Annotated in this window: 45 protein-coding genes (2 of these 45 running past the window's edge); 13 read left to right on the top strand and 32 right to left on the bottom strand. The window is 46.9% G+C overall.

The window, feature by feature from the left end; all coding sequences use genetic code 11:
- Together AC1VYS_RS05820 and AC1VYS_RS05815 are read left to right on the top strand one after the other, a co-directional pair.
- A protein-coding gene (locus AC1VYS_RS05820; RefSeq protein WP_482913411.1) for a helix-turn-helix transcriptional regulator crosses the window boundary here: on the top strand, positions 1-1,132 show its 3' portion. The gene continues 224 nt to the left of window position 1, outside the view; 1,132 of the gene's 1,356 nt are visible here — the last part of the coding sequence; the start codon falls outside the window, past its left edge; its stop codon occupies positions 1,130-1,132.
- Positions 1,098-1,922, top strand: a complete 825-nt coding sequence (locus AC1VYS_RS05815) for a WYL domain-containing protein (RefSeq protein WP_482913410.1) — start codon at positions 1,098-1,100, stop codon at positions 1,920-1,922. The genes AC1VYS_RS05820 and AC1VYS_RS05815 overlap by 35 nt, the downstream gene beginning before the upstream one ends.
- 206 nt (positions 1,923-2,128) lie before the next feature.
- Here the strand turns inward: AC1VYS_RS05815 and AC1VYS_RS05810 are convergent, their stop codons facing one another.
- The 5 genes from AC1VYS_RS05810 to AC1VYS_RS05790 form a co-directional block, all read right to left on the bottom strand.
- Complete coding sequence (locus tag AC1VYS_RS05810) at positions 2,129-2,629, bottom strand: LURP-one-related/scramblase family protein (protein ID WP_482913409.1); 501 nt, start codon at positions 2,627-2,629, stop codon at positions 2,129-2,131.
- Between the two features lie 206 nt (positions 2,630-2,835).
- Positions 2,836-3,579, bottom strand: a complete 744-nt coding sequence (locus AC1VYS_RS05805; RefSeq protein ID WP_482913408.1) for a hypothetical protein — start codon at positions 3,577-3,579, stop codon at positions 2,836-2,838.
- A complete protein-coding gene (locus tag AC1VYS_RS05800; protein ID WP_482913407.1) occupies positions 3,576-4,274 on the bottom strand; it encodes an ABC transporter ATP-binding protein in 699 nt (232 codons plus the stop codon). Before AC1VYS_RS05800 ends, AC1VYS_RS05805 begins: the two co-directional genes overlap by 4 nt.
- On the bottom strand, positions 4,267-4,662 hold the full coding sequence (locus AC1VYS_RS05795) for a GntR family transcriptional regulator (protein WP_482913406.1): 396 nt from the start codon (positions 4,660-4,662) through the stop codon (positions 4,267-4,269). The genes AC1VYS_RS05800 and AC1VYS_RS05795 overlap by 8 nt, the downstream gene beginning before the upstream one ends.
- Before the next feature lie 215 nt (positions 4,663-4,877).
- A complete protein-coding gene (locus AC1VYS_RS05790; protein WP_482913405.1) occupies positions 4,878-5,438 on the bottom strand; it encodes an STM3941 family protein in 561 nt (186 codons plus the stop codon).
- Positions 5,439-5,672: 234 nt separating this feature from the next.
- Here AC1VYS_RS05790 and AC1VYS_RS05785 point away from each other — a divergent pair, with 234 nt between their 5' ends.
- Entirely contained in the window at positions 5,673-7,691 is a 2,019-nt protein-coding gene (locus tag AC1VYS_RS05785) for a S9 family peptidase (RefSeq protein ID WP_482913404.1), read from the top strand.
- A gap of 91 nt (positions 7,692-7,782) precedes the next feature.
- Here AC1VYS_RS05785 and AC1VYS_RS05780 read toward each other — a convergent pair whose 3' ends face one another.
- A complete protein-coding gene (locus AC1VYS_RS05780; RefSeq protein WP_482913403.1) occupies positions 7,783-8,472 on the bottom strand; it encodes a stalk domain-containing protein in 690 nt (229 codons plus the stop codon).
- A gap of 319 nt (positions 8,473-8,791) precedes the next feature.
- Here AC1VYS_RS05780 and AC1VYS_RS05775 point away from each other — a divergent pair, with 319 nt between their 5' ends.
- Positions 8,792-9,970 carry a MalY/PatB family protein gene (locus AC1VYS_RS05775; protein ID WP_482913402.1) on the top strand — a complete coding sequence of 393 codons (1,179 nt, stop codon included), beginning with the start codon at positions 8,792-8,794 and terminating at the stop codon, positions 9,968-9,970.
- Positions 9,971-10,191: 221 nt separating this feature from the next.
- On the opposite strand, the gene AC1VYS_RS05770 is transcribed toward AC1VYS_RS05775, so the two are convergent.
- From AC1VYS_RS05770 to AC1VYS_RS05750, 5 genes are all read right to left on the bottom strand, one after another.
- Positions 10,192-11,217 carry an alpha/beta hydrolase gene (locus tag AC1VYS_RS05770; RefSeq protein ID WP_482913401.1) on the bottom strand — a complete coding sequence of 342 codons (1,026 nt, stop codon included), beginning with the start codon at positions 11,215-11,217 and terminating at the stop codon, positions 10,192-10,194.
- 183 nt (positions 11,218-11,400) lie between these two features.
- Complete coding sequence (locus tag AC1VYS_RS05765; RefSeq protein WP_482913400.1) at positions 11,401-12,360, bottom strand: hypothetical protein; 960 nt, start codon at positions 12,358-12,360, stop codon at positions 11,401-11,403.
- A gap of 382 nt (positions 12,361-12,742) precedes the next feature.
- The gene (locus AC1VYS_RS05760) at positions 12,743-14,779 is read right to left on the bottom strand and encodes a hypothetical protein (RefSeq protein ID WP_482913399.1); all 2,037 of its coding nucleotides are present in this window, start codon (positions 14,777-14,779) and stop codon (positions 12,743-12,745) included.
- Complete coding sequence (locus AC1VYS_RS05755) at positions 14,754-15,656, bottom strand: ABC transporter ATP-binding protein (RefSeq protein ID WP_482913398.1); 903 nt, start codon at positions 15,654-15,656, stop codon at positions 14,754-14,756. Before AC1VYS_RS05755 ends, AC1VYS_RS05760 begins: the two co-directional genes overlap by 26 nt.
- Positions 15,649-16,038: a GntR family transcriptional regulator gene (locus tag AC1VYS_RS05750; protein ID WP_482913397.1), complete on the bottom strand. Its 390-nt coding sequence runs from the start codon at positions 16,036-16,038 to the stop codon at positions 15,649-15,651. Before AC1VYS_RS05750 ends, AC1VYS_RS05755 begins: the two co-directional genes overlap by 8 nt.
- A gap of 1,484 nt (positions 16,039-17,522) precedes the next feature.
- On the opposite strand from AC1VYS_RS05750, the gene AC1VYS_RS05745 reads away from it, so the two are divergent.
- Positions 17,523-18,362 (top strand): futalosine hydrolase, encoded by an 840-nt coding sequence (locus AC1VYS_RS05745; RefSeq protein ID WP_482913396.1) that lies wholly within the window; start codon positions 17,523-17,525, stop codon positions 18,360-18,362.
- Entirely contained in the window at positions 18,359-19,201 is an 843-nt protein-coding gene (locus AC1VYS_RS05740; RefSeq protein WP_482913395.1) for a 1,4-dihydroxy-6-naphtoate synthase, read from the top strand. Before AC1VYS_RS05745 ends, AC1VYS_RS05740 begins: the two co-directional genes overlap by 4 nt.
- 1,024 nt (positions 19,202-20,225) lie before the next feature.
- Here the strand turns inward: AC1VYS_RS05740 and AC1VYS_RS05735 are convergent.
- Together AC1VYS_RS05735 and AC1VYS_RS05730 are read right to left on the bottom strand one after the other, a co-directional pair.
- Positions 20,226-20,876: a pyroglutamyl-peptidase I gene (locus AC1VYS_RS05735; RefSeq protein WP_482914920.1), complete on the bottom strand. Its 651-nt coding sequence runs from the start codon at positions 20,874-20,876 to the stop codon at positions 20,226-20,228.
- Positions 20,877-21,239: 363 nt separating this feature from the next.
- The gene (locus AC1VYS_RS05730; protein WP_482913394.1) at positions 21,240-22,241 is read right to left on the bottom strand and encodes a Gfo/Idh/MocA family protein; all 1,002 of its coding nucleotides are present in this window, start codon (positions 22,239-22,241) and stop codon (positions 21,240-21,242) included.
- Between the two features lie 228 nt (positions 22,242-22,469).
- On the opposite strand from AC1VYS_RS05730, the gene AC1VYS_RS05725 reads away from it, so the two are divergent.
- The 4 genes from AC1VYS_RS05725 (at position 22,470) to AC1VYS_RS05710 (ending at position 27,931) form a co-directional block, all read left to right on the top strand.
- Positions 22,470-24,419, top strand: coding sequence for a helix-turn-helix domain-containing protein (locus AC1VYS_RS05725; protein WP_482913393.1), 1,950 nt, complete (start codon positions 22,470-22,472; stop codon positions 24,417-24,419).
- A 201-nt stretch (positions 24,420-24,620) separates the two neighbouring features.
- Positions 24,621-25,592 carry a FecCD family ABC transporter permease gene (locus AC1VYS_RS05720; protein ID WP_482914919.1) on the top strand — a complete coding sequence of 324 codons (972 nt, stop codon included), beginning with the start codon at positions 24,621-24,623 and terminating at the stop codon, positions 25,590-25,592.
- A gap of 2 nt (positions 25,593-25,594) precedes the next feature.
- On the top strand, positions 25,595-26,650 hold the full coding sequence (locus AC1VYS_RS05715; RefSeq protein ID WP_482914918.1) for a FecCD family ABC transporter permease: 1,056 nt from the start codon (positions 25,595-25,597) through the stop codon (positions 26,648-26,650).
- 324 nt (positions 26,651-26,974) lie between these two features.
- Positions 26,975-27,931, top strand: coding sequence for an iron-hydroxamate ABC transporter substrate-binding protein (locus tag AC1VYS_RS05710; RefSeq protein ID WP_482914917.1), 957 nt, complete (start codon positions 26,975-26,977; stop codon positions 27,929-27,931).
- Positions 27,932-28,188: 257 nt separating this feature from the next.
- Here the strand turns inward: AC1VYS_RS05710 and AC1VYS_RS05705 are convergent, their stop codons facing one another.
- The 5 genes from AC1VYS_RS05705 to AC1VYS_RS05685 all read right to left on the bottom strand — a co-directional run bounded on the left by AC1VYS_RS05705 (position 28,189) and on the right by AC1VYS_RS05685 (position 32,524).
- Positions 28,189-28,611 carry a macro domain-containing protein gene (locus AC1VYS_RS05705; RefSeq protein WP_482913392.1) on the bottom strand — a complete coding sequence of 141 codons (423 nt, stop codon included), beginning with the start codon at positions 28,609-28,611 and terminating at the stop codon, positions 28,189-28,191.
- A 156-nt stretch (positions 28,612-28,767) separates the two neighbouring features.
- Positions 28,768-29,763, bottom strand: coding sequence for a TIGR02452 family protein (locus tag AC1VYS_RS05700; protein WP_482913391.1), 996 nt, complete (start codon positions 29,761-29,763; stop codon positions 28,768-28,770).
- On the bottom strand, positions 29,756-30,241 hold the full coding sequence (locus AC1VYS_RS05695) for an NADAR family protein (RefSeq protein WP_482913390.1): 486 nt from the start codon (positions 30,239-30,241) through the stop codon (positions 29,756-29,758). Before AC1VYS_RS05695 ends, AC1VYS_RS05700 begins: the two co-directional genes overlap by 8 nt.
- 141 nt (positions 30,242-30,382) lie before the next feature.
- Positions 30,383-31,297 carry an NUDIX hydrolase gene (locus tag AC1VYS_RS05690; RefSeq protein WP_482913389.1) on the bottom strand — a complete coding sequence of 305 codons (915 nt, stop codon included), beginning with the start codon at positions 31,295-31,297 and terminating at the stop codon, positions 30,383-30,385.
- Positions 31,298-31,516: 219 nt separating this feature from the next.
- Complete coding sequence (locus AC1VYS_RS05685) at positions 31,517-32,524, bottom strand: phage baseplate protein (RefSeq protein ID WP_482913388.1); 1,008 nt, start codon at positions 32,522-32,524, stop codon at positions 31,517-31,519.
- A 236-nt stretch (positions 32,525-32,760) separates the two neighbouring features.
- Between AC1VYS_RS05685 and AC1VYS_RS05680 the strand changes: the two genes are divergently transcribed.
- Positions 32,761-33,915 (top strand): DUF418 domain-containing protein, encoded by a 1,155-nt coding sequence (locus tag AC1VYS_RS05680; protein ID WP_482913387.1) that lies wholly within the window; start codon positions 32,761-32,763, stop codon positions 33,913-33,915.
- Positions 33,916-34,065: 150 nt separating this feature from the next.
- On the opposite strand, the gene AC1VYS_RS05675 is transcribed toward AC1VYS_RS05680, so the two are convergent.
- The 7 genes from AC1VYS_RS05675 to AC1VYS_RS05645 form a co-directional block, all read right to left on the bottom strand.
- Entirely contained in the window at positions 34,066-35,640 is a 1,575-nt protein-coding gene (locus tag AC1VYS_RS05675) for a sensor histidine kinase (protein WP_482913386.1), read from the bottom strand.
- 329 nt (positions 35,641-35,969) lie between these two features.
- Complete coding sequence (gene mglC / locus AC1VYS_RS05670; protein WP_482913385.1) at positions 35,970-36,989, bottom strand: galactose/methyl galactoside ABC transporter permease MglC; 1,020 nt, start codon at positions 36,987-36,989, stop codon at positions 35,970-35,972.
- A complete protein-coding gene (locus AC1VYS_RS05665; protein WP_482913384.1) occupies positions 36,986-38,509 on the bottom strand; it encodes a sugar ABC transporter ATP-binding protein in 1,524 nt (507 codons plus the stop codon). The genes mglC and AC1VYS_RS05665 overlap by 4 nt, the downstream gene beginning before the upstream one ends.
- Before the next feature lie 76 nt (positions 38,510-38,585).
- On the bottom strand, positions 38,586-39,662 hold the full coding sequence (locus tag AC1VYS_RS05660; protein ID WP_482913383.1) for a galactose ABC transporter substrate-binding protein: 1,077 nt from the start codon (positions 39,660-39,662) through the stop codon (positions 38,586-38,588).
- Positions 39,663-39,775: 113 nt separating this feature from the next.
- Positions 39,776-40,990 carry a sugar ABC transporter substrate-binding protein gene (locus tag AC1VYS_RS05655; RefSeq protein ID WP_482913382.1) on the bottom strand — a complete coding sequence of 405 codons (1,215 nt, stop codon included), beginning with the start codon at positions 40,988-40,990 and terminating at the stop codon, positions 39,776-39,778.
- Positions 40,977-42,800: a cache domain-containing sensor histidine kinase gene (locus AC1VYS_RS05650; RefSeq protein WP_482913381.1), complete on the bottom strand. Its 1,824-nt coding sequence runs from the start codon at positions 42,798-42,800 to the stop codon at positions 40,977-40,979. The genes AC1VYS_RS05655 and AC1VYS_RS05650 overlap by 14 nt, the downstream gene beginning before the upstream one ends.
- Positions 42,797-44,407: a response regulator gene (locus tag AC1VYS_RS05645; protein ID WP_482913380.1), complete on the bottom strand. Its 1,611-nt coding sequence runs from the start codon at positions 44,405-44,407 to the stop codon at positions 42,797-42,799. Before AC1VYS_RS05645 ends, AC1VYS_RS05650 begins: the two co-directional genes overlap by 4 nt.
- Positions 44,408-44,779: 372 nt before the next feature.
- Between AC1VYS_RS05645 and AC1VYS_RS05640 the strand changes: the two genes are divergently transcribed.
- Complete coding sequence (locus AC1VYS_RS05640; protein ID WP_090917732.1) at positions 44,780-44,980, top strand: cold-shock protein; 201 nt, start codon at positions 44,780-44,782, stop codon at positions 44,978-44,980.
- Between the two features lie 568 nt (positions 44,981-45,548).
- On the opposite strand, the gene AC1VYS_RS05635 is transcribed toward AC1VYS_RS05640, so the two are convergent.
- The 5 genes from AC1VYS_RS05635 to AC1VYS_RS05615 form a co-directional block, all read right to left on the bottom strand.
- Positions 45,549-46,271, bottom strand: a complete 723-nt coding sequence (locus AC1VYS_RS05635) for a response regulator (protein WP_482913379.1) — start codon at positions 46,269-46,271, stop codon at positions 45,549-45,551.
- On the bottom strand, positions 46,268-47,491 hold the full coding sequence (locus AC1VYS_RS05630; RefSeq protein ID WP_482934485.1) for a sensor histidine kinase: 1,224 nt from the start codon (positions 47,489-47,491) through the stop codon (positions 46,268-46,270). The genes AC1VYS_RS05635 and AC1VYS_RS05630 overlap by 4 nt, the downstream gene beginning before the upstream one ends.
- Positions 47,492-47,605: 114 nt before the next feature.
- Positions 47,606-48,052 carry a hypothetical protein gene (locus tag AC1VYS_RS05625; RefSeq protein ID WP_482913377.1) on the bottom strand — a complete coding sequence of 149 codons (447 nt, stop codon included), beginning with the start codon at positions 48,050-48,052 and terminating at the stop codon, positions 47,606-47,608.
- A gap of 181 nt (positions 48,053-48,233) precedes the next feature.
- Positions 48,234-49,913, bottom strand: coding sequence for a methyl-accepting chemotaxis protein (locus AC1VYS_RS05620; protein WP_482934484.1), 1,680 nt, complete (start codon positions 49,911-49,913; stop codon positions 48,234-48,236).
- A gap of 400 nt (positions 49,914-50,313) precedes the next feature.
- Positions 50,314-52,317 carry a CotH kinase family protein gene (locus AC1VYS_RS05615; RefSeq protein ID WP_482913375.1) on the bottom strand — a complete coding sequence of 668 codons (2,004 nt, stop codon included), beginning with the start codon at positions 52,315-52,317 and terminating at the stop codon, positions 50,314-50,316.
- A gap of 638 nt (positions 52,318-52,955) precedes the next feature.
- Between AC1VYS_RS05615 and AC1VYS_RS05610 the strand changes: the two genes are divergently transcribed.
- Positions 52,956-54,692, top strand: coding sequence for a methyl-accepting chemotaxis protein (locus AC1VYS_RS05610; RefSeq protein ID WP_482914916.1), 1,737 nt, complete (start codon positions 52,956-52,958; stop codon positions 54,690-54,692).
- A gap of 584 nt (positions 54,693-55,276) precedes the next feature.
- On the opposite strand, the gene AC1VYS_RS05605 is transcribed toward AC1VYS_RS05610, so the two are convergent.
- Together AC1VYS_RS05605 and AC1VYS_RS05600 are read right to left on the bottom strand one after the other, a co-directional pair.
- On the bottom strand, positions 55,277-55,945 hold the full coding sequence (locus tag AC1VYS_RS05605) for a hypothetical protein (RefSeq protein WP_482913374.1): 669 nt from the start codon (positions 55,943-55,945) through the stop codon (positions 55,277-55,279).
- Positions 55,946-56,503: 558 nt separating this feature from the next.
- Positions 56,504-57,671, bottom strand: partial view of a hypothetical protein gene (locus AC1VYS_RS05600; RefSeq protein WP_482913373.1) — the 3' portion only. The gene runs 413 nt beyond the window's last position; the window shows 1,168 of its 1,581 coding nt (coding positions 414-1,581); its start codon lies off the right edge, out of view — the gene reads right to left on this strand; the stop codon is at positions 56,504-56,506.

Below are 57,671 nucleotides of genomic sequence, written 5' to 3'. Positions count from 1 at the left end.
CGAGTCGGCCGAGCCGCTCCTGCTCTTCCTTTTTCGCGCCAAATCCATGAAAGAAACCGAAGTGGAGCGCTTGTCCGTCATTTTACATACCCTACAAGACGCCTCGCTGACCGCGATGGAATTGCTCGATGCCTGCTGCGCCGACCTGCCGGAGGAACTCGCGCTACCAGATGAGAAAACGATCCGTTCGGACTTGAAGTATCTGGAGGAAGTCGGTGTCATTCGCAAAGAACCCGGAGGACGCCCCTATCGATACGCCTTGCAGCAGGATGTGCTGACGCAGCTTACACCAGAAGAGCAACTGGAGTTATACGACTTCGTTGATATGATGGCGAACACACAGGTTCCATCGGTGCAGGGATATTTATTGAGGGATAGTTTAAAAAAGGTGATTACAGCAAGTTATCCGCAAGAAGAAGCAACCGAGCCATATATCTATAAATATCATTATTATTCACGTATTCTGGATGAAGCCCATCTGTATACCTTGCTTGGAGCAATTCGGCAACGCAGACGAGTGCAATTTCAGTATTTTTCACCGAAGAAACCATCCAGCTATAGCTCGCAAAATACGAATCCAAAGTTTGAACGCGAAGCTGGCGGAAGCTCCAATCGGATCATCCCGATTGAAGTCGTTTATGATCATCAGTACGGCCGCTGGTATGTCATTGGTTATCAGAGCCGTCGAAGATTCGTGAAGTTTCGGATGGAGGGCATCACCCAGCTGGAGGAGCTTCAGCCTATTGAAGAAGAGCATATGCTTGCATTGAAAAAAGAATGGGCTGACATCAGCCAGTACAGCTGGCTTGTCGATACAGGCCGCACCGTGACGGTGCAAGCACGCTTTTTCCACCCGGGAGACGGTCAGCGCAACTTTATTCTGGATCGCGTCCGGCTGCAAGGACAATGGGGGACCATTACACCCGAAACGGATCATAGCTTTCTGTATGAAATCAAGGTAAACGGTACAACGGAAATTAAACCTTGGCTACGCAGTTTTGGCTCAAGCTGCGAGATTCTGGCTCCGCGCAAGTTGCGTGAGGAAATGATTGAGGAATGGAAGGAGATTGCGGCGTATTATGAACCTGTTCGAGAAGATGTTCAACTACCAGATCATGACGAGACTGAATGAAACCGGACTGTTCACCTGGACTTCGCAGGAACGAGCCTGGCTCCGTATGATGATGGAACATCCGGCTGCACAAGAAGCGCTAAGCCCGCCAACGTTGACCAAACTAAACCATATGCTGGATGGGGAAAAGCACTTGAATCTGCAAGATTACCTGACGGAAAAAGCCAAAAGTGAGGAGAACCGTGTCTCTCATCCCCTACTGAGGCCGTTACGGCAGATGATTCTGAACGGTGAGGGGTTTCAAATGACAGGTCGTATCCGTAGCGGACGCACAAGCCAGGAGCAGTTCGGGTTCCCGTATAAGCTGGAATATTCCATGGTCAAAAAGGAATGGTATGTGCTCTGGTATGCCCCGCACTTTGCCAGATTAATGTCCACCAAGCTGCATAGCATCACCAAGCTGGAGGCCAGATCCATTCAACCGGAGGCCGCATCGCGATACAAAGCAAGCATCGCCCTGATCACAGAGAAACGTAAAACGACGATCACCATCGAGGTGCTGCCTGAGTTCAATGCGGAATTATCCCGTATACTGTATGCCTTCTCCTGCTTTGAAAGAGAGGTTGAATATAACGAAGCTAACCATGTGTATCGGATTCTGCTGACGGTTCCACGAAACGAGATCGATTATGTGTTGTCCAAAATGCGTTTTCTCGGCAAACGTGTTCGCATCATCCATCATTCGGCCCTACAGGAGCGAATGTCCGAGACTGCCGCCAAGGTGCTGGCGCGTTACGCGCAGTCTGAATCTAAACAACCGGACCATAAACCGGCTGCGCAAGGCGATTAGCATAGAAAGTCGCTTCAGAACTATCGCTACTGCTCGATCGCATCTTATCTGATGGAGTACCCTATACACAGACAAAAGGACGAAATGCTGCCAGGATGCGTCTGGCCTGTTCCGTTACTCCTATGGACTGGAACAGATCAACGGTCCTCATTTTCGTCCTTGCAAATGAATGTAATGTTGTAAATTAAACGCCCACACATCCCGCTCTACGTAGCACTGCTGCTGCTGGCTGCTCTCCGTCTTTTGTTAATGGCGTGTACGCCCATGACCACAGCAACCAACTCATAGGTGTCTAGATGCTCTGACTGATTATCCAGCACAAACGCCCCCGAACTAAACCAACCGCTTGTTCGGCGGAAGCTTACTACAACGCGGCCCGATCCATCGGTCACATCATATTCTTGCGAAAATGCCGGAGCAGATACATCGTAGATGCCACGTGAGCCCGCATCGTACTCATACTTTTTGCTAAAAAAGCTGAATCTTGCTCTTAGCACCCCCAGATGTGTGCCATCTGCTGCGGTCACGTCCCAGCGATTGGTCAACATGCGGAATTTGCCGCTGCAGACCAGACCTTTTCCATCCGATACATCGAGTGATGATCCAAATACACTTTTCAAATCCAGGTGTCCTGCTTGTTCCTGATCGGCATTCATAATTTCGGTATATCCGGCGTTGAAAAAGTTATCTCTGAAGTACAATTGCATCTCTCTCTCCCCTTCCCGTTTTACCCTTTCTAAGGATGCTCCTCATGTGAATTCATTTTTAATTACCCTATTAGCAATCATTATACATAAATTTACGTATTCAAACGGGGATAGGGTGCATATATCCGGACATTTCTACCAAAAAGAAAAACGAGCAGCTCTGCCACCCGTTATATCCAGCCTGTATTCATTTGCTAACGTAGGGGTCAGACTTCCACTTTTCTCGTGTTCATATAAATGATTCCCCATACGAGTAGCGCAGCGAGTGCCATTTCAAACAACGTAGTTCCCCAACGTCCATCCGCCCATATGACACCATTGGCTGAAAATGAGATGCCTGTACTCTCTTCAGTGAACTGAAACAGATCATTCGGACTGAACTTTCCTGAGAAAATAACATTTTCCAACCAGCTAAGCAGGTTGATCAGAACAATGAACGTGACAATTCCGATCCATGGGCCTGTTTTCCAGCGAAACGTTCCTGCTACACTGATGGAGAAAAAAATCAGGATCGTCATAAACAAAATAATCCAGCCTGTAAATAACAATGTGCTTATGACTTCAGCAATACTTATATTCGGTACATCAAAAAACACGAACAAACTCAGCTTTAGTTTCAGTGCGGCATACAGACACACGTGGACAAAACCAATCAGCAGCAAGCCCAATCCGCAAAGCGCACCAAAAATGATAGGCGATAACACATGCGACAGACCTGTAACCGGGATCAGACGACGATTGTAGGAGCGAATGTTAGCCGCATAGGTTTTAATCATTTTTATAAAAATGGCCACCCCTGCTCCTACATATGCCATCATGCCAAGTACATTTGCAGTGACACCAGAGGACATAAATATCATCAGTCCCAGTTGAACAATAATCAGGATGACCAGCCCTGCCAGTAGAGTGTTCCAGCTTCTTCTAAAATCATACTTCAACAATGTCATCATTCTGCATAGACCTCCTTAAACATCTCATCCACACTTTTTCCATGTTTCAGCCTGATTGTCTCGACTTCCTCATGCATAAACACCTTGCCTTCACGAATAAAGACCACTTCATCAAAAATGCGTTCAATATCATTCACCAGATGTGTGGAAATGATCAAGCTGCTGTCTTCATCGTAAAATTTAACAATGGCGTCCAAAATTTTGCCTCTGGCTACCGGGTCAACGCCACCGATCGGCTCATCGAGCAAATACAGCCGCGCCTTGCGAGACAATGCCAGTGTTAACTGCAGGCGTTCATTCATACCTTTGGACAAATGACTGACACGCTCTTCCTCGGCAAGATTCATAAACTCCAGCATCTCCCGTGCCTTTTCTTCATCAAAATCAGCATAAAAATCGCGGTAGTACGCGATCGCATCCCGCACTTTCATCCACTTCTCGGTTAACGGACGATCCGGCATGAATGAAACCAGTGATTTTGTCTCCAGACCGATTGGCTTACCAGTAACCTGAATGCTACCACTAGCAGGATGCAGCAAACCCGCGACCAGTTTCATCAGTGTGCTCTTTCCGCTTCCATTGCTACCTAGGAGACCTACAATTCGTCCAGGAGCAATATTCAGCGAGACATTATTTAGTGCCTGCTTCCTGCCATATACCTTATTGACCTGATTGATTTCAAGAATGTTACTCATGTGTCTGTTCCCCTTTCCCATGACTACCTTCTGCCAAAGCGTCCGTCACGATGGACACAATATCCTGCTCTTCAATTCCAAGCTCTTGCATTCCGGTTAGGAAACGATCCAGCAGTTCGCCAGCCATTTCTTTTTTGATCATCATGATTTTCCTCTCCTCACTTGTCACATATCTGCCCAAGCCCCGCTTCGTTTCAACGACTTCTTCACGCTCCAGCTCTTGGAACGTACGCTGTACTGTATTCGGATTAATCTGCAATTCGGCAGCCAGTTCACGAACCGAAGGAATTTTATCCCCTGCCTTGAGGGTTCCGGTTACAATCTGTCGTTTGATGTATTGCATGATCTGCAGATAGATCGGTAAATTGTTATCAAATTCGATAGGCACGATGTTCTCGCTCCTCTCTGTGTTGGTGTGTTAGTTACATAGTACACTAGTGATTTGGTGTTGTAAAGCCTATTTTCAAATGTCATTTGAACGCAATAAAAAAAACAGGTCTCGAAGACCTGCCCCTCTGGACTTTATATGCTATTCAACAAAGACTGATTCTGGCTCAGGCAACAGCTTTCTTCTATACCTCACCGTTTCAATTCTTCTCTCCTTCACGACTTCCTGAGGTTCAGAACATGTATTCTGCTGTCCTTACCATGCTGCCAATGATTTATCATCATAAAATACAGTTGGTCGATCGGCAAAGTAATACTGCTCTGAGCTATACTGATCGTCGCATCAACCATATTGCTGTTTGCCGTCATCAGCTTGCGTTTCATCCCGTTATGGCGCTCCAGAAACGCCTTCTCATCCTGAAGTTTAACCCCGATCATTTTTTGTCCCATCAATTCATACATAAAAATATGTTCAATATCCTTCCAGCCTACTGCACCACCTGAGGCATAAGAAGAAGAATCGATAAACCCATGCTCATTGATGACAAAGGAGGGTTCCTTTCGGATCATCTTCACGAGAATATAGCACAAGCATATCCCAAAAAAGAGGACAGATAAGATACCCAGGACACTGGATATGATGGAACTACCTGCGCCTGATGATCGGTCAAAGATCAGGAAGAATCCGGCACTCACAAAAAGTGCTGCCCCTGCCGTAAGCCAAGCCATTCGTTTCCTGCTCGGATATTCCACATGCTGTTCATAAGATGTATTCAAACGTTACCTCCTCCTTCTTGTGACTGGATCATGCGCAGTTCAAAACAGAAATGGCATTGTACATTAAACCATTCGGGCTATTTCTAAACATTTCCTACCGCTCATTTCTGCCCCTATGAAAAAAACTTAATGTAAGTGCACTCGGCAGGTTATTGTCCTGCACTTGTCTTTCCGTTAATATAAATGGAAAGCTTAGGAAATTACTGAATCTAAATGATAGCAGGAGGATAAGTGATGAACGGACAACGCGGCATGACATCGGAAGATTTGCTTCAGATTACATGGGTTAATGACCCCGTTCCGTCTCCCCAAGGCGGACATCTGGTATACGTTAGTCGGCAAACCAACGAAAAACACGACGGTTATCGCTCACACCTGAGACTACTGCATCTGGACAGTCGGAAGGACAGGCCCTTCACTTCTGGAGAGAATGATCATTCCCCGGCTTGGTCGCCGGATGGGGCACAGCTTGCTTTTATACGCGAATTTGATGGGAAATCTCAGGTATGGCTGATCGCTTCGGATGGCGGAGAAGCTCAGCAGATCAGTCATCTAAAGCATGGCGTGAGTTCCTTCTTATGGGCACCCGATGGTGGGACATTGCTTGTGAAGTCTTCTGTGGACATCGACGAAAAACCAGATACCGCTTCTGTACAATCTATCCAAGAAAGCAACAAGGAAAGCTCTCTTCCCCAGGAAGTAATCGTAGACCGGATTCGCATGAAATCGGATAGTGGCGGATTATGGAATGGCAGACGCTCTCATCTCTTTGTTATCGCGCCGATCAGCGCAGAGGCTATACCTGTAACAACAGGACACTATGATATTGGGGATTATGCTTGGTCACCCGATGGAAAACGCATCGCCTGGATTACCGAAATGCCCGAAAAAGGTGTAGATCATAGCGACTTTTCGTTAACTAATCATGTGTATACTTCCAGTCCTGACGGTTCAGATATACAACAAGTAACCCCGGAAGGGTATACCTTTTATCGGCTCAGTTATGCACCTGACGCGCAATCACTGGCCTTTCTCGCCAGTGACCACTCTTATGGCAATGCAACCCTTGCAAAGTTGTATACGCTTCCGATATCGGGTGGATCACTTGAATGCCTGAGTGCAGATTTAGATGTACAGATGAGCCACAGCCTTGTTGGTGATATGCGGTCCCATCTGGTGCCAACAGGCCCCATATATTCACAGGACGGCTCTGCCATTCTGTGTCTTGCAACGATACATGGCAGCGTGCGTATAGCCAGATTTACATTAGACGGAAATCACGCCGATTATATTTTGCCTGATGAGTGTGAGATCTATCAGTTTGTGGAGCTGGAAGAGGGCCAGATCGTGGCGGCTGTTGCCAATACACAAAATCCTGGAGACTTGTATCTGTTTGAGCAACCGGGGAACCCCGAAATCGAATCTGTGCGGCTTACCCGCAGTAACCCGCAACTGGATCAGGACATTTGGCTGAGCACGCCGGAAACCTTCTGGTTTGATTCCTCAGATGGGCTGAAGCTGCAAGGGTGGATCATGAAACCTCATGGCGTCGTTGAAGGTGTCAAAGTTCCGACCATTCTTGAGATTCATGGTGGCCCACATATGATGTATGGCTTCACTTTTATGCATGAGTTCCAGCTCCTTGTCGCTCAGGGCTATGCTGTGATGTATATCAATCCACGCGGAGGGCTGGGATATGGGCAGCAATTCGTCAATGCCTGTCGTGAAGATTACGGCGGAGGGGATTACCGAGATCTTATGGAGTCTGTGGATTATGCTTTGTCCAAGTATGCCTTCATCGATCCATCCAGACTGGGCGTAACCGGCGGCAGTTATGGTGGTTTCATGACCAATTGGATCGTCGGACATACAAACCGCTTCAAAGCTGCTGTCACTCAGCGCTCCATCTGCAACTGGCTGTCATTCTACGGGGTAAGTGATATTGGTTATTTCTTTACGGAAGATCAGATCGGCGGTAATGCTTGGGATGATACAGAAAAACTGTGGAAGCATTCCCCACTCGCTTATGTCGGTAATGTGCAGACCCCACTGCTTATTCTTCATGGCGAACAGGATCTTCGCTGTCCCATTGAGCAAGCCGAGCAATTATATGTTGCACTGAAACGCCGCAAGCAAACAACTCGGCTCGTGCGTTTCCCGGGGGCCAATCATGAATTATCCCGCGGCGGTCATCCTCACCTGAGGGTGCGACGTTTAGAGCATATCGTCGGGTGGTTTAATGAATATCTGTAACACACAAAAAGCCGTTATGCCTGTAATCACGAAACATTACAGGCATAACGGCTTGCTTTATTTTTTAAAATCAAACAACATGCGAACTCGCTTATTCTTCTCCCCAGATGACCGTAACTTCATTTAAATCATTATTGCTTGAAGAGGGGTTACCTGTAATCGTTACAGCATACTTGCCTTCCTCGCGACCTAAAATGCTGAATTCGTCAGCTTGAATATCCTCACTATTTTGAGTCAGGTTTTTATTCTGATAATAGTTTTTATAAGATGAAGCGAGGGTGCTCAGACTATCCTTGGTTGTATAGATAAGAACCACTTTTTTATTTCCATCAACAACGTTCTCGATCAGACTTGTCGCTTTGGCATCCTTAGGCAATGGAAAATCCGCTGGCAGGTACTTGGATTTCACTCCTGATGCTGTTGTGTTCGTACCTGTCGATGGGGGAGTTGAACTACCGCCACCAGTAGATGCAGATCCACCTGAGGAGCTGGAAGCACCAATGCTTACCTTATTATTTTTAGCATCATATTTCACTTCTGTATTCAACGCTTCTGCAATGGAACGAGCCGGAAGATATGTACTGCCTTGATACGTAATTGGCGCAAGCTTTTTGCCTTGGTCACCTGTTGGTGTAAATTTTTGTCCATTTACTTCGATGGCAAGTCCGTGGTTCAGATAGGCTTTGATCGTCTCCAGCTGTGTACCTGCATAGACACCTGCCGATCCCGTTAGTACCATACCAAATACACCTGCAGCAATCAGCCACTTTTTGTTTTTCATTTTCTTTTGCCTCCCATTTTCAGTTAAATATAAATTGACGTTATATCTTTAATTGAATAAAACGGATAATCATAGATATGATTCGGATACTTATAGTTCGTATAACAATGAGCTGTACTAGATAATTAAGGAGTCTCATCTTATATTAGCCATATCATAAGCACTTGATCGTATGTTGTAAACGATATCTCAACAAATCAGGACTTGGGTCATATAAAAATGGTTTGGAAGTTGCGAAAAATGAAGATGTATTAGATAATGATTTCTTGTTTGTAGGACGTAACAACGAATGAATGTAACCAAGGAGGACTTCATTGTTATGATAAATCACAATTTGTTTGATACACCGATTGCCCGGTTATCCACTGCTTCCGAGAAATGGGACGGGCTGGAGCAAACCTTTGGTGTGGCAGATGCACTCCCCATGTGGGTGGCCGACATGGATTTTGCTGCACCCCCGTCTGTTGTTGAAGCTTTGCAGACCCGAATAAAACACGGCATCTTGGGTTACACGCTACGTACCGAGGCCTACCACGCCGCAGTTACGGACTGGATGCTACGACGTCACAACTGGCAAATCCATGCGGACTGGATCGTATTCACACCCGGGATCGTACCGGCGCTCAGCATAGCGGTACAACAATTCACTTCACCTGGTGATGCCGTAGTCATCCAGACTCCGGTATACCCTCCCTTTTATAATGTGGTACAGGACCAGGGCAGAGAACTTATCACAAATCCACTAATCGAGAACCAAGGGCAATATACGATGGATCTGGAACAACTCGAAACCAGTCTGCAGACGGGTAAGGTCAAAATGCTGATCCTGTGCAGCCCGCACAATCCAGTTGGACGTGTATGGAGCCGCGAGGAGTTGGAAGGACTTGCATCGCTGTGTCTAAAATACAATGTACTCATCGTATCGGATGAGATTCATGCCGATCTGGTATATGAGCGGGGAACTCATACGCCGCTTAGTCTGATCTCCGAAGCGATCGCAGAACACAGCATCATCTGCACAGCACCAAGCAAAACGTTCAATATTCCCGGATTATGTACATCCAATATCATCATTCCCAACGCCGAATTGCGGGCACAATTTGCCCATGGTGTGACCACCATGGGATTATCCAGCATCAGTACACTCGGAGCTGTGGCAACCGAAGCGGCTTATAATAGTGGTGAAAGCTGGCTCGATCAGTGTCTTGCTTACATTCGAGGTAATATGGAATACGTGAAGCAATTTATTGCCGAGCATATACCTGGCGTCCGGGTACATCTACCTGAAGCAACCTATCTGTTATGGGTCGATTTCCGTGGATTAGGGTTGACTCATGCGCAATTAAGCAAGAAACTGCTTCATGAGGCAGGGCTCGCTTTCAATGACGGGATTGTATTTGGTAAGGAAAGTTCCGGATACATGCGCATAAACGTAGCCTGTCCACGTGCGACAGTTGAAGAAGCTATGCGCAGATTGCTAGTGCTGGTCAAGAAGTAAACAGCAGGGTGTCTCAGCAGTCATATCATGTTTTTTCATGATTACTGCTGTGACACCTTATTTTTATGCCAACAGTCCATTTCACTTTGCATTTATTTATCTTCTGTTTTCTTACGCCATCCTCGCTCCCCATCCTCATTCATTTTAATTTTTCTTGTTCCTGTTCCTTTACCTTTACCTTTACCTTTACCTTACCTAACCTTACTATCTGAACCTTTCGGTTACTTATTTCTATGATTCTGAATAAATTGCACGGATGCCTGTAGCGCCTGCTGTGCAGCTTCACTACTCAGATCAAACTGATAATCATGCCCCAATTTTGCGGAGGATGATTGAAAAAATAACGTTTCTGTTGTAACCCCCTGATGCTTCAACACTTCCGCTAATTCCATCGATTGTACGGTCAAAGGATCATCATTACCAGAAGTGATAAATGATGGTGGAAATGCGCCTGTAGCCTGAAGTACCGTTGACATTTGATCCAGATTTGGATCATCTTCGTATACCTTGCTTCCCGTGTATGACCAGAGGAACGTGCGCATAAATGGAAAACCTGTACTCTGAGCGGTACGCAAGTTATACGGGCCACAGAACAAAAGCGTTCCTCTTAACCGACCAGGCTCAACCGATGGCGTTATATTCATTTGTTTTGCCAGATTGGGATTCGTGAGCAACGCTGCAGTCTGACTTGCAATCTGGGCACCCGCTGAATTACCGGCAAGAAATAGGTTATTCGGATCGCCTTGATATTGACTGACATGATCTCTGATATAAGTTAAAGCCTGATTTGTTTGTTGAACAGGCACAGGATATGTCGTACCTGGTGCAAGTGCATAGTTTATACTCACCACCACATGACCACGTTTGCTCAGCTGCACCGCATAATCGGCAATGTCTCCTTTATCGCCCATAACCCAACCGCCGCCATGAACCCACACTACGACCGGCAACGGTTCAGTTGCTGCGGAAGGATAATAAATGTCCAACGTACTGTTGCGCCGGCCTTCATCCGCATAGACCACATCGGTAACCTGAGTTACCCCTTCCAATTCATTCGTGTGTTTGCTATTTGTGTTCGAAGTAGCGAGCTCAAGTCCTGATTTCAGCAAGAAAACCGTTATTTTAGGTGTAAACTGTGCGCTGATTCCTACAAAACCGATAATCAGGATCATTAAACAGATGGGAACCCAGTAACGCTTTCGTTTCAATCCAAATCTGCCTTTACGCTTAGATTTTGTTCTGTTCACACGCTTTGACTCAGTTCTGCCTGGACGTTCCATCCTATGCCCTGGTTGCACCAGCTTACACCTCGTTCCATGTCCAATGGACTTAATCTTTCTATAGAGGTGTACGCGCCAGCAAAAATCAAGTTTCTCTTATGCATTTCCACAGGATAGATCATAAGCCGCCGACTTGCAGAATTAGGCTTCTTAATTCGGTCTGTTACGGATCTCCTGACTAACCTTGACGTAGATCGCGGACACCTTCTGCTCTAACGTTTGAATGTCCCGGGTTGCAGCCGACCACCTTTCGGCCGAAGAAACCAAAGAATTCAAAGCACTTAATGCACGTGAAGGCTCACCTTTTTTCAGTATTTGTTTGAAGTTCCGCAAGGCATTCATATATCGTTCTCTGGACAAGCTGACCTGCTTCTTGGCTGTTTTGATCTGTTTTTTTATTGTATTCGTACCATTTAACATGGTTCGCAGCCGCTTCACCTCGTTATTTTTCCGCTTCCGTGCTTCAGCAAGGTTCATTTTCTTCGTACGAATATCCTCCCGTGCCAACTGCACCAGCGGTTTCAACGTTTCGACCTGAGTACGAATGGCAGAACTCCACTCTTTGCTCTGAAGACCCTTGGCTGCAGACAGTTGTTTGTTCAACGAGCTATAGAGTTGGAACAACGGTTCATACCTTGCACGCGTATGCTCGAGGCTCTCCTGAAGCGCAGCCAGCTTTGCTGCGTCAGTGCCACTGATTTCTTTGCGCAGCTTCATCAATTCAGTCGCATTGGTCGTATGGAGTTGCTTGATCTTTTGTTCCCACATTTCTTTCTGTGACTTCCATTGCCCGGCAGTCTCATACGATTGCTGCAAGTTTCGCTTGGTCTGTGCATCCGCCTTGTTTAATACCATGTTCCAGGCTTTCTGCGCGTTTACATTCAGTTCGATCCCCTCGCCGTGAACTGTTGCTGTATTGCACATCATTCCAATCCCGAATGTTACAGCTAACATCACACTCAATCTTCGTAAAATAGAATGTCTAATAAACAAGTTTAATGAAGACTGAATAAACAGATCCCACTTTGAATGTACGATCCCTCCATTCTTTGATTGCTGTTCCAATGTTGAATGCTCTGCCAACTGAGATTTCTGTAAGCTAAAATGCATATCCTTTTGCCCCCTTGTCAAGTTTGTCTTACACCCCAACTGCTACTCCCTCCGTACTCGTCGTTGGGAGACCATTCAATACTCTCGATCGAACACATCTCCTTTGCAGTTCAAGATTCCAGGTCAGCGATCGATTCCGTATACGACAAAAAAAGCACCCGCAAGTCAGGCATATGCCTGCTCTTACGGGTGCTTCCCTCCTGAGCCGTTCCATATAAGATTCGATGAATTAAATCGTTGCTTGAATCTCCACTTTTCCTAATATATTCCATAACAATCGTTTGGTCAAGATGCATGTTGGAATATTATGCACATTCTGTAACAAGCAAATATGGTGAATGATACAACCTGCAGCTACAGACAGTGCAGAAGAATAAACAAGTTATAGATCGCCTAGAATGGCTTTCATATTCTCGGTGAGATCTTCCTCTTTTAACATCATATATATGCCCTGGCCTTTGAGCATATTTAGTTTAATCTGGTAGAAAGTGTCCCGATTTGTATTAACTCCGGATCTTTGGCGCTGGATCAGTTCGCTAATAATTTGTTTGTTTTTCGTCGCGACTTTCCTGTTTCCGTTCAGGTTTTCATTGATAAATTGCGAATCAGCATAGACCCATTTCACTTTACCGGGGCTATCGATCTCCTGTTTAATAAACTGGGCGGAGGCAATTTCATCTACAGAAACCTGAAGCTGATCATACAACTTGTGATCCTTGAGCCATGCCATCAAACGGGTATAGGTTGGTTTAATCTCATACGTTGATCTAGCGTTAGTTCGATCCAGTATCTGCTTGCCCGATGATTCATCCACATTCGGATAGATGTCGGCTGACGCAAATGATTCCCAAGGAGATTTCTGATCTTGATACGTTTGATCTAGAATTTCTGATTTCAGCAATGCATTGAATTCACGGACTAACTGAGGGTCACTGATGTACACAGTACGATCATTAAGAATGCTTGACCGAATACCGATACTGCGAACATCGCTATCCAGTCCATAAGTTTCATATCTGGTTATTTTGTAATCTTTCCAGTTTTTCATATTCTCTAATTCTGATTGAAAAGCGGGCTCTAAAACGTTGTATTCCCTTGATAAGGTTTTCCCATTCTTTAACTTGTAATCAATGATGACGCTCTCTTCCCCTTGTATATATTGATTCTGTCCTCTGTCCTGAAAAGACCGATCGGCATCCACAATTTTCTGATGAAGGTCAAGAACAGCCTCTATATACCCCTCCGTGTTAGAGTATAATTTTTCGTCATCCACCCTCACATAGTCATTATTAATGTAGATAGAGCGATCGCCTCCAATACGCACCTTCTCTACATTGTCTCTGGAAGGTACGTTGGCTGCATATCCGTTCCAATCTGCAACAGGCACGTATAGGATCAGCGCAGCTGCAATCCCGTATACTGCAAACCTTGGTAATAAGCTACGGTTCCAGATCAACCAGGTTTTGCGAATAATCATCTCAGCTCCAATGTATCCGGCAACGCCTCCGATGACATACCCGACAATACCCCACATATCCGAATTTCTGAGTGAAATTGTCGCCAGGTACGCACCAAACGTCAGCACAACCGTCAACATGAAGCCAAAACGGAAAATCGGCTTTACAATTCGGAATGTAATGGCCTGCGATGCCGATTCCACATGCCGTTTGCGATATAAAAGATAGGAGAGGACGATAAGTAGCACCGTCATAGCAGCATAGATCCCAATTTCACTCCAGCCCGGGGCATATTCCATCAACCCAACCCGGGCGACTGGAGATAGGATTACCCCACTGGATATGAGCGCGTCATCCGGGAAACCTAACAAATAACGCTTCAAATGCATTCCAAAAGTTCCCCAAAAAATTAATGGAATCAGGCTGATGCCATACACAGTAAGTCCTTGTAAGATGGACTGTCCAATACACATGCCCACCGCAACGGTCAGCATAAACATGAACAACGAAATGACACTCATCGTCAAGCCCCACATCCAGATCACACTACCGTCAAAAATAAAAGCAGGTTCATCCAGAGCCGCGGACACCCATGCCGTAACTCCAGCTGTAATCCAGATAGGAACCAGGATCATCACATATCCCGTCATCAGGTTCATCGTCAGCAGATGTTTCCGTTGCAGCGGCAGGCTGTGGTATACATCGGCAGGTCCACCAGCTTGGATATACCGGAACAGGAATAATGCAATCACTACCGGAACCGTTATCGCGAAGAACCAGTGAAATTCTCCACGCGCTCTAAACAAAGTGCTGATTTCTTCTGCATAATCCCGGTACTGTGTACCGATAAATAACGGAAGTGAATATAATAACAGAAGCAGATAAACAATCCCGAGCCATCCATGCTGCCTAAAATTTTGGTACAGGATGCCGCGGTTAAAGTATAATCGGTTGAATGTCATAACCCGCACCCTCCATTTCATAGATGAAAATTTCCTCCAGCGTTAGCGGCAACACATCCAGCAGATACGGATCATGCAAACGAAATTGCGAAGTAACATCTTCACGATGACCTTTAACAATGTACAAAGTGACACTTCCTCTTTTTTCTTCATGCAAAATGTGAACTTGTTCTTTCAACGAATCAGCATGATTCGGATGACGGAAAGCAACCTGGATCTTGTGCGTGTCGGCCTTAAGGTCATCCAGATCTTTCTGAACGATAATTTGGCCTTTGTGCATGATGGCTACATGGTCACAGAGATCTTCAATCTCACGCAGATTGTGAGACGAGATGATGATCGTCACCTGACGCTCTGCCGCTTCCTGGAACAGCAGGTTTTTGATCTGCTGGCGCATGACAGGATCGAGTCCATCAATCGGTTCATCCATCAGCAACACCTCAGGCATACAACTGAGTCCCAGCCATACCGCGGCCTGACGGCGCATGCCTTTGGACATGCGATGAAGCTTGCGTTTTACATCTAATTTGAAGACAGAAGCCAGTTGGTTAAATCGCTCATCACTCCATTGTGGATACACGGAACGGTAAAATTGAGCCATGTGAGTTATCGAAGATTGTGGGAAAAAGTACGGTGCATCGGCCATAAAAATCGTACGGCCTTTAAGATCCAGATTCTCGTAGATTTCTGCCCCTTTGATGCGTACAGTTCCACTGTCTTGTCGATAGATCCCTGCAATGATTTTGAGTAGCGATGTTTTGCCTGCCCCGTTAGAACCGAGCAGACCGTAAATCGATCCCTTATGTATGTGCATGCTTATGCCATTAACGGCTTTTTCCTGTTCAAAAGCTTTAATGACTTGGTTCAGCTCAATCATGAGGTACCTCCTTTTCTATGCGAGCCATCGCTTCTTCAAATAACAGAGTCATCTCCGCCTTGGTTAAACCGGAAAATGAAGCTTCGGCAATCAGTTTTACCAAGGAATCTCTGATCTCATCTTTCATAGCCTCCTTCGGATGTTCCACAGATGATGATACGAAACTTCCTTTACCCTGCAAGGAATAAATATAACCTTCACGCTCAAGCTCACGGTATGCCTTTTGAATCGTATTCGGGTTCACGGTGAGCTGTGTTGATAATGACCGAACGGAAGGAAGCTGCTCATCGGGTTTCAGAATACCGTATACGATCATTTCTTTGACTTTATCCACCAGCTGCTCATAGATCGCCTTACGGCTACGTACATCCAATTCGAACATCCCGCACCTCCTCTCTTAAATGGGTTAACTGTCATCCATTCTTTTCTTTACGACCGATGTTCATGTTGCATTTATGTTTTTCGGTTAAAAGATGGATGGATGATACTTCTGGGTTACACTGTGTCATCTGTACTACTATTAATAATACAGTTAATACAGTTTGTCAATCTTAAATTTGACTCCTTAACGTAAAACCGAGGGAAGAGCAACAATTTATAAATAATCAGCTAATATGGTATAATTGACATATGTAAATAGCATTAGAGAAACACTTCGCTTTATTTTCCTGTACTCTTTGAAAACTTAAGAGGATATTTCGTTTTTTGAAAACAATTTTAGAGGGTGCTTTACGAAAGCCCTGTTAAAGATCATGTTTTTCTATTTCAGGTTATCGAGCTCTGCTTATGATTCAGACTTGTTATAGAATATGTGTGTTGATGTTTGACGTTTGACGTCTGGCGTTTTGTGTTTGACGTTTGGCGTTTGCACATTTGATCATTGGATCGTTTTTATCACATACAGCATTGAGAGAAAATAATTGGGAATAGTTTGAATATGACATGCTCGCTATCGGGTGAAAATATATTCGAAAGCTTGTTCTGCACTTGTGCCTTCGTTATGATGAGTTAGGACAAGTTCGGGTGTGCGCGAGCGTGTAGGAATGTGTTCGGGTGTGTTCGGGTCTGTTTGTGTGTATTCGTGTGTATTCGTGTGTGTTCGTGTGTGTTCGGGGATATTTGGGGATATTCGGGGGTATCCGGCAGAAGAAGCTCTGTTATTTATTTAGTACAGAACATTTTTGTGCAAATCAAGTGTGTCTGGACACCTACTGAAGTACATCTTGGGCTGACTTTTCGCCCCTGCTTCATCACTTTCCCTTGACGTGCCCCGGTACGCTTGCAGTACACTTCCTGGCATGGAACGAAAATTCAGCTAAACAGGCTTCCTTCAGCGTTTTCAGACACACCTTAGAGCTGTAATCACATGGTGGGAATATTGTTCTTTTTGCCGATCTGACATTCTGATGTTCTGATGTTCTGATGTTCTGATGTTCTGATGTTTAGGTGTTTAGGTGTTTAGGTGTTTAGGTGTTTAGGTGTTTCGTTATTCTAGTATTCTAATGTTCTAATATTCAAATATTCTGATGTTCTGTTATTTCAGCTTTTAAGTAGTAGTTTAATTTATCGGATTAAAACATGTCCACATGTCGTGTACATTTAGTGATTTTGTTTAACAAAAGGTGGACACTTTTTTGAGAATGATACCCTTCACATACCAATCTACATATAGATTAAAATTTACATTTTGTCATTTTTTTATCTATATACAGTATTTCGAACATTAGCAGAGGGACATACTCTATTTGAGAGGGGTGTCCACTCTTTAAAAGACAAAAAAGGTTCATTTGTTCTCATACAGTGGACATACTTGGGTTGGGGTTTGGTATCTATTAATACTACAAATAAAATCGAGGTAAATGCTCAATGAATACATTTAAAAGTACATTTTCAGATAAGGATGCTACAACAACCAGGTTCTGTCCAACTTCTCGCGTACTGATTGTAACGGCAGTAGATGCGGAAAAGGATGCAATCCTTCGCGGTTTGGGTGAGGATGCCGCTGCCCAATTTGATGTAATTGCGGCGGGCGTTGGCCCTGCCTCGGCCGCTGCCGGAACTGCCGCTGCCATAGCCTTTGCTTCTGCAGCGGCAAGTTCACTTGAACTGGCGCAAGGCACTGCCGCGCCAGAAGAACGTGATGCGGCACAGGCATCCGCCGCATCTTCAGGGCCGGGGCCCGCTGCCGGAACCGGCGCCAGATCACCAGCCTATGGGCTGGTAATCAGTGCCGGCATCGGCGGCGGGTTCCCCGGCCGGGCGGACGTCGGCTCCCTCGTGGTAGCCGACGCTATGGTTGCAGCCGATCTGGGCTCGCAGACGCCAGACGGCTTTCTCTCTGTGGACGAGCTCGGATTCGGCTCGTCCCGTGTGGCGGCGGACGCGGTGCTTGCCGCGCGCCTGCGCCATGAGCTGCAGCGTGCAGGGCTCGCTGTCAGCGGGGGCACTGCGGTCACCGTGTCCACGGCGACCGGAACCGCGCAGACGGCCGCGGAGCTGCTGCGCCGCGTGCCGGATGCCGCCGCCGAAGGTATGGAAGGCTTCGGCGTGGCAACAGCTGCGCAGCAGTTCGGCCTGCCGGCGCTCGAACTGCGAGGTATATCTAACGCGGTCGGTCCACGCGACCGCGACGCTTGGCGCATCAAGGATGCCCTGGATGCGCTTCAAGCAGCAAGTTCAATTTTACGGGAGGTTATTACATCATGAATATTGCTTTTTCCCCTTGTCCTAACGATACATTTATCTTTCACGCCTGGGTGCACGGGCTGATTCCTGGTGCGCCTGAACTTGAGGTTCGATACGCGGACATCGATATAACGAACGGCCTTGCTGCGAGTCCTATCGGACCCGAAATTCCCGAAGTGATGAAAATCTCTTATGCAGCGCTACCCTATGTACTGAAAAACTATGCTTTGTTACCTGCTGGCGGTGCGCTTGGTAGAGGTTGCGGTCCTTTAGTTTTGACTGCTGATGGCACAACGGACCCAGCATACCTGTCTGGGAGACGGGTTGCCGTGCCGAGCGAGCGCTCTACAGCCTATCTCTTATTCCGTCTATGGGCCGCACAAAATGTCCCTGGCGGTGTCGGTGAAATTGTGGTCATGCCTTTTGATAAGATCATGCCTGCCGTTCGCGATGGTCAGATTGATGCCGGACTGGTCATCCATGAAGCGCGTTTTACGTACCAAAACTATAATTTGCAACTGATGACAGACCTCGGCAACTGGTGGGAAAGTGATACAGGCTTGCCGATCCCGCTTGGTGCCATTATTGCACGACGTGATCTGGATGCTCATGCTCTCGCTGGCTGGGCTCGTGCCTCTGTGGAATATGCCTGGGCACATCCTGAAGAATCCCAAGCATACGTGATGCAACACGCACAGGAAATGGATCCCCATGTCGCCGCTCAACATATCGATCTGTACGTCAACGAATTCAGTGCAAATTTGGGCGAAGATGGATACGCAGCCATCACGGCACTGCTTGGTCGAGCAATGCAAGAAAAACTGGTTCCCGAGTTCGACCTGAACCTGTTACGAATCTGACCTCCCATTACAGTGCTAGGTGCTCCCTATTGACTGGTAATGATTGGTTCGCGCTTATTGGTTAGCACTGAAATGTTGTTAGTTTATTTAACTACGAGCATAGCCAAAGCTATTGCTAACCGGTTAGAGCCTGACTTTTGACAGCTGCGTATCTCTAACGATCCTGACAGAGCTTATTTGGCCCATTTTTGCACTCTGTAAATTCTAACGATCACCAGGGAGCTTATTTCGCCGAAAATGACTCTTTTCCACCTCAATCTTGTCTATTTTCGTAAAATAGCGTTCCTACGGATCGTTAGAATTTTAAAACCACCAAATTGGCGTGAATAGCGTCTGTGGAGATCGTTAGATTTTTCACCAGACAATTGTGCAAGCTCATCGGGTCGGGTCTAACGCGCAGTTTCATTGAATCTATTCAAAGTTCACCCTTTTTATTGGGCACTAGCTCGCAAAACCAACCTCAGATCGGCGATATATTTAAACATTAACTTCACTGAACATATGAAAAGGGCAACTCCGCGCGCCACCTTTGTGACGTACTGGAGCTGCCCTTTGTTGGTTGGTTCTTTGAATTCTTTGGTTCTTGTTTCTTGGTTCCTTGCTTCCTTGGTACGTTAGTTCGTTGATCCGTTAGTTCGTTGGTACGTTCGCCTTTCATTGGCTGGTTCTCTCTTTGGTTTTTCGTTGATTCGTTAGATCGCTGGATCGTTAGTTCGTTGATTCTTTCGTTGATCCGTTGGTACGTTGGCTTGTTGGTACGTTGGCTTGTTGGTACGTTGGCTTGTTGGTTCGTACTTCTTTGGTTCTTGGTTCCTTGCTTCCTTGGTACGTTAGTTCGTTAGTTCTTTGGTTCTTTGGTTCTTGGCTCCTTGCTTCCTTGGTATGTTAGTTCGTTGATCCGTTGGTACGTTGGCTTGTTGGTTCTTTCGTTGGTACGTTCGCCTTTCATTGGTTGGTTCTCTCTTTGGTTTTTCGTTGGTTCGTTGATCCGTTGGTTCTTTCGTTGGATCATTTTATTTGCAGTTTATTTTTTTATTTCGTCCTCTATATTTATGTTGGCCTCTGACAGGACCGTGCGGATCATGGATCGCAGTGCATCCAGCATTACGGGCAGTGGCAAAGATGGAACAGATGGCTCCAGTACAGCCATTTCAGTGGATGCCGGAAAATGTATAAACCCCGCCTTCACGGACAATTGTTGTATCCGAATGTAATCCAGTACCCGGTACATCGTGTTATTGCATATATACGTTCCCGCTGTGTTGGAGACGTTTGCCGGTATGCCTGCTGACAACATATCATTGACCATCGCCCGGATGGGCAAGGTGGAAAATAAACCGTCTGGACTTCCCATTGCAATTGGCTCGTCCACTGGGCGCTGGCCTTGATTGTCCGCATAAGATCGGGGCGGAGTATCCTTCACATTGATCGCGATGCGCTCTGGCGTGACCGCGGTTCTACCTTTTGCCAACCCGCAAGCAATAACGACATCCGGCTGAAAAGCCTCCATCTCTTCAATTAGCAAGTCTGCACATTCATCAAAATGCACAGGCAGCAGCACGGTTTTTAATACAGCCCCTTCAATTACCTCATGCGCTAATGCATCCATTAACGCTCCCGTCGGGTTCACGGCATCCCCGCCAAAAGGCTCAAACCCCGAAATCAGTAACTTCATCAACTTCTGCACTCCCTCCTGATGTAATAATATAAATGCTAAAACCTGCTTCGCCTATTAGCAGCTATTTATTAACCCTGTTCTTCCTCTATACAACTGCAAGGCTTGGCAACTCCGGCGCCCCTTGTTAACCAAACCTTTGTTTATTTCTCCACGGATACAACACAGATCCCATCACGACAACTTGACTGCGCTACATCACTCACAGGGAACAGTCGCCCTATGCATGGAACATATCACCAATCCACGTCTCTAAACTTACCATCTTTCACTCGCCCGGCATTTCCAACGTTCCATCCCGCTTTCGTGCATCTTGGGCATTATGAATATGAATACGTGCCTTCCCATCACTAGCCAGCGTTCTTACTCCGATCTGTAGCGCAGACCCCATTGCCGCCGAACCGTGTCCATCAACTTCATGATTTCGAGAGATTCGTCCAGTTTCATGGTGTTACTCTCCGTGCGGCCTTGCAGGATGCAACGTCCCGCCTCTTCCGCTTCGAACGCATACCCGATACACGTCCGATCATCCACAAACTTCTCGGGATCGTCCTGTCCATTCACATGTAAGTAGGCTTCTTTGCCTGCAAGGAAAAAAGGCAGACGAATTCGCCCTTCTGTTCCATATATGACAGCCTCATTGTTCAGATTCAAACGAATGGCACCGTTCAGTGACGCCGAACGTCCCTCCGAATACGACAACAGTACGGAGAATTGCTCGTCCACACCGGTTTCCCCAATATGCGCTGTGCTCCATACATGCTGTGGTTGTTCACCAAAAATCATCGATGCGAAAGAGATCGGATATACTCCGGCATCCAGCAATGCACCACCACCTAGATCGGGATTAAGTAGCCTTCCTTCCGGCTCCCAGCCAATGCGGAATCCAAAATCCGCCTGCACCATCCGCACTTCACCAATGCGCCCTTCCGCAATCCACGCCCGTGCCTGGGCAATCGGCGGCAGAAATCTTGTCCACATGCCTTCCATTAGAAAAAGCTTCCGCTCTCGCGCCGTTTCCACCAATGGTTCCAGTTGACGCGAATTCATCACAAAAGGTTTCTCGCAAAGTACCGCTTTACCTGCTTCGAGGCAGGCCATCACATTTTCCTTATGTACCGGATGAGGGGTTGCCACATAGATGATATCCACCTCAGGGTCTCGCAGCAATTCATCATATGAAGCGTAAGCGCGTTCAAAACCATATTCGGCTGCGAACTTCTCTGCACTGCCTGCGGTTCGTGAACCAACCGCTGCTTTCTCCGCATTCCCGGCATGCACCAGGTCCTTCGCAAACTGGGATGCAATCCATCCCGTGCCCATAATGCCCCACCGTACCTTATCCCGTCCCGCTGTCTGTGTCATCCGTACATCCTCCTACTACAAATTTGAGTGTTACAAGGTTCATGATTCAGACCAGCCAACGTGGTATCTCTCTTATTTTACCAAAAAGAAACGTTTTCGTCAGAAAACCTGCTTCTCTTCATCACATTTCATTTCTGCATCAGATTTGCTAAGATGATTTGGAGACAAACCCTGAGCACATATACCCTTTAGAAGAACTTATGGACTCCAATGAAAGGAAGGTACGCCATGATCACTGAGCCAAACCAAGGCCATAACCGCATACCTTCAGACGACAAGCTGACTGTGCGCCCTCGTGGCGATATAAATAATATAAATACACAACAACCAACGACGGAGACTGTTCTGCAAAAAATAAACACCGATACGTTGGCCGATATTTCTCGGGCTGTATCCAAGCAAACGAATGGTCTCGCTTCTAATCATGGCCTTACACGTAGTCTCGCTTCTAATCATGGCCCTACACGCTCGACTAATGGCCCTACTAGCTTGGCTAATAACCCTACTCGCTCGACACATGCAACGGGTCGCGATGAACTTCACCAGTTCTTAAACCAAGCCATGGTTGAACTTCGTCGGGCAGAACATATCAACACACAGCAGCGCTTACAGTGGCAGGTAGATGAGCTCCCGCATCATACCTTCATCTACCTGCACCGCTTCACGGGAACTCAGATTGTGGATGCCGATCCGTCCCGCGTTGTTCGCAAAGCGGCTTGCTTGTACCCACCCGGAACCCGTCTGGAACTTGTGTCGGATGCCGATCACGATGCTGAGTTGTACATGCTTGAATTTGACCTGTTCCGAGTGACAGAGAAGACAGAAGCAAAGCGCATATATGAACGTGAACTTCATTTACCAGTTATCGGCTGGATTCAAGGTCCCTTTTACGGCATTCAACGAATGGCTGCCCAGTTGACCGAACTCGCACAGCCCGATAACGAAACAGCATCCCGTGAAATCAAAGCACAATTACTATTGACTGAACTGCTCTATATGCTCTGGCCTGAAAACAATCCAACCCCTGTAGAAGAACAGGAGCAGGAAGATCCGGAGTCCTGGCTCAAATCAACACTTCAATACATGCAGCAGCATTATATGTACGAGATCAAACTGGATACACTCGCTGAGCTCGCGGGTATGCATCCGTCGTATTACTCCCAGCTCTTCAAAAGCCGGATGCAAAAAAATCCGACTGAATATATTACGCATCTGCGCATGAATCGGGCCAAGGAAATGCTGCTGACCTCGGATTTACGCATTCGTGATATTGCGCGTGAGGTCGGTTACCGTGACGAGTTTTACTTCAGCAGACGTTTTCGCAACTATGCGGGTTATGCCCCGACCTCTTATGCCAAGCAGGTTCATCGCAACATTGTGTCACTGTCTTATCCGTATACTGATCATCTGATGACGCTTGGCATTACCCCATGTGCTGCCCAGATACAAGGTCATCTGCCACATCTGCCTCAGTCGCTTAAGCTGCCTTTTCATGCGTATGAACCTTGGGAACAGGGACGGCAAGCTTTTCTGGATGTAAATCCCGACCTGATATTGACCAAAGATAATGCTACGGCCAGAGCGATGGAGCATATTGGTGATGTTGCACCCATTATTACCATTCCGTGGAACCAGACTGATATGTTCGGCCATTTGGAACGAATCGCTTCCATTGTAGATCGGACTCAGGCGGCAAAAGAATGGATGGACCGACACGAACGCAAAGCAGAGCGTGCCCGTAAGAAGATCAGAGAACAGGCTGGCGACCTGACTATAGCTGTAGGTACGTTAACAGCCAAAGGCCCCCGAATGTACAGTCACCGTAATTTCGGTCATGTGTTCTACCGCACGTTGCAACTCGCTGCACCTGAACGGATTCAGGCCGAACTGCAAGGCAAAGCTCCCGGGGTTGGCTTTAACTGGATGCCTTTTACCCCCGGTGAATGGGACGGTCTGGAAGCGGATGTGCTTGTGCTTGCGACAGACAACCTGCATCACCCAGCGGCATTGTTGCAAAAATTAAAGAATGATCCCTTATGGAACAGTCATCCCGCCGTTCGCAGCGGCCGAGTTCATCTTGTGGATTGGAATGCTTGGGTTGTCTACGCTCCACATTCCATCAACATCCAGCTCGAGGAAGCGCTCTCGATGTTGACGAACAAGCCTGTACTTTTGTAATCTAAAAAATGTCCATTTCCTAAATCTTAATTTATGCCATGTACGGGCCTGGATTAAGATTTTATAATAATCACTAATTGATAATGATAATCAATAACAACGAAAGATGTTATTTGTTATAAAGGAGTGACCCGTATCCAACATCCGGGACTACCTCAGCGTCCGTCTCATGTTAAACGATCCGCAGTCACGGTTGGCCTGATGTTTCTATCCGCGATCGCGATCCTGCTGATCAGTATGTTTGTTGCCATCTCATTGGGAGCCAAAGGGTTAACACTGGAAACGGTCTGGGCTGCCGTGTTCCAATATAGCCCTTCCCTGACGTCTCATCAGATCATTCATGAATTGAGACTGCCCCGAGTGCTGGCCGCCGCTGTCATTGGAGCTGCTTTTGCTGTTGCCGGGGCCTTGATGCAAGGTATTACCCGCAATCCGCTGGCAGACACCGGTATCCTCGGCATCAACGCCGGGGCAACCTTTGTTGTGGCGTTAAGCTTTGCCTTCTGGCCGGGATTACCGTACGGCTGGATTATGCTTTTATCGTTTATAGGAGCAGTGCTTGGCACCGTGCTCATCTTCCTGCTTGGCATGGCTGCACCAGGGGGCCTGAGCTCCATTAGGCTCACGGTGGCTGGTGCAGTGATTGCCGCTATGCTCGGTTCACTGAGCACCGGGGTCGCCATTTATTTTGACCTAAGTCAGGATCTGGCCTTCTGGTACGCGGGTGGTTTTGGAGGTATTGAGTGGCGGCACCTGAAACTGATCCTGCCGGTACTGCTGCTTACACTGTTGTTAACCATGCCGCTCGCCCGGCGTGTCTCGCTCATGTCCCTGGGGGAAGAAGTGGCTATTAATCTCGGGATGAACCTGCGCTGGACTCGCTTTCTTGCCCTTACTGCTGTCGTTGTACTCGCGGGGGTGTCTGTCTCCGCTGTAGGTTCCATTGGATTTGTAGGGCTGGTTATCCCTCACATGTCTCGCAAACTGGTGGGCGTAGATTATCGGCTGATCATTCCCATGTCATCCCTGCTCGGGGCAATTTTACTTGTGCTCGCCGATCTGGGTGCGCGAATTGTAAATCCGCCTCAGGAACTGGCCGTAGGCATCATGGTTGCTTTTGTCGGCGTACCGTTCTTCCTCTATCTGGCCCGCAAGGAAAGGAGGGCTCTGTAGTGATGAAACGGGGAAAGAAATCGGTCATCAGATTCCCTTTGGAGAAGTTCAATCCAACCTCTCGTCGCCAAAGGGCGATCATTGTCAGCATCGTTCTGCTCTGTCTCGCAGCTCTGGTGATCCTCATCAGTCTGAATACAGGTACGGTTCGCGTATCCCCTCTGGCTGTTGTGCGGACCTTTCTTGGACAAGGAAGCGAACAGGATCAGATTATCCTGTTTGATTACCGCCTCCCCCGCATACTGGTTACCGTGCTTGCCGGGGCAGGGCTCGGAATTGCAGGCGCAACTCTGCAAGGCATTACACGCAACGCACTTGCAGACCCAGGGATTCTGGGCTTGCATGCCGGCGCTGCCTTTGGGCTGATCGTTTATGTCAGTCTGTCATTCAGCATGGACACCTCGGCAGCCCTGCTGATTCCACTCTTTGCTTTTGCAGGCAGTGTGGCTGCTGCGCTAATTATTATGCTGCTGTCATATGACAAAAATAGCGGGGTATCACCAATTAAACTTATTTTGGTTGGCATCGCTGTTGCCGCCGGGTTCCATGCACTCACCCTCTATCTGTCGCTGCGTCTGGACGAGGATACGTATTCCTTCGCTGCACGCTGGCTTGCAGGCAGTGTGTGGGGTCGTGACTGGATTCATGTGCAGGCTTTGCTTCCTTGGGTTGTGATCTGCACTGCCTACATCTGGAGCCGTTCCAAAACCTTGGACGCCTTCCATCTAGGCGACGCCGCTGCCACCAGCATCGGAACACCTGTGCGATCCCGGCGTATCCTGCTGTTGCTCTGCTCCGTGGCCTTGTCTGCGGTCAGTGTATCTATGGCTGGAGGCATCGGCTTCATCGGGCTGGCTGCCCCTCATCTGGCCCGCAGACTGGTCGGACCGATGCATCGGCACTTGATTCCGGCCGCCGGGCTGATCGGCATGGTCATTCTGGCAGCCGCCGATACGGTGGGCCGGACGATATTTGCACCAAACGCCATTCCAGCGGGCGTTGTTGTTGCCGCGATTGGCGCACCTTATTTTTTATACCTGCTGGTACGAACCAAATAATTACAAAAATATCTATCCCAAGAATTTTGATCCATTCATTTAAGTTGAACTATTGATTTACACATTAACGGAGAGGACAGAAAAAACCTGGAAAAGCGGAGCTAAAAGCTTTCTGAAAGAAAGCTAGCATCGGAAGTATGCACTTCGCCTTTATCACCGGATTTTATCCTTGAGACAAAGGAATCAAAAAATCTGGGGATAACAGCGATTGTAAGGTTATTCTGTTATCGAAGTGTCCGTGTAAATGATCTTTAGTTCAACTTATATAGTTACATCAAAAAATCTATCCCATCCATGAGATGTTCAAGGAGAATGACAACGATGTTGAAAAAAAATCTAATGCTTTTGTTAACCATCAGTTTGGTGCTAGTACTCGCAGCCTGCGGTACAGCCAAAACGTCTACATCTGGCGCGGGCGATTCAAAAACCAATGCTGGCACAAGTACCTCGGCAGACCATTCGAACAGCAACGCAGCTTCGGGTGCACCCCGTATTGCTTCCATGTCCATTCACCTGACCAATGATTTGCTTTCCCTCGGGATCACGCCTGTCGGTTCTGTCATCGGCGGGGAAGCGAAAGGTTTCCTGTCCCATGTGGCTGATCGCCTGAAAGATACGACACCACTCGGCCCGGTCAAAGACCCGGATATGGAAGCACTGCTTGCCCTTAAACCGGATGTCATCTATCTGGATGAGGAGTTTTCCGGTAACGATGTGGCCAAATTCGAAAAAATTGCCCCTGTACATGTGTTCAATCTGGACGATGGCACATGGCGGGATCACTTGAAAGAGATTGGCAAGCTGGTAAACCGCGAGAAGGAAGCGGAGCAATATATTAAGGACTACGAGTCCGAAACGAAGGAAGTCCAATCCCTGATTCATGATCAGATCAGTGACGGTACCGTCATGGCGATTCGCGTGACCGCCAAGGAATTACGTGTATTCAGCACACGCCGTCCCATGGGTCCTATTTTGTACGATGATCTTGGTCTGACTCCAGCCAAAGGTATCAAAGAAATGGACACTTCCAAACCGTATCAGGTTGTATCGCGTGAAGTACTGCCTGATTATGATGCCGATGCGATCTTTGTCGTGGTTAACTCAGACGATGAAGCACAAACCATGTTCAAGGAACTGCAAAGCAATCCGATCTGGCAGGGGTTGAAAGCCGTCAAAGCAGGTCATGTCTACCCAATCGGAGCACAGCCTTGGCTTGATTATTCTTCCATTGGTAACAAGATGGCTATGGATGAAGCGAAAGAAATGTTTTCTAAAAAATAATCCCCGCTTCGCTTACGAGTAAAAACAACAAATATCAAAAAGGCCAACCAGTAATTACTGGCTAACCTGATAATACGAAAAACCTCGCTTCGGGAACGCAAGCGCGTTTGCAAGAGCACAGAGCGTATATCAATTATGCTCCAGCTCAATGAAATACAGGGATCAGACTTCGTAATCATCTTACCTCTGTATCTCGCGCGCTTCTTTACCCAGCCGAGGTTTTTTTATTTTATATTCATTATAGTGAGCATAATTGCTCATACTGTACATACCACAATCTCGATATCCATCTCCGCAAAGGTGTTCTGAATAATCACACTAACTTTCTCCCACTTCAACCTGTCCAGCCCACAACCGATTCGAGGCATAGCCAGTCGAGTGATCCCCTGCTCTTTACAGACATCACGCATTGATTCTACCGCCTGGGTTAATGATGCATACGTAGGTTTATTCGAAAATTTGGCTTTGGTTACCAAGTTCAACGTTCTTCCAACCGGATAACATCGACCGATTTCCAGCGGCTCCAGCTTTGCTTGCTCCTGAAGAGTCTGTAAATCAAATCGCTCTCTGAATTGCACCGCAATTCCTTTACCCATTCTCGCATCGGCGGATATGCAGTGTGCCAGTGCATAGTGATCTTCTAGTTCAAATAAATCCTGTTGTCGTTCATGAAACTGCATGTTAGTTCCACCTTTCTCTTCGTTGCCCGATCGCATCTCACTATTAAGATTACAAACTTCTTATTTTTTTGCGCTCTGCATATCAGGCCTACAATAACGTCCGTTCTATTAAATGATGTCTACATAACATCTTGCTCTCTACTTCCCCTGCTCAATTTATCCGAGTAAGCGCTTGAAAGTTTCCAACGTTCGCTGTCCTGCACTCCGGTCATAAATGGCAAATACGATGTGATCAAAGTAGTTCTTGTATCCTTCATCAACCAGTACATCATTAAAATATGCTGCCACCTGTGCCGGTTCATTCCGAAACACACCGCAGCCAAAGGCGCCCAGTACGATGGTTCGATGACCCTGGTTAGCTGCAACCTCCAGCACATATCGAATGCGCTGCTTCATGACCAACTTGATCTCTTCATCCGTCGCTTCGTTCCGCTCTCTGACCACACCTGCATTTACTGCCGGAGCAGTGATAAATGAGGTGGTGTAATATTGATCCAGCAATCGGTCAACATCGTCCCTTATTACGGGAACCTCAGGAGAATAGATCATATGATCCGAATACAGGCAAGAACGCTGCTTACGATTGTACTCATACATTTCTTGCATCTGGGCAATACATGGATACAGTCCGGTTGCCCGCGCCAAGCTTTCCTCCTGAGCCTGACTTCCGCCGAGGAAACCACCGCCGGGATTTTTTGCGGATGCAAAATTCAGACAGACCACATCCGTTCGTCCTTCCTCCAGGGTCAGACGAGTTGCTGCTGCAAGTGTCGTTTCACCGGTTACTTCGATCCGTGTTGTTTTTTCATGAGCTGCAATAGATCCGGTATCCTGCTGGAGTTGTCTTGATGTAGCTAGCTCTCCTGTACGCCCTTCTTGACGCAGCTTTTCCCGAAGTTTAGAAAGCTCCGAAGGCCGATAGAGAACCGATTTCTGAATGGCTTGCTCCATGTGTTCCTTGATATGAACCGCACGGTCATATCCGTTTACGTACAAGCCTTCTTCCAGAATCTCCAGCGTTTGATGCGCAATACGCGAACGTCCAGAACGCGAGTTAACGCCAGTACGATCTGCTGATGCGTTAGACTTACGAGACCCCTTCGTCTTACTATTTAAATTGTTGTTTTTGTTGTGGTTATCTACATTACTCATTGTAATCACTTCCTATCTCTTCTCTCAGACGAGTCAAAATCTCGCCAAGCCAGTTCGTTCCTCGCCATGTTTGTCGATTGCGAATACGCGGGTCTTCCTCCGCCAAGCCGACACCCCAGATGCGATCATCCGGGCTCGCTTCCACGAGTGTTGTGCCACGGGTGGCGAGTAGAGCAGCCAGCAGATCTTCGTTCTGTGTAAACTTGGCCCGATTGCCTTCATAGACAATGCGCTGGCACTCGCCTTCCCATATCGTCTGGTTAAAACCTGTGACCTGTCGGCCCAGCTTTTTTTGCACCGAAGCCGAACGAGTCTTCATAATTTTGTCTGCAATGTTTTGGTCGTTAAAGAGCAACGCTTTCTGATGCATCATATATTGTTCTGCACTCGTGTATTGAACCCCGTTCACCGTAAAATCAGCCAAAAACCACTGGGAAAATGGCGAAGCTGTCCGCCAGAAAAATGTAAACTTTTCCATCTCTATCACCTCTTATTCCTTCCCTAATAAAACTAGCGCTTACTTACTTACTTACTTACTTACTTACTTACTTACTTACTTACTTACTTACTTACTTACTTACTTCTTGTAAAAATAATTCCCGACTTCTCCTGATCCCAACTACAGGGTTTCCCTATCCGGATTTAGGCGGTACAACCGGGACGGACGATGGCCTGCACTACTTGCATACTCTCCCGTCTCGATCACCCAATCTGCCATTTTGCGCCGGAAAGCAGCTGCCAGCAGTTTTTTGCCACTAATAATCTCATAGACCTTCTGCAATGCCGTCAACGTAAATTTTTCAGGCATCAGATTAAACGCAATATCCGTATATTCAATTTTGGAGCGCAGTCGCTCTAGGGCATAATGAATAATTTTGGCGTGGTCAAATGCGATCCCTTGAACGTCCAGCAGTTCTACACTGCCACTTCGCACACGTCCCTCTACCATCTCCTTAGTCTCCACAATGGCTGATAATTGCTCCGTTTCATCTTCATTGGTCAAAATAAGCTGTAGTCTGCGCTCCGTCACCCGTCCGCGTTCATGAATATGACGTTTCTCTTCAAGCAGTTTCTGCTCCACTCGAAACCAATTCGCCTCGCTGGCATCATCGCCCGCTTGAAGCTCCAGCTCACTGCTATCAACCAGTGCCATATAAGAGCAACTGATGACCCGTGTACGCGGATCACGGCCTACATCTCCCCACGTATAGAGCTGTTCCAGATAGATGTCATCCAGCCCTGTCTCCGTCTGTAGCTCACGCCGAGCAGCATTCTCCAGCGATTCCTCCATTGACACAAATCCCCCTGGTAGTGCCCATTGTCCCAGATAAGGGTGTCCACCCCGCCGAATGAGCAGAAGTCCAAGCTCAGGTTCCGCCAGCTTGCGGTAATTTTTCTGTGCTTCGCTACGGATCGTAAATACGAGCATATCCACAGTAACCGAAGGACGTTCGTAATCTCCGGCATCATAGGTTTGTAGGAACTCTTCTTCGCTAATGTTAACTGGATCATGCGCTTTGTCTCCATGAGACATTTTTCATGCACCTCATTCTGTTATTAACATTTTGTTATTAACAAATCGTTAATAACAATGTAGCACAACTGTAACGAGCAGGTCAAATCTTCCATAAAGACAAAAAAGCCGCCTTCTTGGCTCTATACCTTCAGAGCAAGGACGACGGCGGAAACACTCAATTTCGTATTACATAGATGGATATCACAGTTTAGTTCTCAGAGGCCAACCCAATCTTTCTTAAAATACGCTATCTGGAACATAGTATATTTTCTGCCCATTCTGTTTGTTTCCAGGATCGGCCACAATCAGAAAATAAACGTTCCCGTTCTTGTTTTGTACACCCTCGATCTCATGTTTTCCGACATTCGTTATTTTCACAAGAGTCTGATATGTGCCTGAACTTGAGATTTTAGCAATCTGAGGCGTATCTCCTTCCGCCCCGCCGGATGTAAATATTTGAGTCTTACCGAGCAAGTCTACTCCTTGGAATGACCCATTTGGCCGAATAATTCCGCTGCCCGACTGCGTGAAACTGGAAACAGCCGCCTTAATTGCCGCAGGGCTGTCCATGCGGACCTGTTTGTTCTGATCAAGCAATCTGTTTAATGCAGCCGTATCGTAGACAGACCAGACTACCTTATCCGTGTTTGACTTTCCGTTTTCCCTCGTTTGAATTCGGAACACGGTGTAGTTGCTGTTGCCACCGCCATCCACTCGGTATGTCGTTCCCTGTTTTGTACCCTTTTTATTCGCATAGTTCATATAAGTAAACCGATGAAGATCGGTATAATCTACAGTTTTGCCAGCAGCATATTGAAGTCTAGCTACTTGAAGTGACCAGACGTTATCAGATGATGAATCCGCTTTGGAGCTAAAATAAAAATAGTTCGCTCCGTTGTACGTATACATATCCAGCGTCTGGCAATGCCCACTGTTCGTAATCGTCATATGATCTACGTATTCAGCATTATTGCCTTTAATCAACAGTCTGGATAGTTGACACGTCGTGCCTACACGTTGCGTTGCGTATACGTACTTGTCTGCTATATAAGCTTTCTGCACAACTCGGTTAAATTTGAGTCCTTTGAGGTTATAAGCCAGTTTGGCTGAAGCATTTACGGTTTTTCCTGGAGAAGCTGCAAGGACCGGGACAACGGACACCATAAATAGCATTACTGCCAGAAAAATAGCTACGATCGTTTTCCACTTCATCGTTGTAAGGTTGAGAGATTGTTTTTTAAACACAAAGGTGCCTCCTTTTTGGACTTAAATCTGAAATACATACGATAACTAGCTTGCCTCTGAGACTATATCGCATCCAATAGATAATACCATATTTTCCAAATTACGAATCATAAAATACTAATCACAAAATAACCACTTCCCCATGAACCTGATGTTTCTTAAAATTTAATAGTTCTTTTTAGCACAACTGTGTTATATTATTTTTAATTCATATGTACCAAAAAAAGGAGGAACTCATGAAACGGATTGCACTACTAGACATCCTCCGAGGTTTTGCCATTATCGGAACCTTGGGAACCAACATCTGGATTTTTGCTTATCTTGGTGATCTGAACCTTGTATTCGGCAACGCTCTTGAACCGTGGTGGAATTCGGGAGATCGCTTGCTACAGACAATTATGCTTATTCTGGTCAATGGAAAATTTCTAGGTATGCTCACTTTGCTCTTTGGAGCCGGTATGGAATTAAAACGTCAAAAAGCAGTTCGTGAAGGTTATGCATGGCCTGGTGTGTATATCTGGTCATGCGCACTATTGTTGCTGGACGGACTGTTACACTATATTCTCGTGATGGAATATGATGTGCTGATGAGTTATGCCATCACAGGTATGATTGTGTCCCTCATCATTCATCGCTCCAAACGTTTTATGCTGACAATGATGGGGATTGCCGGAAGCATACATGTGATCGGCGTTACAGGAATAACCGCCCTGCTTGCTTTCGAATCCGGTTCATCCTTCAACGGGATGGATACCATTACACAGCTGTATGCTTCAGGAACGTGGTGGGAACAAGTCATGTTCCGGCTGAATAACTTTGGTTTTTTCCGTGCAGAATCGATTGCTATCATCCCGCTGAATGTCTTTCTCTTTCTGCTGGGGGCACTGCTTATGCGGACAGGAGTGTTCTCCAACGATAATTCCGGACGTCATAAACGCCGTAAACTGATGATTGTCGGACTCGCGGCAGGTATTCCCCTGAATCTTCTGTTGCTTGTCCCCGGCGGGATTATGGATATTTGGGTACGTTATATCAGTGCGCCAGTGCTTACGCTTGGTTATATCGGCATCATTGCTTATGGGTTGGAAAAAGAGGTACTTCCTACGCTGTTCAAGCGTTTCGGTGAGATTGGCAAGATGGCGCTAAGCTGTTACATTATGCAAAATATCATCGCCTCAGTACTTTTCTACGGATGGGGACTTGGCCTGGGCGGACGCCCGTCTTCCTTTTTTATTTTGCTAATGTGGTTTGGCATCTGTCTGTTATTAATGCTTTTCTCGCACCTCTGGCTACGCAAATATCCGCTCGGTCCAGTCGAATGGTTATGGCGCAAGTTATCGATCTCCCCTTCTCCCAGATTAAGAAACACGTCACAAGATACGTCCGTATAAATATTCTGAACGCCAATAAGGGCTGCCCGGCTATCCATCGATGATTGATCATAACTAATGACCGATGGATAGCCGCAGGACAGCCCTTCTTTATTCCATATTGCTAACATCCCCAGCAAGCCTTATCCCCCCTTTTTGTGCTGGTCTGACTTATAACACTTCCATTTTATCCGTCTCCACAGGCAAGCATAACGTGAAAGTGGAACCTTCCCCCATTGCACTCTGAACGGTAATTCTACCGTTATGATCCTGAACAATTTTTTGACAAAGCGCAAGACCAAGACCCGTGCCTTCCTCTTTTGTCGTAAAAAATGGGTTGAAAATCGCGGTTAGCGAACTCTCGGGAATACCGCTGCCCGTATCCGCTATCGAGATCAATGCCTTATCCCCTTCTTGCATCATATGGATATGTACCTCGCCGGGGTCTGACATCGCTTCAAAAGCATTACGAATCAGATTGATTAGAACTTGTACAATTTTATCCCGATCCATGTTCACAAAAACCGACTCATCCTTCACATGGAGTGTAATCCGATGCCCTCTTGAGGCAGCGTCCGATTCAGTCAAAGACATGACGCGCTCCAGGCAATGTGCCAGCTTTTCCGGTTTCATATGATGGACTTGTGGTTTGGAAAATTGCAGAAATTCCCCCGTTAAATCGGTGACTCTGGTAACCTCGCTCATAATCACTTCATACCACGGTGCAATATTGAAAGATTGCCCACGTGACAGCTGTAAAAACCCCCGGATCGCGGTGAGTGGATTACGTATCTCATGTGCCATCCCCGCGGCAAGCTCACCTACAGCACGCAGTCTCTCGGAACGAAATACTTCCTCTTCATTTTTAATCCACTGGCTACGCTGTTGCTGGATCAACTGATCTTCCGCAATGGTCATGAATTGCTGCAAGGTTTGTGTTAATCTCGGATAACGCGATATGCTATAACTTACTTGCAACCCCTGCAACTGATTCGACAGCAAGGAGGATATCCGCTCTTCAATATAGGGTATTTGCGGCAACACGATAGCAAATCGGTCACCTGCATATCGTGATACACCATAAGCTTCGGGAAACTGATTGGTGATCTTAGTCCCGATCCCTTTAATGACCGCACACCAGGGATCATCTGATTCTTTCTTGTATCCGCTGAGATTATTAACATTCAAAAGAACTAAGATGAAAGATCGCTCTTCCTCCAGCGTCCGATGAAGCACCTTCATGTATCCTTCATAATTTAGCAATCCTGTAAGCGGATCATGAAGGGTAAGAAATTGATTTTTTTTCCGAAGTTTCTGTTTCTCGGACTCACTGTTCATGAGGGTATGGTACAGAACGATAACCACTACCGAGGTCAGCAGGTCAAATAATGACACCAGTAAAGTGTATGCATCTGTCGGCACATAAGACAGTCGAATGATCGTATACTGGAGCATGAGTAGCAGTGAAACCGGCAAGCTCTGTATCATTTGCTGTTTGTGCTGAATCATTGAAATAATAAGCATATAATAGAGCAAATTACACCAGTTCAATTGACTGAAATAATGAAATGCGCCAAGGATTAACCATTGTATCATTCTTAAAAATGGATAACGTTGCTCTCCCCATATGCTCATAATCAGCAAAACACCTGTAAGCATCATCAAGACCGGATGCGCTGTTTGTCCCAGTATAATTGAGGATACAATGACAAGCAGGCAACCTAGTGGGAATATCACCATCTTCATTGTGTAACTTAGCAAACAGCCTCGCCCCCTTAGACAAAAGTCACACTAACAAATATATTCACAAATATTATATCGATTATGATTAGCCGATGTTGTCGATTATTGGAAGTTGTTAAAATTCGCAAGGATGTATAATTTTCAAAAGCAATAGGACATATGAAGTGATTGAAATGAAAAAATGAACATATCGGTATCCTCACTCATATGCCGTTATGGGATAATTCAAGGTGAAATAATCAAAGCCAGCTCTCTGGGTATGAGGGCTGGCTTCTGTGCTGCTTTTCTATATAGGTCATATCGTTCTGGTAGAAAATATATGATGAACTGTATTATTTCTTCGCCATATATTTGCGAATATCAAACGCTACGGCTGCAACAATAATTAATCCTTTGATAATCAGCTGCCAGTAAGGACTTACCCCGATAAAGGTGAGGCCGTAGTTGATAACGCCGAAGATCAGCACCCCCGCCATGACGCCAGGTACGGTTCCAATTCCGCCAGCCGTGGATACACCTCCTACAACACATGCAGCAATGGCATCCAGTTCGTACATGTTCCCGTAATTGTTTGTTGCTCCGCCGGTACGAGCTGCTTCCAGTACGCCGCCCAGCCCGTAGAGTCCCCCGGCAATGGCATACAGCGCAATCAGGTTCCGAGCGACATGAATGCCCGATACGTGAGCGGCCTGAATGTTTCCGCCAATGGCATACATATTTTTACCCAGACGAGTTTTGTTGAAAACAACCCAGCAGATCAGCGCAACTCCGATGGCAATGAGCACAATGTATGGAATAGAGTAGCCTCCCCCAAGGTCAATATAACCCGAGCCTATGGTGGTGAAATCCGGCCGTAATCCCCCGATGGGCTGCGACTGGTTCGGTTCTGTATCGAAATAGATCGAGTTCAGTCCGTACACAGCCACCATCGTGCCGAGCGTCGCGATAAAAGGCGGTACATGCAGTTTGGCAACGATAATACCGTTCACCAAACCAACGAGCACCCCCGCTATAATACCAATCAGGATCGGCAATCCGACCCATAATTGTGGCAGATCGGGGAAAAAGCGATTGGCATACGTATCGATCTGTAACATGGATGCCGATACAACCGCTGTCAGACCCACGACACGACCGGCAGACAGATCAACGCCTCCCGTTATCAGAATGAAGGCCGCCCCCAGTGCGATAATGGCACGAGTAGAGGATTGCTGCAGAATGTCCCGCAAGGTGGAAAAAGCGAGAAAGTTCGGATCGGCAATCGCAATACCGATGACAAGCAGAATCAGCACGATAAAAATCGCACGTTGCGTTACATATTGCTTCACTTGATTAACAAGGGTTGTATTCATTTGTGTTCCTCCTGACCAGCCATCCGCTGCTGCGCGGCCAGCCTCATAATATGCTGCTCTGTAGCCTCTGCTCCGTCTACAATACCGGTGAGACGCCCTTCGCTCATGACCATAATCCGATCTGACATCCCCAGCAATTCAGGCATCTCGGAGCTGATCATGATAATGCTTTTACCTTGCCGAGCCAGTTCAGTAATGATCGTATAGATTTCGAACTTGGCTCCGACGTCAATTCCGCGTGTTGGTTCATCGAGCAACAGAATTTCGGGGTTGGTCAAGAGCCAGCGGGCGAGCAACACTTTCTGCTGATTCCCTCCAGATAAGTTTCGAATAAGGGTGTTAACCGAAGGAGTTTTGGTTCTGAACTTCTGTGTCTGCTCCCGTGCCTCTTCCCGCCCCTTCTTCTCATCCAGCAAACCCAAACGATTTTGGTAACGACCCAGGCTTGCAATAATTGTATTCTCATAGACCGACAGCACGGGGAAAATTCCGGTCACTCGTCGTTCTTCGGTCAACAACGCTATGTTATGACGTTTGGCTGCTGAGGGCGAATTAATTTTCACCTTGCGTCCATGAATGGAGATTGTACCTGAAGCAAGTCCCCGCAAGCCGAACAAGGATTCCATCAATTCCGTCCGCTGCGCACCCACCAGACCGCCAATGCCGAGCACTTCGCCTTTGCGTAAATGAAATGAAACATCCTGGAACGAATTCGGCTGATTGGATGTCAGCCCTTCTGCCTGAAGAATGACTTCGCCAGGCACATTATGCCGTTCCGGGAATCGTTCGCTCAGATCACGACCAACCATGCGGGTAATAATCAAGTCTGTCGTCAGATCTGCTGCGTCCCAGGTACCTACTACAAACCCATCTCGCATAATGGTCACTTCATCGGAAATCGTCAAAATTTCCTCCATCTTGTGTGAAATATAAATGATAGACACGCCGCGACTTCGCAGTTTGTTGATGATCGTAAACAGTTGCTCCACTTCTTTCCCTGTCAGGGATGAGGTCGGTTCATCCATCACAATGACTTTGGAGTGAAAGGATACCGCTTTGGCAATCTCCATGGATTGAATCTTGGACACCGACAATGTTCCGGCGAGCGCCTTCGGATCAATATCCAGATTTAAATCCTGAAAAAGTGCGAGTGTATCGGCATACATTCGTTTCTCATCTACCAACAGCCCCTTCATCGGGAATCGTCCCAGCCATATGTTTTCCATCACCGGACGGTGCGGAACCGGATTCAACTCCTGATGAATCATCGATATGCCATGCTGTAAAGCTGCCTTCGAACTTGGAATCTCTACATCCTTTCCATCGATGCGAACCGAGCCAGCATCCGGACGATACATTCCAAACAAACATTTCATTAAAGTTGACTTTCCCGCTCCATTCTCGCCCATCAACGCATGAACGGTTCCCGGCTTCACTTTCAGTGTAACTTCGCTGAGTGCCTGCACGCCGGGGAATGCTTTGGAAATTCCGTTCATCTCCAACAGATAAGGTGACTGCATCTCGTATCTTCCCCTTTCATCTGACCGGCAAAAAAAGGGACGCTGCCCTGATGACATACGTCCCTCTCTGCTGATCTTATTGGGCGTCGGCAATGTTGTCTTTCGTAATTTTTTTGTAGGCAATCCAGACATATTTTCCGTCCGTAATATCAAATTTCGTATTTTCTTTGGTTGGTGTCTCACCTTTGGCAAGGACAGTAGCCAGTGCGACCGTTGCTGCTCCCTGGTTCTTGGCATCGTTCAGCACCGTGCCGAGCATGGTCCCATCTTGCAAAGCCTGAATCGCTGGAGCTGTAGCATCAACGCCTACGACAGGCATTGTTTTGCCGTCCTTGAAGTAACCTGCTGCTTTTAACGCTTCAATTGCACCAAGTGCCATGTCATCATTGTTCGCCAATACCGCTTCGATCTTATCGCCATGAGAAGCAAGGAATGCCTGCATTTTCTCTTGTCCTTTGACCCGATCCCACATCGCCGTATCTTCAGCCAGCGCTTCGACTTCAATACCAGCGTCCTGAATGGCCTGAACGGAATATTTCGTACGCAGCTCGGCATCCTGATGTCCTGGTTCGCCTTTCAGCATGACATATTGGAGTTTACCATCGCCGTTTTTGTCGGCTTCCGGATGTGCTTTCCAATAATCCACGATTAACTGACCGGAAATCGTACCTGACTCTTCCGCTTTGGCACCAACATAATACACTTTATCCCACTTGTTCATGTCTTCAGCTACAGGCTCACGATTCAGGAATACCACCGGAATATTGGCTGCTTTAGCCTTATCAATAATGACACCTGCTGCTGTCCGATCTACCGGATTCACCGCCATGGCATTGTATTTCTTGGATACAAACAGGTCCACCTTCTCGTTCTGGGTCGGCTGTGCATTCTGACTGTCTACAATATCAAGGGTAGCGATTCCCTCTGCTGCCGCAGTCATCGCATTCTGCACTCCCGTCATAAATGTATCGTCAAACTTATAGATGGCAACCCCGATTTTCGGATTTTCAGTTTGCGCTCCAGCTTCCGTCTTCGTGCCGCTGTCCGTCCCTGTGCTTTCACTTCCAGCTGCGCTGTTTCCGCCGTTGCTGCACCCTGCCGCCACAGCCATGCATACCGTAAGCAACAATGTCATCCACGTTTTCTTCTTCATTCTTCATGACCTCCCCCAAGTTCATTCGGCTTTACCGATGTCTTTATTATGAAAGGGTTTACATTATTTTCGAATACAATATCTTCATCTGTTCTATCGAAATCCTCATCAGTTCATTGCACAAATGGAAATAAGAGCTTTTGATTATCCATCCAGAACATATTGTCTGTGCTAACGACCTTGGTTTCCAAGATGACCCGGGTCTGGACATGCTCCCGATCCAGTTTGGCAAGTGCCTGATTAAGCCCTAGGTAGCCCGCACTGTAACCGTTCTGTACAATCAATCGTTGAAAAACACCTTCCTGTAGTTGCTCTAACTGCTGTTGCTCGCTGCCGAACCCAACAATGCTGATCTGCCTTCCATCCTTGCGACGATGCAGTTCATCTGCCGCGCCGAGCGATGCCGGCTCTTGCAGAGCAATCACCCCGGTCAGCTCATGCTGATCCAGTAGCTGCTTCACTGCTTGCCAGCACGCATCCCTGTTGTTGCACACCGTTCTCGGGATTACATCCATGCCGGGATACTGCGATAATACATCTTTGATCCCCTGCTCCCGGAGAACCAGGCCTGCATTCAGCGCATCCGGGCCCACTAAAGCAATCTGACCGTGCCCCTGCAATAATTCTGCCATCGCTTCACCCGCCTGTCGTCCCGCTTCGAGATTGTCCATCGAGATGACACTGGTAATGCCTTTAACAGGGAACTCATCGTTCAACACAATAACGGGAACGACACCCTCATCCGTTCTTGCTGTCTCTGCTTCCCTAATGATATCGTCAAGAGCATCCTCGCTTAGCGGATCAATGAGCAGCGCTGTTGCCCCTTGTTTCAGTGCGAGTGCTGCTGCCTGGACTTGGGCCTGCTCACGCTCACTGCGAGTGAAATCCCGATTCGCTGCGGCTGGTGTGCCCACAGATGGCGGACTTATCACATAGTCCGCATTAGATGAGGTGTGGGAAGCGGAATCCATCGGATACGCCTCAACGGTGATCAGCTGTGCGCCGCGCTCTTTGGCGGCAGCCTCGGCTCCCAGGCGGATCGCTTCGGCGAGCTCCCCCGTGCCCGCAGGCGTAATCAGCGCTATGCGCTGTGGCGACGCCGATTGATCCGCCCTTGCCATGCCGCAGGCGGCACAAAATAACAGGCAGCAGGCTGATGCTGCCTGAAACAAGGCCCGGAACGGCCGAAATTCCGGGGGTACCGGAAAAGTTGCCTGGCTTTTTTTTGCCAATACACGGCGTGTGCTCTTGATCTGGTTACCGGTTCCGCTGTTGCTTTCGTTACTTTCGCTACTGATGTTGTTGCTAATTTCGCTACCTTCCCTCATTCATCCCGTCCTCCTTCATCTCTTCTTGAACAGGAATCCAAATCCATACGGTTGTGCCCTCCTCCAGCTCACTGGCGAATTCAAGCCCATACCCCTCACCATAATAGTGCCTGATGCGATCATGTACATTGCGTACAGCGACACCGGAACCTGCTCCGCTTTTCACCACTGGACGACCACTGAGCAATCCTGCCAGCTGTTCCTCCGACATACCTACACCGTTATCCGTGATGCGGAATAAAATGGCATACTCTTCACGCTGCACATGCACCTCAATACTTCCCTCATCCATGTGGTACTCAATGCCGTGCACAATGGCATTCTCGATGAGCGGCTGTAGAATCAGCTTCAGTGTTAGGCAGTCCAGTACCTGCTCATCTGCATGGATAGTGAAAGTAAACTTGTGTTTGAATCGCATCTGCTGAATGGTCAGGTAGTGACGGGCATGCTCCAGCTCTTCCCTTAAGGTAATAATGGTTTTGCCTTGACTGAGACTGATGCGAAATAACCGGGAAAGCGACGTAATCATCGTGATGACTTCATCATTACGGCTCATACCCACCATGCGCACAACCGAATTCAGCGTGTTATACAGAAAATGCGGATTAATTTGAGCCTGTAGCGCCTCCAGCTCCAGACGGCGTTTCTGTTCCTGTTCATGAATGATCTCATCCATGAGGTTACGGATTTTGTTCACCATGAGGTTAAACCTGCGTGCCAGACGCTCGACCTCAAGTGGTCCCGTTGTCGGTAATTCCACGTTGAAATCCCCTCGCTCCACCGCCTTCATCTTCCGCTCCATCCGCCGGATGGGACGTGTCAGACTCGAAGAGAGAAACAGGGATACCACGATGACAAGCACCAGCACAACGACCAGCACACGGATCAGGTATCCGTTCACTTCCTGGCGTGTCGTCATAATTTCGTCCAGATACGCCACACCGACAATTTTCCAACCGATATTGGCCACCGACTTGACGGTATTCAGCCTTTTTTGCCCATTCGCCTCATCTTCGTAACTCCCCGTAGCTACCAGAGCTTGCTCGATATTTTCTTTTTTCAATCCCATATACATGAGTTGTTGTTGCGGATGGTACACAATGTTGCCTGCACTCTCATCAATAATGTAGACGTAACCCCGTTGCCCCAGGCTGACCCGGCTGCTCAACTCGTCCATTTGTTTGAAATTAATATCAACCAGCAGGATAACTCGCTGCTCCTGACCTTGCTGTTTAATGGTTATACCTTTGCTCATTGAAACGACCCACTTATAAGGGCCAGCATACATATTCTGAATATGAGGCAAGGAAAAACTCAGATGATTAGGTACACGCAATGCAGATTGAAACCACCCTTGCTGGGTGACATGAGCACTGCGTTTCAACGCGGCGGCAGGTCTGTTCTTGAGCAGCTGTCCGTCCGCATCGAGTAGCGTAATGGAAATGATATCTTCCCGGCTGCTGAGCAATGTATCCAGCTGTTTATCGACCTGTTCCCCCTCCCATGTTCCATCCCGAAGCATATGTTCCTCGATGGCACGATACAGATGGGACATGCTGCGCACGTAATCCTCCAGGTTATAACTGACCTGATCCACAATCTGTCTGGTCGACAATTCTGCACTGCGCTCCGCAGCCTGGGTGAATTTGTCATGTAGTAATATCGCCATAATGGTGAGTACCAGAACAATGAAGATGGAGAACGACCACGTAATAATAGAACGAATACTGCTGACTTTGGATGAACGTACAACCAAGCGGAGCTTCATCACCATAGACTTGATTCGTGCGGTTAACGTGCTCCAGCTCATTGAGGGGAACCTTCAGGGGCCGCCGCGGCTTGTTTGCGATACTCTTTGGGCGAGACCCCGATATGCTTTTTAAAACAAAAACTGAAATAATTCGGCTCGGCAAAGCCTACCTTCTCGGCTATCTGAAACGACTTCAGCTCCGTGGAGCGAAGCAGTTCCCTTGCCTCATCCATGCGAATCTGCATCAGATATTGCAGGAAGGTAAGCTGTACTTCTTTTTTGAAAATACTGCAAAAATAACCGGAGCTGATATGTAAATGTGCGCATACCTTCTGAATGGACAGATCCGGATCGGCATAATGCTTTTTCGTAAATGTGAGCGCCTGCTCCACAATATCTTTGTACACATACTGACGTCCACTGGCGATTCGCTGCTGCACAAGCAGACACACTTCACTCACCTTATGTTGTGCCTCGGACAGACCCGGAAGTCGAAACAGATCCGTATACAGCTGGAATCCGGCACCGAATATATCCTCCATCTCTTCACCCGAAGCCTGCGCGGCCTTCCAAACCGTAGTTAATACCTCGATCAAATACAACTGAATATCATTGCGCCCATGGTCGACCGTAATTTCCCGGAAAATGATCTGCAGCCCTTGCCCCAGCTCTGCCTGCGTTCCTGCCTTCAAACAGCGGGTTAACGTCTGTTGTTTCAATTCATCAAAACGCAGTTTGCCTGCGGTCTGACGCTCCACATCGGCAATGTAAATCAGTGAATCCGTTCCAGGTACCAGCCGGTAATCCAGTGCCAGCAGAGCATCCTCATATGCATGTTTCACATCGGGAAGTGTATCTACAAGACGACTCGACCCAATCGTTACGGGTACACGTAAATAGTGACGGATGCTTCGCAACACATTTTCCAGTGCCTGCTGTTGCAGATTTTCTGCTTTTCCTTCGGATACGTTCAGAGGCTCAACATAGAGCAAGACCACTGTCTCCTGATGCATAAAAGCATATCCTGCTGTGTGGTCCGTCCAGACTTCTGCTGCAATATTAAGTGCAGCAAATAGCTTTAATTCAGGATCTTCGGACGGATGCAATGTCAGAACAGAAACAGCATAACGTTTCCCGGTCAGTTGCAGTCCGCACTGACTTGCCCTGCTTAATATATAGGAAGAAGACTTCTGACGATGCAGTAGCGTTGCAATCAGATCCGCCTGTAATAAAGGCAAGCTGGAGCGATAGTGCTCTCTCAACTGCTGTACATCCTCACGCTCTGCAATTTCCGCCTCCATCTGGGCACGCAATCTGGTGAGCAGTTCGGTAAGATGACCTGCCGAGAAGGGCTTCAGCAAGTATTCATCTACACTAAGAGACACCGCCTGACGAGCGTAATCAAATTCATCATATCCCGTTAAAATAACGACCTTCACCAGCGGATTCCTCTCTCTCAATCTTCGCGCCAGTTCCAGACCGTCCATAAATGGCATGCTGATGTCGGTAATTACAATGTCCGGCTCCACCCGCTCTGCCATCTCCAATGCCTCACGCCCGTTCTCGGCCAGACCTGCAATACGCAGATCGAGTGCTTCCCAATCCACTTCGATAACCAATCCTTCACGTACATCTTCCTCATCATCCACGAGCAGGACCCGGTACATATGTTGATTCCTCCCTTTTTATCTAACGGCTAGTACTCCCTGGCCAGTAACCGATATCCTCCAACGCAAGGTTTCCAACATAATATACAATAAAAACAAGTTTATGTAATCGCTTTCTTTTCAAACGAAAAAATGGACGATGTTTCTTAACTTTGATTGAGTTATGACAAGGAATTGCGCTTTCAAACTAAATATTTCCTTTAGAAAATACATTCAAAAATTGACTTATATTGGCACGCGTGTTATGATGATATAGGTCGATACATTAGTGGACATTAAGTCTACGGTTTAACTACCGAGTGAGCATTAATCAGGATTGGATACAGCTCATACCAATGGTCGTACAAAACTTATTATTTTTGGAGGAATCACATGCAAACAGGTACAGTAAAATGGTTCAACGCGGACAAAGGATTTGGCTTCATCGAAACTGAAGAAGGAACAGACGTATTCGTTCACTTCAGCGCCATTCAAGGTGATGGTTACAAAACGTTGGACGAAGGTCAGCGTGTAGAGTTTGAAGTAACTCAAGGTAACCGTGGACCACAAGCGGAGAACGTTACTAAACTGTAATTGATACGGGGGCTGCCTTCGGCAGCCCTTTATTTATGCCCACTGACGCTTACTTCGTTGTTATTTTATCTACATCCATCACGATATAAGTTCGGAACTTCTGTTTATACAATAACGGAGAGAACAGAAAAAACCTGGATAAGCGAAGCGTTCGCCTTTATCACCGGATTTTCCCTTTTGGAAAAGGGAATCAAAAAATCTGGGGATAACAGCGATAGAAAGGTTATTCTGTCATCGGAGTTTCCGTATAAACACCTTCCTTACACTTATATCCATCACAGAAAAGAGGTTTTTATTCCAACAGATCATTATAAAGCAAGTGAACACGTTGTATTTTCCACGGTTGACGACATCATTAACTTCTACTCACCTCAGCAAACGAGCACAGAAAGCTCCGAAGCTCACTCGCGTCCTACACATCCGGTAGATCCGTCCAAACCTAAGGATCGCAAGACCGAACGTTAACCACGAAATGACAGCAACCTATCCGACATAAGCAGAAGGCCCTGAACCGCTTGAACGGTACAGGGCCTATTTCTATTTTATTTGTAGTCCTACATCTGTATGCTTATTTTACATAACCGTTTCGAATTGCAAAAACCACTGCCTGCGTGCGATCCTCCACCTGAATCTTCTGCAAAATACGGTGCACATGTGTCTTCACGGTGCTCTCGCCAATGAACAACTTTCGGGCAATCTCTTCATTCCGTAGCCCATAAGCCATCTGCTGCAGCACTTCAAGCTCACGTCCAGTAAACGCATCTGTAAGTGGCGAAGGCTGCTCACCGTTATCCTCGTTAAATGGAGAATTCACAGCTTCTTTGGCTTTTTTTTCATCCTGGGCTGATGTTCCGTGCGACCGTACTGCTATGCCGATCATCTTCGCGGCAACAGCGGTTCTGTATATCGCTTCACCCCGATAAGCCGCCCTGACCGCATCAATCAGTTCTTCCGGTGCGGCGTCCTTCAGCAGATAACCTACGGCCCCGGAACGTATTCCCTGATATACATAATCTTCTTGATCAAACGTCGTTAATATGACGACCTTGCATTCAGGCTGTAAATCCAGTAAAGCCTGTGTGGCTTCCAGTCCGTCCCCGTCCTCCATCTGCACATCCATAAACACGACGTGGGGGTTTAGCTCTGCCGCAAGCCTCACCGCCTCATGTCCGCTCCCTGCCTCACCAATCACTTCCATATCTTGCTGGGCATTAATAATAAAACGCAACCCATGCCTGACCAGATGCTGGTCATCCACTAGAAGCACACGAATCGTTGGTTGCTCTGTCATGGCTCACCTCCTCCTGCTACTGCTTTTATACCTCCATGTGGAATGCAAACAGTCAGCTTCATTCCGTGCGGATGGATCGCTTGGATGGTCATTGATCCTCCAACTCTTTCACACCTTGCTCTCATACTGGATAAGCCAAAACCCGGTACAAGCGGTTGTTGCTGGATGAATACGCCGTTATCCTCTACCTGCATGAACAGATCCTCTTCCTGTTCCTTGATATGTACGCTTACTTGGGTAGCTTGGGCATGACGAATAATGTTCGATAAGGCCTCCTGTAGAATCCGGTACAGAAGTTCGGACGTTTCCTGCGTCCATGCTTCCTTTTGACCAGCATAGCGCAGTTCAATGGAACAACCGGTTAACTTCTGTACTTCACTGACCAGACTGTTCAGCGCAACCAGCCCAAGCCCAGCTTCGCCACTCCCCATCTGATGAGCCACCGTCCGCACTTCCTGCAAGCTTTGCCGCACCACATCCAGCACGGTGCCAATGGCTTTATCCGCTTCAGTCGCGTCCACCTTCATCATATAAGGAATAGCTTGAAGTTGCACAATAGCCGATGTCAGGCGATTCCCGATACTATCGTGCAAATCCATCGATATTCGTCCCCGCTCTTCAAGCACCGCATAGTGCATTAAACGCACGGTTGCCCGTTCCAATTCTTCATGCGTATGCTGAAGCTCATCATGTGCCTGGCTCAATTCGGCATGTACAGCCTGTAATTCTGCATAATGACGCTCGCTCGCTCGCCTGCTCTCCCGCTTGATCCTTGCTCCCCAGCAAAAAATGTACGTGACAATATAAGCCATCGTATATAACCAAATCTGATGTAACTCCACTCCGGCAGCATACAATAATAGCCCGTTACCCACGAGAATGATTAAACCCAGACACCAGGAACGGAATACGGGCAGATTCAACGCAGCATATCCGATGAGATAAAAGGTAAGCTCAAAAATGCGATATTCTGCATGGAACAATGCTGCATAGAGAAGCGTAGCCGCCCAGGTTAAACCAATCATGATCGTACGAATCCGATCTTTTTTCAGCCAGTTCGGTGTCCAGACCAAAATAAAATAAGGCAGACGAATAACCAGCCCTGCACATAGACTGAGCCAAGTGAATGCTTCCATTGGGTTGACCAGATTATACAGTAGCAACAGACTGAGAATCATATCCCCTGTGTGATTAGCTATAAATTTCCGTATGTTATCCAACGTGACCATTTGATTCTGCATAAGTTTCCCTTTCGCATCACCTTGAATCCAGCGTGCCTGATCAGATGACTCCTCGTAAGGATTTCAGTGTAATTTCGACTATACGCTTGAAAACTATACCTTGGTAGCTTGCATGTGACGAACCCGATAATAAATGATAAACCGACGAGCAGCGATACTTCCGAGCGGCATAAACAGTAATGCGCTGCTCAGGGCAACCACGCTATGATGTACATCCAGGGTACCGATATAATGCTTGAGCAGCATAATGACGATAAGCACAATAGCCGCACCCATCGAACCTTTGGACATTACTTTACCAGTCGCCGAATCAACCCGTAAGCGTTCCATCCAGGCACGCCACAAGCCTATCCCGCAACCAATGACCAGAAACATAATATAAAAGAGCAACGTCAACCCTGTAAGAGGTACTTGGGATACACTGAAAAAGATCGCTACAGCAACAATGACAGGCATCACCCACATGCGATCAAGCTTAACCTCTTTTTCCCGCATCGATAACAATACAATAATGAAAGCTGTAATCACCATGTTTAACATCTAACATTCCCCACTTTCTCTGATTTAGCGTATCTGACTTCTCTTCTCACCGCTCTATGTAGAACAGTATAACCAGCTAGAAGTCAACGAAAGTCCACCCGTAGGTGGACTTCATGTGATTTTGCTTCAATCTGCAGAACGATATGGGAGAAAGCTTAGTGCGGTAGATACCTTGAATACGTTATATTTTAAAAGGTTTCAGGGATACCTGCAGTTCAGCCGAAACGTCAGACAGCATCGCAGCGGATTCCTTGATCTGCTCCACAGACTTGAGTTGCTCTTGTGCAGACCCGGCTGCATGTTGAGAGTTGGCACTAGCCGTCTGTGCATGACGTGCAATCTCGTTCACCGATGCCACAATCTGCTCTACACCTGCCGACATCTCTTCACTGGTCGCCGCCATATCCTCAATCTCTGTGGCAATGCGCAGGTTCGTATCCCGGATCTGGGTAAAGCTCTGTTCGGTTTCTTTTGTAAGTCGCAAACCTTCACTTACTTCTTGCTTCACTTTGGCCATCGCTGCCAAGGAATGCAACATGTCCTGTTCCATCGCTCCGACAAGTGCTTCAATCTGGCTCGACGATTGCCCAGCCTGTTCAGCCAGCTTCCGCACTTCGGTGGAGACAACGGCAAAACCTCTCCCGTGTTCTCCTGCTCTTGCAGCCTCGATGGAAGCATTAAGCGCGAGCAGATTCGTCTGGCCTGCAATGTCATGTATAGCAGATACCATCTGACCGATCTGAGCAGACTTCTCCTCCAGCATACGAATCACTTCATCCGTTGCACTGACAGAAGCTTCAATGGCTACCATCTGTTCCACCGTTAGCTGTACCGCTTGTCCCCCGGTATCCGCTTGCTCCCGTGAGTACACTGCGGCATCTGCAATGCTGGAAGCTCTATCTGCTATACGCTGTACGCCGATAGCGACCTCTTCCATCGCTTGCAGATTCTCTTCCGTACTTACAGTCTGACTTTCGGCCCCTCGCGCGACCTGTTCGACAGAGACAGCAATCTGTTCTGACACACTTGCGGTCTGTTCCGCAATCTGTAGTAGCAATCCCGTGGAATGACCTGCTTTATCCGCTGCGTCCAGCCCGTTTTGAATAATGCCCTGCAAGCTACTTCTCATTTCATTGTAACCGGCGCTTAGCATGCCAATCTCGTCTCTAACATGATCGACCACTGGCTGTGTGAAGTCCCCCGTTCCAGCACGTTTAATGGCAAGAGATACCCGATTAATTCTCGCTCTTACCCTGCGGATATACCAAACGATCAACACAATGGCAATCAGCATCGCAATACCAACGACGATCAGAAAAGTTAGAAGAAACGAAGAGATAATCACATCAATTAATGATTGTGAAGCACCCACATAGAAAATACCGATAATCTCTCCTGATGCATTTTTAATGGGTTCATAAGCAGTTTGAGTCTTCTGGCCGACAACAACCGCTTCCCCAAAATACTTTTCACCCTTCTGTAAAACGGTCTGTGCCACCTGTTCGGACACCTTCGTGCCTATGGCGCGTTTCCCGTCAACCATTACATTCGTAGCGATTCGTTCATCTCCGCGAAAAATGGTCACGGTATCCCCTGACGCATTGCCGATTTCGTCCACCAGATCAAAATTTTCTTCCAACAATGCAGTTCCTTTATATAACTGCCCATCTTTAATAGCCCAGTCGCCCGGATATTTGTATGACAAGATGTGATTCGCCATCTCGAGGTCACGTTTTGCCTTTTCGGTAGCGAATGTCTTAATTCCATTTCGCATCTCCATCACAACGCTGACCGCTACGGCCGAGGAGAACAAAATGAAAATACCGATCACGATCAAACTGATTTTAGTACCAATACTCATGCTACGCATGTGTGTGAGCCACCCTTTTCACGATTAAATTGTCTTGATCTCTGACAGATTGGGTTCTGCTTAGAGATTTCACATATAGACTTATCGGTGCGGGTATACACATTTTTTATAATCTGACTGTGATCTTTATCACATTTTTTTCTAAAATATTAACTAGCCGTTTACGCATTCTCCGTAATTGTGTCAAAAGATGTATGGGGCTGGGAGATTCGGAATATGGATGATGTGCCATATGTCCTAAAAGTGCAGATAACTATTTGTTTAGGAAAGTAAACCAAATAAAGTCGTACCCCTCCGCTTATTGGAAAGAAGGTACGACTTTGTCGGGGAATTTTACTATCGCTCGCTCACTTGTTTGCTCTCGTTGATCCGGTTCACCCACCCGGATTTTCTATTCCGATGTCAGACTCACCAATGCATCGGTTGCATTCCAATCCACCTTCAATCCCACCCCTTCCGAGAGGAATCGCAATGGAACCAGCGTACGATTGTTTTGAATAATGCTTGATGTATCCATCTGGATTGCCTTACCATTCACTGTTACTGTGTTGCTGCCGATCTGGAGTACAAACGTCTGGTCATTCAGAACGGCTGTTACGGTTTTGGCTGCTGGATTCCACTTCACTTCCGCACCAAGCGCTTCAAGGAGAGCATTGACGGGAACCATCACACGACCATCTTGCACCAAGGGATTCTGATCGGGGAAAGTTATGTTCTTACCGTCCAGTGAAACAGTAATGGTTTGATTGGTAGTCCCGGCAGAGCTGTTTGAGATTGTCTCATCGTCAGATGTGTCAGGCAAAGGTGTTACTTCACGGCCCAGTTGCTCCTGCAGATTGGCAAGGCGGTTAAGGGCAAAGGTTGTTAACGAACCCGCTGTCATGAGTCCCATATTCATCCCGAAGCCGCCGAGGTTACCTCCCGGACGAGTTGGCATATTATCGTTGCTGGCATCTGCACCAGATGTATTGTTTTCCTTAGTTGTCCCCGATTGAGCAGGAAGAGTCATACCATTCGGCGGAGTGAAGCCTTCGAAGCCCTCTGGAGGCATCATGCCTTCCATACCTTCCGGTGGAGTCATGCCCTCGAATCCTTCAGGGGGTGTTCCCATACTACCTGCTGCATCTGTAGTTGCGGAATAAACAATGTTGGATTCGAATTGCTCCGTTGTGTAAAACTTGGTCGGGTCTGCTTCAATATACGGACGAATCTTATCTGCCAGACTTGTAATGCGATCCTGGATCCCTTCCAGATAGTCGGTCAATTCGTTGACGTAGGCAAGATACTTCGCTTTGTATTCCGGCACGGCAAGCAAATTATTAATCATCGGCACCTGATCCATGCTAATGCCCAGTACAGGCTCGTCTACCGATACATTGGTTGCGTTCGTATTCACTGCTGTAGTAGACGCTCCGCCCTTATTTCGGCCACCGCCTCCGAAACCTAAACCGTTAAAGGACATGTTGAAATCCCATGGTACAACGGTAAATTTGCCGTTGGCATCGCTGTACAGCATGTAGTTGTGCCCTTTCTCTCCGTTGTAACTGTCGTAATTGCCCAGTACAACGTTACCGGCAATATATTGAAGAGCGGAATCAACATCCAGCACGCTTTCGATGTCTCCTTTTTCACCTGCGGGCATGTCATTTAAGATCTTGATAAAGTTTTTGAGCTTGGCCTTATCCTTGTCCGTTCCCAAATCCTTGGTGAGAGTGCTGTAATCGCTACCATCTTTGTATTGAAGATAACTTTTTTCATCTGTGTCATAGAGGACGCCATCTTTATAGCTCTCACCGTAATTGCGCTCCAGATAACTGTCGTCTACTGCTTCCACACCTGTGTAGAAACCGACCAGTTCCCCGTTGACATACAGGTTGACGTAATTCGTCATAGGCACATCCATGCCAATGCTGCGCAACGCTTCATAATGGAGCACCTCACGCATGTAAGAAGGATCACTAAAGTTGTTGTTCAGTACCATCTTGTCCAGACCAAGCAGTGTTTGTGTTTTATCGTACTTGTCGAATTTCAGCCTGAAGCTGTAGCGGTCTGAGTCCTTCATCGAAGCAACCGACCAGAGTGTCGAGTTTCCTTTAGTGGAGAAACCAACATTGTCGAGTTTCTTACCATCTACTTCAACACTAACATTTTTGTAATCCTTATCCAACGGGCTCTCTAGCATGCTTTTCCAATCGACTTCGTCAATCGTAATTTTCACGTCAATCACGTTATCTGTCTGAAAAAGCGACTCATAAGCCTTAGTGACACCTGTACTTTTCGCTGCTGTAGATGCCTCTGCGGCCCACACCGCATTCGGGACAATGAGTCCATAAGAAGAGCCTACCAACGATACAGACAGTGCCGTAATTGCAACTTTTCGTAATAAATGGTTCAAAGATGAATCCTCCTTTTGGTTTTCTAGGACGTGTCTGAAAACTCTGAAGGAATCCTTTTTTGCTGAATTTCCGTTCCAAGCCATGAAGTTTTCCGCAGGCGTGCCGGAGCACGCCAAGGGAAAGTGACGCAGTTGGGGGCCAAAATGCGGTAAAAGAGGCTCTTCAGTAGGTTTCAAGACACGCCATAGTAAGCAACTGAGGCTTGTAAAACCATGATAGAGGACAAACCTTTAGTGAATCTTAAATCAAAATAGTATGCGTCGATACTGGTTCTCCGCTTTTTCAACGAATATCCATTTATATATAATTTTTTACGCAAAAATTAAGATGTGATTCAAAGGTTCCGGTTCATAAGTCCTATTTTATTGGATAAACCTAACATTTATATGTCGAAATAACGATATAAGTGAAGAGTAGAACTTACCTGGATTTCATATACGTGAATATTAAAATGAGTATTGTATAGTATTTGTATTTGTTTTTTCCGTAGCACCTAAAAAAATCTTCAAACCATTGAGAAAGTCCACTTATTGTGATGGCAACAACCTATGCAACGTATACGACGTCCAGGTGAAGTCCTTTTTTAATTTTATAGGAGGAGTGAACGACCTTGTTTAAAAAGCTTCGCTGGAGTACCATGCCATTTTTCGCCAAGAATCTGGTGATTTCATTCGGGAGCATCGCTCTGATTGGAATTATTCTGATCACTGCAGCTTATCAGTTGCAAAAAAGTATATTAATCAATCAACTGCAAGATCAAGCCGAGATTACAACCTCGAAATGGTCCCAAGATTTAGACACAAGTCAGGTCGAACAGGCCACATCCGAGAAGAGTTATTCCGATACATATCAGAGTAAACTACGGGATTATCTGGATTCCATTCATACCTTTAATCCGAATATCGCGCAAGCTTACATTTTCGGTTCACAGCTAGATCAGGAGAAAAGCGCTCCGATTTATGCGATTCCAACCAGTCTGGTTGAAGCGTTTGAGAAAGATAAGTATCTGCCTGGGACAAACTATCCGTTATCTCCTCAGATTGAGCACGGCCTTGATGATATGAATGCGACCGGCAAACCAGCGTTTAGTGATTTCTATACCGATGATTTCGGTACGTGGACAACACTGATGTATCCCGTTAAAAAGGCAGATGGCTCCATTTACGCAGCGCTGTACTTTGATGTTGATGCAAGTGCCGTTCCCAAAGGACTTAATAAATTACTGATGTACGGCCTGATGTACCTGATCGGCTTCCTGGTTCTATTCATGGTATTGCAATTTATTCTGTTGAAAAAAACCATGCGCCCGATCCGTGACCTCATGAAAGGTATTGAGGAAGTAAGCACAGGCAACCTGAATGTTACGATTCAGACAGGACGCGATGATCTCGGGGTCATTAACGAGAAGTTTAATGCGATGATTGATCGCTTCAACACTACGCTTTTCAAGGTAAAGAATACGTCTCGTCATCTCTCGAATTCGTCGAAAGAACTGCTGGATATCTCGGCTAAAAACAACGATAACATTCAATCCATCAGCACTAACATTCGGGAAATCTCTACGGGTCTCGTATCTCAGGACAAAGCAACCGTGGAAAGTGCTCGCGCCATGACCGAGATGTCCACTGTCGTACAGAACATTGCCGGAAGCTCGGCTGAAGTAGCCGATGAAGCACTCAGCATGGAGCAACGTTCGAACAATGGACACGAAATTATGCAGCAGGTTATCGATCAGATGGGGCTGATCTCAAGCGCGGTACAGAACACCTATGCTTCGATTCAATCCTTGGAGAACCGCTCCAATGAAATTAGCAGCATTGTGGGTATCATTACGGATATTGCTGGTCAGACCAACCTGCTCGCCCTGAACGCTTCGATTGAAGCGGCACGTGTTGGAGAAGAAGGACGCGGCTTCGCAGTCGTGGCTGGAGAAGTACGTAAGCTGGCAGAGCAGTCTCAAGAATCCGCAACCCAGATTCGCGCGCTAATCGATGAGATTCAGCGGGATATTGGACAGTCTGCAGACGCGATGGAACGCGGTTCGGAAGAAGTGCAAAAAGGCCTTAATGTTACGCGCGAAACCGGAACTTTCTTTGAAGACATTATGATCGCTACCAACAAAGTAGCGAACCAAATCCAGGATATCTCCAGTTCCACCGAGGAAATCTCGGCGAGCACACAAGAAATGTCCGCAACCGCAGACGAGCTGTCCGCAAGTGTCAGCAAAGCAGCAAGCAGCACCCAACACATCGAGCACTCGATCGCCGAACAGGAAACATCCATGGCTTCCATCGTCAGCGCATCCGACGAGTTAGCCGAAGTATCCGAGCAACTGCAAGAACTCATCTCGTTCTTTAAGGTAAAAGAAGCATAGGCCGAGAAGTATATGATACTGCGGCAAGGCGTGGAAGTGAGAAGTACGGAAGTACGGAAGTACGGAAGTACGGAAGTACGGAAGTACGGAAGTACGGAAGTACGGAAGTACGGAAGTACGGAAGTACGGAAGTACTCGATAAGTATAGAAGGCTATGGGTGAGACATCCAGTAGCTGTGAAGACACAGAATGCGTGGAATTTGCGTGGAAGTGAGCATGGCGTGAATTGCATATGAACCAGCAGTAGCAGCACTGCAGGTACGACACGATGTACTTTTCATCAACGATCTGCGCCACAGCCGTAACATCAACCAAGACTTGAGTGTTTATACACTCAGGCCTTGGTTTTTTAGTTCGCTCTGATTGACATTACATTCTAACGATCTCAGGAGACGCTATTTGCCTGTTTTTCTGCTCTACAGAATTCTAACGATCACCAGAAACCTTATTTGCTTCATATCCCCCTTTTTCCATTGTGTTCAGCTGTATTTCTCCTAAATAACGTCTGTGGTGATCGTTAGAATTAGAAAAGGTCATAAAATGACCAAATAAGCTCTCCTGTGATCGTTAGAGCTCGTCTGAGACTAATTCATCGCATCAGCTATACGGCGCAAACTGCTCCTAATGTCCTCCACACTACGATAAGCTCCAGCAATCTTAACCAGCTTCCAATTATTTTGCTGCTTCAAATAATGCAACGTCACCGCACTAGGCAGTAAGCATACTTGCTCATCTCCTATTTCGAACCATTCCAGCTGCATTCCCACATTTGCCGCAAAGCGTTGAATACGTTCTATTGTTTTCAGTGTATCTATCTTAGACAGCTTTGCGCCTGCGCCTTTACTTATACCTGTTCCTGTTCCTGTACCTCCCCCATTCCCATTCTCGGTCTCAGTCTCGGTCTCACTTTCTTTCTCTATCTCTGTTCCCGCATCCGCCCAAATATCCACACTATCAAACAAGTATGTCCCGTCCTTCTGGAATGTCATATTCACCGTGTACCCATCATAATTCAAGCTGACCACTTCCAGTTTCTCCTTATCCACACTCCACACTTCATCCGCCTGTGCTTTGGCCTGCTCCAGAGTGATCTGAGCATCTGCTGGTAAACACTGCGGCAACTTCCCCCTTTGCACGTACTCTTCCAAAGAGATCATATCGATAAGTGACTTGGTTTGCTCGTTATTCATCGTTTGTTCTTCAGCACCTTTCTGAGTCTGTTGGTGAAGAATATGGAAAAAAGTTACATTCACAGAGTAGTGAGGCCCCCCGTTTTCATATCTATCCATATTGGACTATTGCGCTTCGTTGTTAAAGTTAGGATTAAAATATGTATACATGGGTTGTATGTCGCATGAATGTTTAATAAAGTGAAAGTAAGGAAAAATAAGAGTAGCCAGGCCAATGGCTACTCCTGTACAGCATTTGCGATGGATAATCCTACAAGTGTGTTTCGTAAAGTGAAGAAATAACCCGCTAGGCTCCAACCTATGGCGGGTTATTTCTCTTCTCGATCAATGTATGTCAGGAGCGCAATAATTAACGTTGCGAACATGATCACATCTGAAAAGGAGAAATTCATAGACACCACCTCCTTACCGGAGGACTGCCTATACCCACCACAAATTGGCTGTACATTTTAAATTAAACCAGTATGTAGGTGCTCAGACGAGCACTTTTTTTTATTTTTTAACAACTTACTTAAGCTCACATATCTCAATCGACGGACTCCATACAGAGTGTGACCGGCAAATGCCTGGAAATGGTGTGTTGCCGAAGAAAATTGTCTCACTTACATTCAATTATACCGTTTATTTCAGGTATCCTTTGGATTTCCAATATCGCTTCGCAAAGGATTCAACAGCATAGGGCAGTTCCCCATCCAGCAAATCCTGATTCGCTTGCATCAGCTCTTTGCGTCCACGTTCCAGCAATTGAACGGCATGTAGTAATTGGGGACCACCTACATAATGAAGTTCAAGCAACAACGGCTCTTCCACATCCTCTTCCTCCTGAGCCGAGTATTCAATTAACACAATCTCCGAGCCGTCCGCATGTTGGTGTAGCGTATAGAAGTATTTCTCGACCTTCGTCTCCCCTTGTGTATCCGTATACTCTCTACCAATACGCAGCATAGCTGGCTGGGGAACATCATTATACATTTGACCTGCTTGTCGAAATGCAAAGTAAAAGTCTCCAATCCATAACCCATGCCGGTCATCATCATAATAATCGTCATACGGCTCCGCGATAGGCAACGCTAATAAATCACGAATACGTTGCGGCGAAATCAAGGTGCGGACATACTGGTAATTCGATACGGACTGCAGCAAGGTATCCCATCCACGGTTGCTCAACTGTTGAATATCCGCAGGTGAGTCTTCCGTAAATACGCTCCATTCGGAGTTCTCACTGTTCACATAACGATATGCGCCTGAGATCATCCAGACAGGAGTGCCCGCTTGCTCAGCAAGTTCATTAAGAGAGCCTGAAGCTTGGTCTGCTGGCTCTATTTTGAGCAACAATGCACAGCCTTGGTCGTCTTGAAAATACAGACTCCGGAAGTAGCCCTCCGTATACTCATCCCCGTAGACAGAACCTCGGCAAAACTGTCCATCCACCCAAAACTCATAGCTGTTCAGCAACTCACCCTCCTCTCTTACAGGCAATAATGAAGGATGCGTAAGACGCTGAATGTTTTCAGCGCTAACTCGATGATCTTCGAACCAATCCGGTACATTCGGCTCTATCCCAGCGGCCTGAATATACTCTCGTTTAATGATAGGCTGTCCCTGCTGTAACCTCTTTATCATCTCTTCTCGCCATGGAAACGGCTCTTCTGTATCTTCGTCAATTACACACTCAGGAACAAATAATTCCAGCATGTCAAAGCCTTGCCATGGTCCGAGATCCTCCCACTCTTCAAGCTGACGCTTCACTTTCCGCTGTCCTTGAATCTGAATTCCATATTGCTCTGTA

It is taken from the genome of Paenibacillus sp. G34 (assembly GCF_056856875.1).
The sequence above is the reverse complement of the archived record's forward strand: the minus strand, read 5'-3'. Positions and strand labels throughout refer to the sequence as shown.

Bases quoted from the DNA above. Each gene is read 5' to 3' on its own strand.
- AC1VYS_RS05815 (WP_482913410.1), top strand. From the start codon at position 1,098: ATGTTCAACTACCAGATCATGACGAGACTGAATGAAACCGGACTGTTC.
- AC1VYS_RS05810 (WP_482913409.1), bottom strand. From the start codon at position 2,629: ATGCAATTGTACTTCAGAGATAACTTTTTCAACGCCGGATATACCGAA.
- AC1VYS_RS05805 (WP_482913408.1), bottom strand. From the start codon at position 3,579: ATGATGACATTGTTGAAGTATGATTTTAGAAGAAGCTGGAACACTCTA.
- AC1VYS_RS05800 (WP_482913407.1), bottom strand. From the start codon at position 4,274: ATGAGTAACATTCTTGAAATCAATCAGGTCAATAAGGTATATGGCAGG.
- AC1VYS_RS05785 (WP_482913404.1), top strand. From the start codon at position 5,673: ATGAACGGACAACGCGGCATGACATCGGAAGATTTGCTTCAGATTACA.
- AC1VYS_RS05780 (WP_482913403.1), bottom strand. From the start codon at position 8,472: ATGAAAAACAAAAAGTGGCTGATTGCTGCAGGTGTATTTGGTATGGTA.
- AC1VYS_RS05775 (WP_482913402.1), top strand. From the start codon at position 8,792: ATGATAAATCACAATTTGTTTGATACACCGATTGCCCGGTTATCCACT.
- AC1VYS_RS05765 (WP_482913400.1), bottom strand. From the start codon at position 12,360: ATGCATTTTAGCTTACAGAAATCTCAGTTGGCAGAGCATTCAACATTG.
- AC1VYS_RS05760 (WP_482913399.1), bottom strand. From the start codon at position 14,779: ATGACATTCAACCGATTATACTTTAACCGCGGCATCCTGTACCAAAAT.
- AC1VYS_RS05755 (WP_482913398.1), bottom strand. From the start codon at position 15,656: ATGATTGAGCTGAACCAAGTCATTAAAGCTTTTGAACAGGAAAAAGCC.
- AC1VYS_RS05750 (WP_482913397.1), bottom strand. From the start codon at position 16,038: ATGTTCGAATTGGATGTACGTAGCCGTAAGGCGATCTATGAGCAGCTG.
- AC1VYS_RS05745 (WP_482913396.1), top strand. From the start codon at position 17,523: ATGAATACATTTAAAAGTACATTTTCAGATAAGGATGCTACAACAACC.
- AC1VYS_RS05740 (WP_482913395.1), top strand. From the start codon at position 18,359: ATGAATATTGCTTTTTCCCCTTGTCCTAACGATACATTTATCTTTCAC.
- AC1VYS_RS05735 (WP_482914920.1), bottom strand. From the start codon at position 20,876: ATGAAGTTACTGATTTCGGGGTTTGAGCCTTTTGGCGGGGATGCCGTG.
- AC1VYS_RS05730 (WP_482913394.1), bottom strand. From the start codon at position 22,241: ATGACACAGACAGCGGGACGGGATAAGGTACGGTGGGGCATTATGGGC.
- AC1VYS_RS05725 (WP_482913393.1), top strand. From the start codon at position 22,470: ATGATCACTGAGCCAAACCAAGGCCATAACCGCATACCTTCAGACGAC.
- AC1VYS_RS05720 (WP_482914919.1), top strand. From the start codon at position 24,621: ATGTTTCTATCCGCGATCGCGATCCTGCTGATCAGTATGTTTGTTGCC.
- AC1VYS_RS05715 (WP_482914918.1), top strand. From the start codon at position 25,595: ATGAAACGGGGAAAGAAATCGGTCATCAGATTCCCTTTGGAGAAGTTC.
- AC1VYS_RS05705 (WP_482913392.1), bottom strand. From the start codon at position 28,611: ATGCAGTTTCATGAACGACAACAGGATTTATTTGAACTAGAAGATCAC.
- AC1VYS_RS05700 (WP_482913391.1), bottom strand. From the start codon at position 29,763: ATGAGTAATGTAGATAACCACAACAAAAACAACAATTTAAATAGTAAG.
- AC1VYS_RS05695 (WP_482913390.1), bottom strand. From the start codon at position 30,241: ATGGAAAAGTTTACATTTTTCTGGCGGACAGCTTCGCCATTTTCCCAG.
- AC1VYS_RS05690 (WP_482913389.1), bottom strand. From the start codon at position 31,297: ATGTCTCATGGAGACAAAGCGCATGATCCAGTTAACATTAGCGAAGAA.
- AC1VYS_RS05680 (WP_482913387.1), top strand. From the start codon at position 32,761: ATGAAACGGATTGCACTACTAGACATCCTCCGAGGTTTTGCCATTATC.
- AC1VYS_RS05675 (WP_482913386.1), bottom strand. From the start codon at position 35,640: ATGAAGATGGTGATATTCCCACTAGGTTGCCTGCTTGTCATTGTATCC.
- mglC (WP_482913385.1), bottom strand. From the start codon at position 36,989: ATGAATACAACCCTTGTTAATCAAGTGAAGCAATATGTAACGCAACGT.
- AC1VYS_RS05665 (WP_482913384.1), bottom strand. From the start codon at position 38,509: ATGCAGTCACCTTATCTGTTGGAGATGAACGGAATTTCCAAAGCATTC.
- AC1VYS_RS05660 (WP_482913383.1), bottom strand. From the start codon at position 39,662: ATGAAGAAGAAAACGTGGATGACATTGTTGCTTACGGTATGCATGGCT.
- AC1VYS_RS05655 (WP_482913382.1), bottom strand. From the start codon at position 40,990: ATGAGGGAAGGTAGCGAAATTAGCAACAACATCAGTAGCGAAAGTAAC.
- AC1VYS_RS05650 (WP_482913381.1), bottom strand. From the start codon at position 42,800: ATGAGCTGGAGCACGTTAACCGCACGAATCAAGTCTATGGTGATGAAG.
- AC1VYS_RS05645 (WP_482913380.1), bottom strand. From the start codon at position 44,407: ATGTACCGGGTCCTGCTCGTGGATGATGAGGAAGATGTACGTGAAGGA.
- AC1VYS_RS05640 (WP_090917732.1), top strand. From the start codon at position 44,780: ATGCAAACAGGTACAGTAAAATGGTTCAACGCGGACAAAGGATTTGGC.
- AC1VYS_RS05635 (WP_482913379.1), bottom strand. From the start codon at position 46,271: ATGACAGAGCAACCAACGATTCGTGTGCTTCTAGTGGATGACCAGCAT.
- AC1VYS_RS05625 (WP_482913377.1), bottom strand. From the start codon at position 48,052: ATGTTAAACATGGTGATTACAGCTTTCATTATTGTATTGTTATCGATG.
- AC1VYS_RS05620 (WP_482934484.1), bottom strand. From the start codon at position 49,913: ATGAGTATTGGTACTAAAATCAGTTTGATCGTGATCGGTATTTTCATT.
- AC1VYS_RS05610 (WP_482914916.1), top strand. From the start codon at position 52,956: ATGCCATTTTTCGCCAAGAATCTGGTGATTTCATTCGGGAGCATCGCT.